Origin of the sequence: Enterobacter cloacae complex sp. IR5402, assembly GCF_049238125.1 — a bacterium.
Classification (GTDB): Bacteria; Pseudomonadota; Gammaproteobacteria; order Enterobacterales; family Enterobacteriaceae; genus Enterobacter; species Enterobacter hormaechei_C.
Window position 1 is genome coordinate 1 of record NZ_JBMKHO010000013.1, and the last position, 57,487, is coordinate 57,487.

A 57,487-nucleotide genomic window follows, 5' to 3' on the forward strand; every position below is an offset into this window, starting at 1 on the left:
CGATGGTAGTGTGGGGTCTCCCCATGTGAGAGTAGGGAACTGCCAGGCATCAAACAAGTGAAGAGGCCATCCGCAAGGATGGCCTTTTTGCGTTTGTTTGCTGAAAAACGGCAGGCCGTAAGGCGAAGCCGTCACCCGGCAGATTTCAGACTGCACACCACGCCGAAATAAACGCTGCAATCCCCTCCACATTATTTAAATCCAGAACCGGTACTTTCAGCGTCAACGCAACGTCACTGGCCACGGCAATCACATGTTCATCCAGCGTTAACTCACTTACGTCATGTCCGGCATCGCTTCTGAATAGCAGGATCTTCGCAACAGCCTCATGCTTAAACCCCTCAACCAGCACCAGATCCAGCGTGGAGTGATCCATCCGGCTGACAAGATAAGCGAGATCCAGCGGTGCTTCATCCGGTGTTTCTGTCATTAACGCCCAGCGCTGGTTACTCGCCACCATCGTTTGTGCAGCGCCAGCCTTACGCAGCTCATAGCTATCTTTCCCCGGTTTATCGACATCCATGTTATGGTGCGTATGCTTAATCAATCCGGGACGAATGCCTTTGGCGCAAAGTGCAGGTATCAGTTTTTTTAGCAGCGAAGTTTTCCCGGTGCCACTCCAGGCTGAGATCGCTAATACGGGTATCATTTTCTCTCCTGCATCATCTGCAAATCTTCCGTCGTGTTTACATTCACAAACGCCGATTTCATGTCGCTGAAATCAACGGAATGCCCTCCGGACTGGCGCATAAATACCATGACGCGTCGCTCTCCTGCGGCCAGGTAATCTTCCAGCGCGGATATTAACGAGCGATTAATCAATGCGATCGTTGGATGGTCGCGTTCACCGTCGTGTACCCAGACGACGGGAGCACCACCGCGCCGCTGCACCAGACGTTCAACCAGACAGGACGGGATGAAGGGCGTATCACATGGACAAAAGAGAAACCACTCTCCGTACGACTGCTGCATAACAGAAAGCATTCCCGCCAGCGGACCGGGGTAGTCCACCAGGTTATCCTGATAAACCGGATACCCGCTGCGCTGATAAATATCAACATGTCGATTAGCGCTGATCGCCATCGATGACACCTGATCTGCAAGCGTATCAGCAACATGCTGCCATAATGGTGTGTTGTTCAGGAGCTGAAGTCCCTTATCCTTTCCACCCATTCGCGTTGCCCTGCCCCCGGTCAGAACAACCCCGATGATTTCCTGGCATTGATTCACGAATATCGCCTCTTTTATTGTGGGATTGACCCTGCTAACGTGTCTCTCTAAATGAAAGGAGCACTACCATGAAATGTAAACGTCTTAATGAAGTCATTGAGCTTCTCCAGCCGGCCTGGCAAAAAGAGCCAGAGCTGAATCTGATGCAATTTTTACAGAAACTGGCGAAAGAGTCAGGTTTTGATGGCGAACTGGCGGACCTTTCTGACGACATCCTGATCTACCACCTGAAAATGCGTGACTCGGCTAAAGATGCTGTTATTCCTGGCATTCAGAAAGATTATGAAGAGGATTTTAAAACCGCATTACTGCGCGCCCGAGGCGTAATTAAAGAGTAAAAGCTTGTAAGCGGAGCCACCGAAATCGCCACAAGATGATATCCTGAATCATTCGTATAATTTCCGGATGATCGGATGAACGACCAGGCTTTTACTTTCCAGACACTACACCCGGATACCATTATGGATGCGCTGTTCGAGCAGGGTATTCGGGTGGATTCCGGGTTAACCGCTTTAAACAGCTACGAAAACCGTGTCTACCAATTTCAGGACGAAGAGCGCCAGCGCTTTGTCGTAAAGTTTTACCGTCCACAGCGCTGGTCCGCAGAACAAATTCAGGAAGAACATCAGTTTGCCCACGATCTACTGGATGACGATGTTCCCGTTGCGGCACCGATTAAATTCAATAACCAAACGCTGCTGACCCATCAGGGCTTTTACTACGCGGTATTTCCGAGCCTGGGCGGAAGACAGTTTGAGGCAGATAATATCGATCAGATGGAATGGGTTGCCCGCTATCTGGGGCGCATTCATCAGACGGGACGTAAAAAACCGTTTGTTGCCCGTCCGACGATTGGTGTTCAGGAATATCTTATTGAGCCGCGACAGGTATTCGAAACATCGGCGCTGATCCCGAATGCACTAAAGGATAATTTCCTCACGGCGACCGATAAGCTTATTGATGCTGTAAAAGCCTGCTGGCGGGATGATATTACTACTCTGCGCCTGCACGGTGACTGCCACGCCGGGAATATTCTCTGGCGCGATGGGCCGCTATTTGTCGATCTTGATGACGCACGTATGGGACCCGCGGTGCAGGATCTATGGATGCTACTCAACGGTGATAAAGCCGAGCAGCGCATGCAGCTTGAGACCATAATTGAAGCTTATGAAGAATTTATCCCCTTTAATTCAGACGAAATTGCCTTGATAGAGCCTTTACGTGCGATGCGATTTGTTTATTATCTCGCGTGGTTAATCAGGCGTTGGGAAGACCCGGCTTTTCCCCGAAATTTCCCCTGGCTTACCGGGGAGGATTACTGGCGCAACCAGATATCCACATTTACCGAGCAGGTTAAGGTTCTACAGGAACCCCCTTTGCAATTAACGCCGATGTATTAATTGGACACACCCAGGAGAGAGTTGATCATGAAAAAAATTTGGCTGGCGCTGGCTGGTATGATTCTGGCATTTAGCGCAACTGCTGCGCAGTTTACCGACGGCAAGCAGTACATTACGCTAGACAAGCCTGTTGCTGGCGAGCCTCAGGTGCTGGAGTTCTTCTCCTTCTACTGCCCGCACTGCTACGAGTTTGAGCAGGTACTTCATGTTTCTGACAACGTGAAGAAAAAGCTGCCGGAAGGCACCAAAATGACGAAATACCACGTTGAGTTCCTTGGCCCACTGGGCAAAGATCTGACTCAGGCATGGGCGGTCGCGATTGCGCTGGGTGTGGAAGATAAGATCACCGCGCCTATGTTTGAAGCCGTACAGAAAACCCAGACCGTACAAACTACGGCAGATATCCGTAAAGTGTTCGTAGATGCCGGTGTGAAAGGTGAAGACTACGACGCTGCCTGGAACAGTTTTGTGGTGAAATCTCTCGTGGCACAGCAGGAAAAAGCTGCCGCTGACTTTCAGTTGCAGGGCGTGCCGGCGATGTATGTTAACGGCAAATACCAGGTGAATATGCGTGGTATGGACACGACCAGCATGGATATCTTCGTACAACAGTACGCTGATACCGTGAAATACCTGGTTGAGAAAAAGTAACAACCATAAAGAAAAACGCCGGTCACTGACCGGCGTTTTTGTATGAAGATTTAATCTTCGCTATCTGCTCGTCTTTCTCTTTCCAGAGTGTATTAAGCCAAAGCTGGAAACGACGTTTGAAGTTTTTATCGTTGACGTAATCCCCGTGCAGTTCAGTATTGACGGGCACCAGATCAACGCGGACAACGATACGCGTCAGCCTGCCGCTGAGCATGTCGTAGAATGGCGTCCTGTCGTTTTCCGGATAGCAGAGCGTTACGTTCAACAATTTATCGAACTGCTCACCCAGCACGTTGAGCGCCATTGCGATGCCCGCAGCCTTTGGCGGCAACAGGTTCTGATAAGGAGAGCGAGTTTGCTGGCGCTTCTCTTCGGTAAAGCGCGATCCTTCGACGAAGTTAACAATGGTGGTGGGATGCGCGCGAAACTTCTCGCAAGAACGGCGCGTGGTTTCCACGTCCTTACCGCGGCGTTCCGGATGACGAATCAAATAGCTGCGTGAATAGCGTTTCATAAACGGCATATCCAGCGCCCAGCAGGCCAGACCAATGAAAGGCACCCAGGCCAGCTGCTGTTTCAGAAAGTATTTATTCATCGGAATGTGTTTGCGAAACAGTACGCACAATACAACAATGTCGGCCCAGCTGTGGTGATTGCAGATCAGCAGATACCAGTTCTTTTTGTTCAGCTTCTCCAGACCCTGAACGTCCCACTTCAGCCAGGGGTTCAGATGCAGCAGGATCGCCAGGCCTTCACACCAGCAGTACATCATAAAATTACAAAAAGCAGACACCGCGCGCCATACCGGAGGGACAGGCAACAGGAGCTTAATTATTCCGGCAACGATGATTGGCACAGAACAGGCGATAGTAACCAGAATAGTTAAAATGACGCTTAATAATAATGTTATCGCAGCGAGTATTCTCGACATGATGAATTTTTTCAGATAGTTAGCTGTAATTGAGCAGCCGGCTATCCGGTGCTGGGCGCCGATCTTATCAGAAATTCGCTCAGACCAGGGCGCTTTCACACCAGGAGGCCGCGGCTTTTCCTGGCAGGCCGCGAATTTTTCCCTATAGACAAGGTGCTTAAGCCTTATATCCACATAGACTAAATAACCATCAGTGAGGTGCGATCTTAATTGATCTTGTATTAATTGTTTGATTTAAATGGATAAATAAGTTTTCAATATTACTTTTATCAAGCTGTTATTCACCTGTATTAAAAATATGCACAAACTTATCCACAGTTTTGTTTTGCGAGCGATCTTCCCGATCGCAAAATCTTTTTCTGTATAAAGCGCTAAAACCTGATGTTTTCATCCTTCTGTGGCATCCTTTACCCATAAATTCATAACAGGCACGGACATTATGGTTCAGATCCCAGAAAACCCACTTATACTCGTCGATGGCTCTTCTTACCTGTATCGGGCGTATCATGCGTTTCCTCCTCTGACCAACAGCGCAGGGGAACCTACCGGCGCAATGTACGGCGTGCTGAATATGCTTCGCAGCCTGATTCTGCAATACCACCCAACCCATGCGGCCGTGGTGTTTGATGCGAAGGGTAAAACCTTCCGCGATGAATTATTTGAGCACTACAAATCACACCGTCCCCCTATGCCTGACGATCTGCGTGCGCAGATTGAACCGCTGCACGCTATGGTGAAAGCGATGGGGCTGCCACTGCTGGCGGTCTCTGGCGTTGAAGCTGACGACGTAATTGGTACCCTGGCGCGCGAAGCGGAAAAAGCAGGCCGCCCGGTTCTGATCAGTACCGGTGATAAAGACATGGCGCAGCTGGTAACGCCAGGGATTACGCTGATCAACACCATGACAAACACCATTCTTGGCCCGGAAGAAGTGGTCGCCAAATATGGTGTGCCGCCAGAGCTCATTATTGATTTCCTCGCCCTGATGGGCGATTCCTCGGATAACATTCCTGGCGTGCCGGGCGTGGGTGAAAAAACAGCTCAGGCGCTGCTGCAAGGGCTGGGCGGGCTGGATACGCTGTATGCAGAGTCCGACAAAATTGCCGGTCTTACCTTCCGTGGCGCAAAAACCATGGCCGGAAAGCTCGCCGATAACAAAGAGGTGGCTTATCTCTCCTATCGGTTGGCCACTATCAAAACTGACGTAGAGCTGGAGCTTACCTGCGAGCAGCTGGAAGTGCAGGAACCCGCCGCCGACGAACTGCTTGGTCTGTTCAGAAAATACGAATTTAAACGCTGGACCGCGGATGTTGAAGCCGGGAAATGGCTTCAGGCGAAAGGGGCTAAACCTGCGGCGAAGCCGAAAGAGACCATCGTTGTCGATGCCGAAGAGCAGGCAGAAGAAGAGGCGATAGCGCTCTCCTTCGACAACTATGAAACCATCCTGGAAGAGTCACGGCTCGTCGCCTGGATTGAAAAGCTGAAAAAAGCGCCAGTCTTTGCTTTCGATACCGAAACGGATAGCCTTGATAACATTACGGCTAATATGGTGGGTCTGTCATTCGCGACGGAGCCGGGTGTTGCCGCCTATGTTCCGGTTGCTCACGACTATCTGGATGCGCCGGAGCAAATCTCCCGCGAGCGCGCCTTAGAACTGCTGAAGCCGATTCTGGAAGACGAGAAAGCGCTGAAGGTCGGGCAAAACCTGAAGTATGACCGCGGTATTCTGCAAAACTACGGCATTGAGCTGCGTGGTATCGCTTTTGACACCATGCTTGAATCTTACATTCTGGACAGCGTGGCGGGCCGCCATGATATGGATTCCTTATCCGATCGTTGGCTGAAACACAAAACCATCACCTTTGAAGAAATTGCCGGTAAGGGTAAAAATCAGCTGACCTTTAACCAGATCGCGCTGGAAGAGGCAGGCCGCTACGCCGCGGAAGACGCTGACGTCACGCTACAGCTGCATCTCAAAATGTGGCCGAAATTGCAGAAGCACGAAGGGCCGCTGAATGTGTTCGAGAACATTGAGATGCCGCTGGTGCCTGTGCTGTCCCGCATTGAGCGCAATGGCGTTAAAATCGACCCAACGGTGCTGCATAACCACTCTGGTGAGCTGGCGCAGCGCCTGACCGAGCTTGAACAGAAAGCGCATGAGCTTGCTGGCGAGGCATTTAACCTGTCTTCACCGAAACAGCTGCAAACCATCCTGTTTGAAAAACAGGGTATCAAGCCGCTGAAGAAAACCCCGGGCGGCGCTCCTTCAACGTCTGAAGAGGTGCTGGAAGAGCTGGCGCTGGACTATCCGCTGCCAAAAGTTATTCTGCAATACCGCGGTCTGGCTAAGCTGAAATCGACCTATACCGACAAACTGCCGTTGATGATCAACCCGAAAACGGGCCGCGTGCACACCTCCTATCACCAGGCTGTGGCGGCGACCGGGCGACTTTCGTCAACCGATCCTAACCTTCAGAACATTCCGGTGCGTAATGAAGAGGGCCGCCGTATTCGCCAGGCTTTCATTGCGCCAGAGGATTATCTGATTGTCTCCGCGGACTACTCGCAAATCGAACTGCGTATTATGGCGCACCTGTCACGCGACAAAGGCCTGCTGACGGCCTTTGCCGAAGGGAAGGACATTCACCGGGCAACCGCTGCCGAAGTGTTTGGGCTGCCGCTGGAGAGCGTGACAAATGAGCAGCGTCGTAGCGCAAAAGCGATCAACTTCGGTCTGATTTACGGCATGAGTGCCTTTGGTCTTTCACGCCAGCTCAATATTCCGCGTAAAGAGTCGCAGAAGTATATGGATCTCTACTTCGAGCGGTATCCGGGCGTGCTGGAATATATGGAACGTACCCGCGCGCAGGCGAAAGAGAAAGGCTACGTTGAAACGCTGGATGGCCGTCGTCTCTACCTTCCGGACATCAAATCCAGCAACGCCGCGCGCCGCGCGGGTGCTGAACGTGCTGCGATTAACGCCCCTATGCAGGGCACTGCGGCGGACATCATTAAACGCGCAATGATCGCCGTCGATGCCTGGTTGGAAAAAGAGAAGCCGCGCGTGAAAATGATCATGCAGGTACACGATGAACTGGTCTTTGAAGTTCATAAAGACGATCTGGAGACGGTCTCTCAGAAGATCCATGAACTGATGGAAAACAGCATGAAGCTGGACGTTCCGTTGCTGGTGGAAGTGGGTAGCGGCGAAAACTGGGATCAGGCTCACTAAGGGCTAACGGAATAACGCGCGTTTTATGTAAGTAAGCAACATAAGTACGCGCGTTTTGTGACGATCATTAGAATTCCCTATGTAAAGAATGAAAAAAAACTACAAAAAGTGCTTTGTCCAGCGATAAAAAAAGAGTAGAGTTAACGACGTAGGGTACAGAGGTAAGATGTTCTATCTTTCAGACCTTTTACTTCACGTAATCGGATTTGGCTGAATATTTTAGCCGCCCCAGTCAGTAATGACTGGGGCGTTTTTTATTGCGGCAAAGAAAGTTTCAGGCGAAAAAAGCGCGGTCATCGCCGCGCCTGTTATTACTCTGCTTCCGCTTCTGTCGCCGGTTCCAGATCGTTAAACCAGCTGTCGAGCTTCTGACGCAGTTTATCCACGCCCTGCTTTTTCAGCGAGGAGAACGGTTCAACCTGTACATCACCGTTGAATGCCAGCACCGCTTCACGAACCTTATTCACCTGTGCCTTGCGCGCGCCGCTCGCCAGCTTATCCGCTTTTGTCAGCAGTACCAGCACCGCAATATCGCTTGCCACCGCCCAGTCAATCATCTGCTGGTCGAGATCTTTCAGCGGATGACGAATATCCATCAGCACCACCAGGCCTTTCAGACACATGCGTTTTTCCAGGTATTCACCCAGCGCACGCTGCCATTTGATCTTCATCTCTTCCGGTACCTGCGCGTAACCGTAGCCCGGTAAATCGACCAGGCGTTTGCCTTCAGCCACTTCAAACAGGTTAATCAGTTGTGTACGGCCAGGTGTTTTTGAGGTACGCGCCAGGTTTTTCTGATTGGTCAGCGTATTCAGGGCACTGGATTTTCCCGCATTGGAGCGGCCAGCAAATGCCACTTCAATCCCTGTGTCTGAGGGCAGGTGGCGAATATCGGGCGCACTAGTGACAAAATGCGTCTGTTGGTAGTTCCAGGTAGTCACGTGGTCGTCTCCAAAAATCGTAATCTGCGGGGATTATACCTGAATGCGGGCAAAAGGCTTTTCCCTTCGTCATTGACATGTAAGTGAAAGCCCTGCGAAATGTAAGAGATTTGCCCTTAAGCGTATGAGAAATTTAAGAGAAATCGCAGGGGCTAAAAAACTCAAGATATTAAAATTCAAAGAGTTATTAATGAGTAATTATCTGAAAATCCGGTTTTGTACCTTTTCGTTGCTTGTTAGTTTAAAGGAACAAGGTAAAGTGTGTGCTACGGCGAGGATGCCAACAGGATAACGACTTAAGGATAAGGGTCAGGAGCGCCAGGAGGCGAAGACTCAGGATTGTCAGGACGACCGGCGCCTGGAGGCGTTTTTAACAGGAAACGGAACCGTATCACGGACGGTAGTAGCCAAGGGATAAACAGGGTTTGTTGCAGGCAAACAGGGAATGTCTGACCCGTTAAGGGTTGTGAGTCAGGAAAAAAGGCGACAGATTGCTCTGTCGCCTTTTTTCTTTGCTTGCTTTCTGCTAGATTTCGCCGCAATTCTATACTGAAGAAAACGACTTAAAGATAAAACATCATGAAAAAACCGACCTCCGCTGCGGGCGCGAAACGCCCTGCAAAAGCACGCCGCAAAACGCGCGAAGAACTGAATCAGGAAGCGCGCGATCGCAAACGCGATAAAAAACATCGTGGCCATGCTGCGGGTAGCCGTGCTAACGGTGGCGGTGCCGCAGGCGCTTCTGCAAAAGGCAAACAGCAGAAAGATCCTCGTATCGGCAGTAAAACTCCCATTCCACTGGGCGTGACAGACACCCCGGTCACTAAGCAGCACAAACCAAAGAGCGAGAAACCTATGCTTTCACCGCAGGCTGAGCTGGATTTGCTGGAGAACGATGAGCGCCTGGACGCGCTGCTGGAACGTCTTGAAGAGGGTGAAACCTTGACCGCCGAAGAGCAGTCATGGGTGGATGCCAAACTGGATCGCATCGACGAGCTGATGCAGAAGCTGGGTCTGTCTTACGATGACGAAGACGACGAAGAAGAAGACGAAAAGCAGGAAGATATGATGCGTCTTCTGAAGGGTGGAAACTAACATTTGCACCCGGCAGGTACACTCGTCCTGCTTATAACCCTTCCGGTTATATGTTATCTGGTGTGGTTATTCGTTAAACTACGGCGGTTGTCGCGGCGACAGAAGTGGCTGCGCACCCGAATGATGGCCCGCAACGGGACCAGAACGGGCCGCCGTATACGAACGCGACACCAACGGAAGGAGTGAGCATGTCTGTACCATCTATCGACTGGGATTTGGCCCTGATCCAGAAATATAACTATTCCGGGCCGCGTTATACCTCATACCCCACCGCGCTGGAGTTTTCTGACGCTTTCGGCGAGGCGGATTTTCAGCATGCTGTGGTGCGCTATCCCGAGCGCCCGCTGTCGCTCTACGTCCATATTCCATTCTGCCATAAGCTCTGCTACTTCTGCGGCTGCAATAAAATCGTTACCCGCCAGCAGCACAAAGCCGATCAATACCTCGATGCGCTCGAACAGGAAATTCTGCACCGCGCACCGCTGTTTAAAGGGCGTCACGTTAGCCAGCTTCACTGGGGCGGTGGTACGCCAACCTATCTGAATAAAGCGCAGATCAGCCGCCTGATGGCGCTGCTGCGCGACAATTTCAGTTTTAACGACGACGCCGAAATTTCGATCGAGGTCGATCCACGTGAAATCGAGCTGGATGTGCTGGATCATTTACGCGCTGAAGGCTTCAACCGCCTGAGTATGGGCGTACAGGACTTCAATAAAGAAGTACAGCGCCTGGTAAACCGCGAGCAGGACGAAGCGTTTATCTTTGCCTTACTCAACCATGCGCGTGAAATCGGCTTTACCTCAACGAATATAGACCTGATTTACGGCCTGCCGAAGCAGACGCCGGAGAGCTTCGCCTACACGCTTAAACGCGTGGCTGAGCTTAACCCGGACCGTCTGAGCGTCTTTAATTACGCGCACCTGCCGACGCTGTTCGCCGCTCAGCGCAAAATCAAAGATGCGGATCTGCCTTCCGCCCAGCAGAAGCTAGACATTTTGCAGGAGACCATCGCCTCGCTGACCGAAACCGGCTATCAGTTTATCGGGATGGATCACTTTGCCCGCCCTGACGACGAACTGGCAATTGCCCAGCGCGAAGGTGTACTCCACCGTAACTTCCAGGGTTACACCACCCAGGGCGATACCGATCTGCTCGGAATGGGCGTCTCCGCCATCAGCATGATTGGCGACTGCTACGCTCAGAACCAGAAAGAGCTGAAGCTGTACTACCAGCAGGTTGATGAAACGGGTAACGCATTGTGGCGCGGCATTGCGTTAACGCGTGACGACTGCATCCGTCGTGATGTGATTAAGGCGCTTATCTGCAACTTCCGTCTCGAATTCCGCGAGGTGGAGTCGCAATGGGATCTGCAATTCAGCGATTACTTTGCCGAAGACCTGAAACTCCTTGCGCCGCTGGCGAAGGACGGGCTGGTGGATGTGTCGGAAAGCGCGGTGGTCGTCACGCCGAAAGGACGTCTGTTGATTCGTAATATCTGCATGTGCTTCGATGCCTATCTGCGTCAGAAGGCGCGTTTACAGCAGTTCTCGCGGGTGATTTAAGTTGAAAAGCCGGGTAAGCGAAGCGCCACCCGGCTTTTCATCAACAGCTCGTTAGCTAAACAGCCCAACCAGCGCCGCACACAGCACCGCCGCAACGGCAGTTTGTGGCGTGTGGCTTTCTGCTGCTCCGCTCGAAAGCAAAGTCACTAATGATTCCAGCATGATGCTCCCCCCTGTTTCCGGGCACGATCATACAAAACTCATCGGAACAGTAAAGCGCAAAATAACGGCACTTTGCGCTCAATTAGTAACCTTTACACAGCGGAGTAAGATCACTCCATTCCCAGCTCTTTCAGCTTGCGCGTCAGGGTGTTTCGACCCCATCCCAACAGGCGAGCCGCTTCCTGTTTGTGGCCCTGGGTATGACGAAGCGCGGTAGTTAACAGCGTGCGCTCCATCTCAGGCTGCGCTTCGGAGAGCAGATTTTGATGACCGGAACGCAGCGCGCGATCTGCCCACTGCGCCAGCAGCGTCGCCCAGCTGTCCGGCAGCGCATGTCCGGCGGTGCTTTCGGGCACGGTGGCTTCAAACAGCTCGGCGGGGAGATCCTGAATCAACACTTCCTGTCCGGCGGCCATCACGGTCAGCCAGCGACAGGTGTTTTCCAGCTGACGCACGTTGCCAGGCCACGCCAGACGGGTGAGGGCGGCATCCGTTTCCGGATGAAGCTGCTTGGCTTCCACGCCCAGCTCGCGGGCCGCCACTTGCAGGAAATGGCGCGCCAGACGCGGGATATCTTCCCGACGCTCGCGCAGCGGCGGCAGGTGGACACGGATCACGTTCAGACGATGGAATAAATCCTCACGGAATTTCCCCTCCTGCACGCGCAGCTCCAGGTTCTGGTGCGTCGCGGCAATAATACGCACGTCCACCTTCACCGGCGCATACCCGCCCACGCGGTAAAACTGGCCATCTGCCAGCACGCGCAGCAGTCGGGTCTGAACATCCAGCGGCATATCGCCGATTTCATCCAGGAAAAGCGTGCCGCCGTCAGCCTGTTCAAAGCGTCCCTGACGAATGGTATTGGCTCCGGTAAACGCCCCTTTTTCGTGGCCGAACAGCTCAGATTCAATTAAATCCTTAGGGATCGCTGCCATGTTCAGGGCGATAAAGGGGGCTTTCGCCCGCGGGCTGTGGCGATGCAGGGCGTGTGCAACCAGCTCTTTACCGGTCCCTGATTCACCGTTAATCAAGACGCTGATAGACGAGCGCGACAGACGCCCGATGATGCGAAACACGTCCTGCATGGCCGGCGCTTCACCGATGATGTCCGTCGTAGGCCCGAAATCCGGCGCGTGGCGGGGCTGCTGTTGCTCCTGATAGTGGCTGATGGCGCGTTCGACCAGGGCAACGGCTTCGTCGATATCAAACGGTTTTGGCAGATAATCAAACGCCCCCTGCTGGTAGGCGCTAACGGCGGCATCCAGGTCGGAGTGGGCGGTCATTATGATGACCGGAAGCATGGGGTGGCGCTGTTTGATCTGCTTTAAGAGCGCCAGTCCGTCCATGCCCGGCATGCGAATATCCGAGAGCAGAACGTCCGGCGTTTTGGTGGTGAGTGCGTCGAGCACCTCGCTGCCGCTCTCAAACGTCGTGCAGCTTAATCCCGCTCCTGTGAGTGCGCGTTCAAGCACCCAACGGATGGAGCTATCGTCATCGACTACCCAGACTATCCCTCGTTGCATAAACGTCACCTTTATTTTTTAATCGGCAGGAAAATCGAAAACTCGGTATGTCCCGGCCAACTGGTAAATTCAATTTTGCCGGAGTGTTGGTCAATCAAATTTCGGGCTATGGATAACCCCAGCCCGGTGCCGCCTTCGCGACCGCTGACCATCGGGTAGAACAGAGTGTCCTGGAGATGCGGCGGGATCCCCGGCCCGTTATCTTCCACATCAATACGTGCCGCCAGACGATAACGCACTCCGTGCAGCGTCAGCTGGAACGCGGTGCGGGTACGCAGAATAATTTCGCCACCCTCCGGGCCCAGCGCCTGCAACGCGTTACGCACAATGTTCAACAGCACCTGTTCAATCTGGTCCGGATCGTGCGCCAGCTCCGGCAGGCTTGGGTCGTAATCACGCACCAGCGTGACGTTATCCGGCAGCTCCATAGAGACGAGTTTCACCACCCGCTCCGCGACCTTGTGAATGCTTTCTGAAACATGCATCCCCGGCTGCTGTGGCCCGAGCAGGCGATCGACCAGATTACGCAGACGGTCCGCCTGCTCAATAATGACGTTGGTATACTCCGCCAGGGCAGGGTCAGGCAGCGCTTTGGTCAAAAGCTGTGCCGCACCGCGTAAGCCGCCCAGCGGGTTTTTGATCTCATGGGCCAGCCCGCGCACCAGGTCGCGCGCCGCAATCTGCTGCGCATGCTGAAGCTGCTCCTGGCTGAGACGACGTTGGTTATCCATCGGCGCCATTTCCAGCAGAATCATGCCATCTGGCAGGCGCTGTGCGGTGAGGGACAAAATATGCGAGCGTCCGTCAATCACCAGCGTCACTTCGTTATCGGTGAAGCCCTGACCCGCCTGCAAACTCTCCTGCATCAGACCAATATTCAGCGAGAAATAGCTCAGCAGTTCCGGCAGCGGCGTGCCAAACAGTTTTCTGGCGCTTTGGGCGAGCAGCTGTTGCGCCGCCGGGTTGGCGTAATGCACCGCCAGCTCGTCGTCGACCAGCAAAATACTGTTAATCAAAGAATTGAGGATCTGCCCAGCATCGGGCAGCGTGCCAGTTGCCATTCAGCAGTCTCCTGGAGTCGTTGCACTATTTTAGTGCAGTATAGCGTTTTAGAGGTAAAAAGCGCGTGAGATCAGGTTGTTGGTGGAGAAAAAAGCCCATCCGAAGATGGGCTAAAGTTTCCACGGCAATTACTCCCGACGCGTATGCGCCGGGTAAAACAAAACAATTAAACGCTGTAGTACAGTTCAAACTCAACCGGGTGCGGCGTCATGCGAACGCGGTCGTTTTCTTCGGTACGCAGCGCGATGTAAGCGTCGATAGCTTCATCGGTGAACACGCCGCCAGCGGTCAGGAACTCGCGGTCTGCGTCCAGCGCTTGCAGGGCTTCTTCCAGAGAGCCGGCAACCTGTGGGATCTCTTTCGCTTCTTCTGGCGGCAGGTCGTACAGGTTTTTGTCCATGGCTTCGCCCGGGTGTATCTTGTTCTTGATACCGTCCAGACCGGCCATCAGCAGTGCTGCGAAGCACAGGTATGGGTTAGCCGCCGGGTCCGGGAAGCGCACTTCGATACGACGCGCTTTCGGAGACGCAACCACCGGGATACGGATAGAAGCAGAACGGTTACGGGCAGAGTACGCCAGCATCACGGGTGCTTCGTAGCCTGGAACCAGACGCTTGTAGGAGTTCGTGGTCGGGTTCGCCAGGGCGTTGATCGCTTTAGCGTGTTTGATAACACCGCCGATGTAGTGCAGCGCCTGCTCAGACAGACCCGCATACTTGTCACCAGAGAACAGGTTGGTGCCGTTCTTGGACAGGGACATGTGGCAGTGCATGCCGGAACCGTTGTCGCCAAACATTGGTTTTGGCATGAAGGTCGCGGTTTTACCGAAACGGTGCGCAACGTTGTGTACAACGTATTTGTAGATCTGAATCTCATCCGCTTTTTTGGTCATGGTGTTGAAGCGGGTAGCGATCTCGTTCTGGCCAGCCGTTGCCACTTCGTGGTGGTGCGCTTCAACAACCAGGCCCATCTCTTCCATGATCAGACACATGGTAGAACGGATGTCCTGTGAAGAATCGACCGGAGGAACCGGGAAGTAACCGCCTTTCACGCCCGGACGGTGACCTTTGTTACCACCTTCGTACTTGGTGGAAGAGTTCCATGCGCCTTCGATGTCATCGATAGCGACGTGGGAGCCAGAAATGGAAGCACCAAAACGGATGTCGTCGAACAGGAAGAACTCTGGCTCTGGCCCGAACAGAACGGTGTCTGCGATGCCGGTAGAGCGCAGGTACTCTTCAGCGCGTTTTGCGATGGAGCGTGGGTCACGGTCATAGCCTTGCAGCGTGCCAGGTTCCAGAATATCGCAGCGGATGATCAGCGTAGGTTCTTCGTAGAACGGGTCAATGAGCGCAGTGGTTGCATCTGGCATCAGAACCATGTCGGATTCGTTAATGCCTTTCCAGCCGCCAATGGAGGAGCCGTCAAACATTTTGCCTTCTTCAAAGAATTCGGCGTTCACCTGATGAGCAGGGATCGTGACGTGCTGTTCTTTACCTTTGGTATCGGTGAAGCGCAGATCAACAAACTTCACTTCATGTTCGTTCAGCATCGTCAAAACGTGTTCAGCGGACATACTTAACTCTCCAGATTGGTCATTGTCGTCGTGGTAACGAGGTCTTCAAATCGGCTGGGCTGCCATATTTTTACTGTATTTCTGTAAAGCGAAATCTGTGCCAACTTTTAAAACACCCCAAAAAGGCGTTATCATGCGCACCATAGTGCAGAAGGGCTGCACCACATTGGATTTGTTGCACCATTATAGTGCTTCTGTGTGAACATCGAGCACCATATTGGTGCAATTTACGTTAAAGTGCCCTTTTACCGCTCCGTGAAAGCGATCACAAAGCATCTCTGCAATACTTGTTTGCGGGGGATGTTTGTGATCCTGTTTTGTAGTGCGATTAATCCGTGTACAATAACGCGCTATTTCTAAATGCCTGAGGCAAAGTTGTGATCGAAAAATTGCGTAATATCGCCATCATCGCGCACGTCGACCATGGTAAAACTACCCTGGTTGATAAGCTGCTACAGCAGTCCGGTACGTTTGATGCTCGTGCCGAAACTCAAGAGCGTGTGATGGACTCCAACGATTTGGAGAAAGAGCGTGGGATTACCATCCTCGCCAAAAACACCGCTATCAAATGGAATGACTACCGTATCAACATCGTTGATACCCCAGGGCACGCCGACTTCGGTGGTGAAGTTGAGCGCGTGATGTCCATGGTGGATTCCGTGCTGCTGGTGGTTGACGCATTTGATGGCCCTATGCCGCAAACGCGCTTCGTGACCAAAAAAGCATTTGCCCACGGCCTGAAACCTATCGTTGTGATCAACAAGGTTGACCGTCCTGGCGCGCGTCCTGACTGGGTTGTTGACCAGGTCTTCGACCTGTTCGTTAACCTCGACGCGACCGACGAACAGCTGGACTTCCCTATCGTTTATGCGTCTGCGCTGAACGGTATCGCCGGTCTGGATCACGAAGACATGGCGGAAGACATGACTCCGCTGTACCAGACGATTGTTGACCGCGTTCCTGCGCCAAACGTTGACCTGGAAGGCACCCTGCAAATGCAGATCTCTCAGCTCGACTACAACAACTATGTTGGCGTAATCGGCATTGGTCGTATCAAGCGCGGTAAAGTGAAGCCTAACCAGCAGGTCACTATCATCGATAGCGAAGGGAAAACCCGTAACGGTAAAGTCGGTAAAGTGCTGACTCACCTGGGTCTTGAGCGTATCGAGAGCGACATCGCTGAAGCGGGCGACATCATCGCCATCACCGGTCTGGGTGAACTGAACATCTCCGACACCATCTGCGATCCGCAGAACGTCGAAGCGCTGCCAGCCCTGTCCGTTGATGAACCAACCGTATCCATGTTCTTCAACGTCAACACCTCTCCGTTCTGTGGTAAAGAAGGTAAGTTCGTTACCTCTCGTCAGATCCTTGACCGCCTGAACAAAGAGCTGGTGCACAACGTTGCGCTGCGCGTTGAAGAAACCGAAGACGCTGATGCATTCCGCGTTTCGGGTCGTGGTGAGCTGCACCTGTCTGTTCTGATTGAGAACATGCGTCGTGAAGGTTTCGAGATGGCGGTTTCCCGTCCGAAAGTTATCTTCCGCGAAATCGATGGCCGTAAACAAGAGCCGTTCGAAAACGTAACGCTGGACGTTGAAGAGCAGCACCAGGGTTCTGTGATGCGGGCACTGGGTGAGCGTAAAGGCGACCTGAAAAACATGAATCCAGATGGCAAAGGCCGCGTACGTCTCGACTACGTGATCCCAAGCCGTGGCCTGATCGGCTTCCGTTCTGAGTTCATGACCATGACTTCCGGTACCGGTCTGCTGTACTCCACCTTCAGCCACTACGACGACGTTCGTCCGGGCGAAGTGGGCCAGCGTAACAACGGCGTGCTGATCTCCAACGGTCAGGGTAAAGCGGTTGCGTTTGCGCTGTTCGGTTTGCAGGATCGCGGTAAGCTGTTCCTGGGTCACGGTGCTGAAGTTTACGAAGGCCAGATCATCGGTATTCACAGCCGTTCTAACGACCTGACGGTAAACTGCCTGACCGGTAAGAAACTGACCAACATGCGTGCGTCCGGTACTGACGAAGCCACGGTTCTGGTTCCACCGATCAAGATGACGCTGGAGCAGGCTCTGGAATTCATCGATGATGACGAACTGGTCGAAGTGACGCCTCAGTCAATTCGTATCCGTAAACGTCACCTGACTGAGAACGATCGTAAACGTGCAATGCGCGGTGCGAAAGAAGACTAATTCGGTTATGCCGTAGGCCGGGTAAGCGCATGCGCCACCCGGCAACGAAAAAGCCGCTGAGCGATCAGCGGCTTTTTTATTAGAACGAATACCGTAACCCTAAACGGATCCGGTACTGCTCCCGGTTGTAATCATTCCATCGGTCCAGCCACTGTAGCTCAAGATACGGCAGCCAGTTTCTGTCGATTTTATAGCTGAACTTGTTAGTAATTTCCCAGTGATGATCTTTGCCATTTTTGCTGTGGTAATCATTCACCCGCTGGAAAAAGTGCGGCTCAAAGGTGTAGAAAAACGCATCCGTCACTTTGAAATTCCAGTAGTTGGCGAATTCATGCGTGTCGTTCTTATCCATCTGCCCGTTATAGTCCGGCGTATCGTAATTGTTATGGTTATAGCGATAGCGGAACGTCAGATTAAACCAGTCCGTAAATTTGTAATTGGTATCTAAATAAACCGCGCCACCTGATCCTGCGCTGCTGTCATTAATTAAGCCGCCGGGCTGGAAGGTCAGTTTGTCGGTCGGTTTGAAGAGCGGATACCACCCCTCGATTTCGTTATAGCTGTGTTTCAGTTCGTCCCATTTCCCCACGTTATAAGCGTTGGTGAACATCAGCCCCGCGCCCATATCGAAGTTATAGCCCGCACGCAGGATCACTTCGTGCAGCTCTGAGGCGGTGTTGTAGGCTTCGCGCGTTTCGACATAGGCCCCGGCAAATACCGGGCAGGACACAGACGACACGATCAGTACGGTGATGATTCTTTTCATAATTTGTCCATGTATCAGGTACAGAAAGGCCTCCCTCCTGCTAAACAGGAAGGACATAGTGGCCGGATTTATTGTTATAAAGTGACTGCTGACGCTTTATTGTTGGTGGTTATCTCAGGGGTATTCGCTGACTGTTTTTTTCGTTTTCCAATCTCCTCGATAATAAAGGCGAAGCGCGCTTCGTTGAGTTTATAAAACAGACCCATGGTCACGGCGGCGACGATTGCCAGGCCGCACGGCCAGAGGAAAATAAGCTGACGCAAACCCAGCAGCGTGCCCGCGCTCTGCACGGCATGGGGAACGTAGCCAATCTGGGTCAGCATGATGCCGGTTTTCCACTCGCCGTAATCGACGGTATCCGGCACCAGCGCCCAGTTCAGGCTATTAACAAACGCCGTGCCGAAGAAGGCCATGCAGGAAAACAGCACGAACAGCAGGGAGCTGGTCCCCCAGAAAAAATTCAGCACGTCGCCCACCGCCCACAGCGTCAGCCCGCCCAGATAGACCGGCTTCTTGCCAAAGCGCTTCACCGCGCCAGGCACCAGAAACACGCCAATCAGAATGCAGCCCATGCTGAAAAAGCCCATCCACGACAGGAGATGCAGATCGTTCAGCACGTACTGGGTGTAATAGACCTGAATCGCCAGCTTGATGTTAAACGCGGCGAGGGTACAGAGGTTGGCGATGCACAGCACCAGCAGCGGCGGATTGCGGAAAATCGCGCAGAATGATTTCAGAATGCCGGGCTTATGGTGATCGGGCGTAAGCTCGACGTAGCGTTCTTTCACCCCGCTGTAGCACCACCACATGCAGAACAGCCCCCCGGTGACGAACACCAGCGTGGCCACCAGATAGCCGAGTGAGTGCTGGCTGATGAACAGCGCCTGAATCGGCATAAAGCCGACGGTGCAGAGCAACAGTCCTACCGTTGCGCCGCCTTGACGCCACGCCGCAAGCTGCGCGCGCTCGTTCGGGTTTTTGGTGATGGCCGGAACCATTGCACCGTAGGCGCAGTTCATCAGGCTGTAGCAGAGGCCAAACATCATGAAGAGCACGGTGGCGAGGGCCGTTTTCACCGTCAGGCTAAAGTCGTTGGCCATAAACTGCGCCGTCGCGACCAGCGCCACCGGAACGGAGGCGTAAAGTATGAATGGCCTGAACTTCCCCCTCGGGCCAATGTTACGCCGGGAATCCAGCAGCACCCCGGTCAGCATGTCGGTGAACGCGGTAAAGAACTTGGCGACCAGAAAAATGATGCCGCCGAAGAACGCGGGCATGCCCAGCTCGTCCGTGTAAAACTTCAGCAGGTACAGCGTGCCAATACACAGCATCAGGTTCGAGCCAAAATCACCCATCCCGTAGGCGCACTTCTCTCGCAGGCTCAATTTCAGGGTTAACGGATCAGTATTATGTGTCATGGTCGATCCTCAAAGCGCCCCGCAGGGCGCTCAATCACGTCATTTATGCCGTACGTTTGCGCAGTTCGATCTCTTCCACTATGCGCACATACATCTTCTCGTTGAGGTTGTAGAAGCAGCCCATCGCCACGATGGTGATGACCGCCAGCAGGCTCGGGTAGATAAATATCAGCTGCCGCAGCCCTTCAACCGTCCCGGCGGACTGCACCACGTTCGGCACATAGCCGATCTGGGTGAGCATGATCCCCGGGAAGAAGCCCGCCAGCGCCTGCGAGACCTTCCTGAAGAAGGTAAAGCCGGTGTAGACCGTTCCCTCGGAGCGCACGCCGGTGCGCCACTCGCCGTATTCCACGGTATCGGACACCAGCGCCCAGTTCAGGCTGTTCACGAACGCGGAACCGAAGAACGCCAGGCAGGAGAACGCCACAAAGCTCACCGAGCCGCCGCCGAAGAAGTAGTTAAGCAGATCGCCCGCCACCCAAATCATCAGCCCGCTGATGTAGACCTTTTTCTTGCCGAAGCGCCGCACCGCGCCGGGCATCATAAAGACGCCGATAAAAATACAGCCCATGCTGAAGAAGCCCATATACGACAGCAGGATCGGGTCGTTCAGCACGTACTGCGTGTAGTAGACCTGAATGGCGAGTTTGACGTTAAAGGCGCCCAGCGTGCACAGGTTAGCGATGCACAGGATAAACAGCGGACGGTTCCCGGCGATGGCGCGAAACGACTGCAACAGCCCCGGTTTCTGCGCCGGGTTAGCAGGCTGCGTCTCGACGTAACGCTCGGTAACGCCCTTATAGCACCACCACATAAAGAACAGCCCGAACAGCGAGAAGAGGGTGGCGGCAAAGATGTAGCCAAGCTGGTCGTTACCCTCAATCAGGTTCATCACCGGGACAAAGCCCACCGTACAGAGCAGCAGGCCGAGCGTGGCGCCGCCCTGACGCCAGGCGGCCAGCGAGGCGCGCTCGTCCGGGTTTTTGGTGATGGCGGGCACCATCGCGCCGTAAGAGCAGTTCATCATGCTGAAGAACAGGCCGTACAGCATGAACAGCACCGTCGCCATCACCGTTTTACCGGTGATTTCAAACGGTGTGCCGACGAAGTTGGCAATCGCCAGCAACGTTACCGGGAAGGCTGCATACAGCACGAACGGGCGGAATTTCCCTTTCGGGCCGATCTTGCGCCGGGAATCGAGCATGATCCCGGTGCCCATATCGGTGAAGGCGGTAAAAAACTTCGCAATCAGGAAGATAATCCCGCCGTAGGTGCCCGGCAGCCCCAGCACGTCGGTGTAGAACTTCAGCAGATACAGCGTGCCGATATCAAGCAGGATGTTAGAGCCGAGATCGCCCATCCCGTAGGCGAGTTTTTCTTTAAACGGCAGGCGCAGGGTTGCCGGATCAGAAGTATGTTGACTCATTATTGTTCTCCGTCTGCCCGCAGGTTTCCCCGCGGGCGAGCCTTATCAGATATGACGTAAGGTGCTAAACAGATCGGCCCATTCGCTTTGCTGGCGATAGAAGACCGGCGGTTTGCCGAGCGGGGCATCAACGGTGATGTCACCGCCCTGGCAGGTTTCTCCGGTCCACGCATTGACCCAGGTGTCCTGCGGCAGATAGAGCGACCAGTCGCGGCGTCCCTTTTCATGAACCGGCGCCACCAGCAGATCGCGGCCAAACAGATACTGGTATTTCAGCGTGTAGGCGCGCGCGTCGTCCTCGTAGTGCAGGAAAAGCGGACGCATCACCGGCAGGCCGCTTTTCGCGTTCTGCGCGACCGCGGCTTTGATGTACGGCTTCAGAGTGGTGAAGACAGTGGTCATGCGCGCGAAGTGCGCGATGGTTTCCGCGTCGCCGTCGAACTGCCAGTTATCGCCTGGACGGTTGCCCTCATGGGTACGCATCATCGGCGTAAAGGCGCTGAAGTCGCACCAGCGCAGCAGCAGCTCTTTGCTGCGCTTCATCTCGAAGAGCGTCGTATAGCCGCCAATGTCGCTGTGGTGCAGGCCGTGCCCGGTCATCGCCAGCGACAGCGCCGCAGGGATGACGGACGCCAGACCGTCGTCCAGGCTCCAGTCGACGTTCTGATCCCCCGCCCACATCATCACCGAGTGCTTCTGGCTACCGGTGTAGCCTGCGCGCATGAAGAACAGGATCTCGCCGAGCTTGCCGGTCTCTTCCAGCGCCTCGTAGTTACATTTCGCCCACAGGGCAGGCCAGGCGTTATGCATGATCTCCGCGCTCACGCCGTTGTGCAGGAAGGTATCGGTCGGCAGATATTCCCCGAAATCGGCCATCCAGCCGCCGCAGCCCAGTTCGATCAGGTTCTTTTTAATGACCTCTTTGTACCAGTCGTAGGCTGCCGGGTTGGTCAGGTCGATAACGCCCGCGTAGAACTCGCCGAACTCGACGTGGTAGTCCTTGCCGTCGGCGTTTTTGGTCAGATAGCCGCGTTTCGCGGCCTCTTCGCAGAGATCTTTATCGCTGGCGACGTACGGGTTGATATAGGAGAGGAACTGCACGCCTTCTTCTTTCCACTGCGCAATCCGCGTATCAAGCTGCGGATAGAGCGCGCTGTTCCACTTCCAGTTCCACATTACGCGTTTGCCGAAGGAGGTCATGCGGATGCCGGACCAGTCCTGCGCCCAGATGCCGTTCACCTTTACGCCGCCGTTACGCATGGTGTCGAGCTTCTGCTGGCACACCTCGGTGCCGCCCTGGATGCCCAGCGTCACGCCGTCGTACACCCAGTCCGGCAGCTCCGGCTGGCGTCCCAGCAGGCCGGTCAGTTTTTCCAGCAGATCGACGTACGTTTCCGCACATTCGAAGCGCAGCGTGGCGTTATCTTCCCAGAACGCCAGCTCGTGGAAGTCAGGGGCGCTGAAGTCGAAGTTCATATAGCAGCTGTTATCCACGTGGCAGTAGTACTTCTGGGTGCTCACGAAGGTGGGCTGCGGGAAGAAGGTCCAGTAGTAGTCACCGCCTGCGTTCTCTTTGCAGTCGGCCTGCCAGGTGACGTAGGTCTGCTTATTGCGGCCCACGCCCTGCTCGCTGGTCCACAGCGGGAACGGCTTGCCGCGCAAATCGAAATACGAGAACTGCTCGCCGCAGCCGTAAATATGATCGTCAGGCTGAGCTGCCAGCCGCAACCAGATGCGGTTATGGCTGGCGGCATCATTTTTCAGCTTCAGCTCCAGACGGCCTTCCGCATCCACGCCCACCAGCAGCGTGGCGCTCACCGCGTCGCCGCGGGTAAAGCGGATTGCCCAGCCCGCGCTTTGCTGCGTAACGGTCGCGTTCGTCAGGGCAATCTTTTCGTTGAGCTTGTCTTTAATGCTGAAGTTGCCGCGAAACATCTCGATATCCGCCTCACCTGCGCCAATCCACAGGCAAGGGGCATCCGCGGTGTGGGATAAAATCAGACGGTCCTGCCAGCGCAGGGTGAAGCCACTTTCGTTATTTTTCAGGTCAATATTGTGTAGGGTACGCATAAAAACTCCGTCTTAATTATTTGGCCTGGCTATCCAGTAATCCGGCGGCGACGGCAGGCGCTAAGCCCGGTGCCAGCGGCAGGCGGGGGATCACCAGGCAGTGCAGCAGATGGTAAATATCCTGCTTGCCGTCCCAGACTTTGGTGGTCACTTCGTTGTTGGTGTCCAGCTCCTGCCACCAGGATCCGTTTTCGTAATCCATCAGATACTTGATGCAGTAATCCCACCATTTCTGATACCAGGCTTCGTACTGCGCCTCGCCGGTCACGGTATAGAGGGCATAGGCCGTGCCCATCGCCTCGACGATTGGCCAGCGCACGCGTTCGCGCACGATTGGCTTGCCGTCCCAGCCCACGGAGTAGACAAAGCCGTCCGCCCCGTCGGGTGCCCAGGCGTCGCGGATGGTGGCGTGGAACAGTCCTTTCGCATCTTCCAGCAGCCACTCCGGCGGGGTTTCAAAGCGCGCTTCCAGCGCGGCGCGCAGGTGCAGCATCAGGCGGCCCCACTCAATCCAGTGCCCAGGCGTGCCGCCATAGGCGCGGAAGCGGTGGGCGGGGTTATCGATGTTATAGTCGCGGATCGGGTTCCAGTTGGTGTCAAAATGCTCGTTAACGCGGTACTCCCCTTTGCGCGCCACGTCGTGAATAATCACCGAGGCGATGCGCAGGGCGCGGTCGAGCCATTTGCGGTCGTGGGTCACGTCATAAACGATGAGGAAAGCTTCCACGGCGTGCATGTTGGCATTACCGCCGCGATAGTCTTCCGTTTTGCTGAAGGCTTCGTCCCAGGACTCCAGGCACATCTGCTCCTGTTCGCTCCAGAAATAGCGCTCAATCACCTCGATGGCGTCGTCCAGCAACTTGCGTGCCTGCGGATGGCCGGTGGTGACGGCGCTCGCCGCGCCCAGCAGGACGAAGAAATGCTGATAGCCCTGCTTGGACGCATCAATCACGCCTTCATCGTTTACGCAGGCGTACCAGCCGCCGTGCTGCTTGTCGCGCAGCGGACCGTTCAGGGCATTAATGCCGTGCTCAACCAGGGCGTACGCGCCGGGGCGCCCCATGTTCGCCGCCACCGCGTATACATGCAGCATGCGGGCGGTGATCCACAGATGTGTGCCCATATCGCTACGCACCTGCCCGTTATTGCCCAGCCAGCCAAAGCCGGTCGGTACGGCGGCGTTTTTACCGAAATCGAGAATGCGGTCGGTCTCTTGTTCGAGCCAGCGGTTATGGCTCAGGGTGTTAAACCATTTCATGTTCGGATCCTTTCTTAACGGCGAGCCATCATTTCGTCGACGATCTCACCCAGACGCTGAAGTTTTGGTACGGAAATATCACGCAGCATCAGCTCGGTGTCCGGCAGGCCAATCACAGAGGACCAGACGGCGCGACCGGCTAAAAAGCCCGATGCCCCCGCCTGCATCGCCACGCTCACCGCGCGCGGGAATAACTTATCGTCAACGCCGGACGAGAGGATCACCCACGGCATGGCGATGTTCTCGTTAAGCTTTTGCGAGGCCGCCAGCAGCTCTTGCTGCGTGCCCTTGCCAAACAGTGGCATCTCCACTTTGTAGAGGTCGGCACCGCTGTCGCCCAGCTCTTTGGCCGCGTCGATAATCGCCTGTTCGCGGTTAAACGCGGCACCGCGACGCGGTGGACGCACCACCGGCTCGATAATGCTCAGCAGACCGTTATCGTGGCACAGCGTATTGAACGCTTTCACCATCTCCAGGCGCTGCTGCGGATCTTCATCGCTGCGCCACAGCACCAGCAGCTTCAGTGCTTTGCCGCCATCGCGCTTGACCGCCTGCGCGTCGACGTTCTTGTCGATCGCCACGCTGTCGACCGGAATACCGTTCCCCGGGATAAATTCGTCGGCGGCCACAATCATCGCGCAGCTTTTGGCCACGGCCTGCTGCTCGACAATCTGGCGATAGCAGAACTGCTGGTCGACAAGGATCGCAGAGGCGTACGGCGACAGAATTTTTGCCGCGTTGACTTTAAAATCCGTCAGGTGCTGGTCGGTTACCGGTACCGGCGCGCCTGCCGCCGCAAACATCAGGCGCATCGCTTCGCGCTGATCCACGGCCAGCATCGCAAAACCGCCGGAAGGTCGGGTGATATCTTTCAGGGTGTACATCGTCATTCCTCAGTCCTTTCGTATCAGTGTGATTTTTTCAGCCCGGCAGATGCGCGAACCTGTTCAAGAATGGCCGTCCAGTCCTCGCGCCCGCGCCCGGCGGCGCGAGCCTGGTTGTAAACTTCGCGGGAGGCCGCGCCCAGCGGCATCGGAACGTGGAGCTGGTTGGCCACGTCGAGGGCGATCCCCAGGTCTTTATGCGCAAGGTCGATCATGAAGGCGGGAGAAAGATCCCCTTTCAGCACCTTGTTCGGCCAGGATGTCGTGAAGTGGCCTTTACCCGCAGGTGTGCCGCTCATGACCTTGAGCGCCACGTCAAAGGAGAGGCCAAGCGCTTCGCACAGTACGGCGGCCTCGGCGGAAAGGGCGTTCAGGGCGATGCTCATGTAGTTATTGATAAGCTTCACGCGGATGCCCATGCCTGGCCCGCCGGCGTTAATCAGTTCATTGCCCATCGCCATTAATACCGGGGTGGCGCGCTCAACCTGCTGCGCCGTACCGCCCGCCAGCAGGAGCAGCGTACCGGCGATGGCATGGTCAGAGGTGCGTCCGACGGGCACGTCCATCAGGCTGAAGCCTTGCTCAGCCATGTCGCGTATCAGCGCGTCGGTTTGCAGCGGGTGGATGGTGGACATATCAATCACCAGCGCGTCGCGGGATAACCCTTCGCACACGCCGTGCTCGCCGAACAGCACGCTGCGCACCAGGTCGCCGTTTGGCAGCATGGTAATGACGAATTCCGCGTCCGTTGCTGCCTGTGCGGGCGTAGCCGCCGCCCGAGCGCCGCTCTCTACCAGCGCCTGAACCGCCTGCGGGTTCACATCAAAAACGTTAAGCTGGTGGCCCTGTTTCAACAGATTCTTCGCCATGGGCGCGCCCATCTGTCCTAAGCCGATAAATGCGATTGCTGACATGCCTCTCTCCTGTCACATCGTGTCAATTTTTGCGCGTTTGTGGTGTCTGTTTTTGATCGTATTTGTAATTTATAGTCAAAAAATTGACACGGGTCACTTTTTAAACATTTGGTGAAATTAAAATGAAGGCATCAGAAATCGCAGAAGGAATCACCATGACTCGCATCGTTTGTGTCGGCATTACCGTGCTGGATCGCATCTGGTATCTCGATGATTTACCGAAAGAAGGTGGGAAATATGTCGCAAAAGACTATACGGAAGTGGGCGGCGGCCCGGCGGCAACGGCGGCAGTGGCAGCCGCGAAACTGGGCGCGGAAGTGGATTTTATTGGCCGGGTGGGGGACGACGATACCGGCAGACGGCTGCTCGCGGAGCTGGAATCCCTGGGGGTGAATACCCGCTACACGCGCGTAGTTAAGGGAGCCCGATCGTCGCAATCGGCGGTGCTGGTGGACGGCAGCGGGGAGCGTGTTATAGCGAACTATTCCAGCCCCGATCTCCCTGCGGTGGCAGACTGGCTGCAAGAAATCGACTTCTCGCAGTGGGATATTGTCTTAGCCGATGTGCGCTGGCATGACGGGGCAAAACAGGCATTTACCCTGGCCCGTCAGCAGGGCGTACCGACGTTGCTTGATGCGGATGTCACCCCGCAGGACATCGCGGAGCTGATCGCCCTAAGCGACCACGCGGCCTTCTCCGCGCCGGGATTGCGGCGTTTAACGCAGCGGGATGACACCGAAGACGCGCTGAAAAAAGCACAAACGCTCACAAATGGACATGTGTATGTTACGCAGGGGCGAGACGGCTGCTTCTGGCTGGAAAACGGCGCATTGTGTCATCAGCCCGGCTTTGAGGTGAACGTGGTGGATACCACCGGGGCGGGCGACGTGTTCCACGGTGCGCTGGCGGTCAGCCTGGGGCAGAAATTACCCGCCGCAGACGCCGTGCGTTTTGCCAGCGCCGTCGCAGCACTGAAATGCACAAAGCCCGGCGGGCGCGCGGGTATACCCGACTGTGATCAAACCCGCTCTTTTTTGTCACTTTTTGTATAAAATGCGGGGCGTGATGGTTTTCAGAGGACAGCCCATGAGCCTTACCGAACTGACCGGCAACCCGCGTCACGATCAGCTGCTGACGCTGATTGCCGATCGCGGCTATATGAACATTGATGAACTGGCGCAGCTGCTGGATGTCTCCACGCAAACCGTGCGCCGGGATATCCGTAAGCTCAGCGAGCAGGGGCTGATCACCCGTCATCACGGCGGCGCGGGCAGGGCATCCAGCGTGGTCAACACGGCGTTCGAACAGCGTGAAGTCTCGCTTACCGAAGAGAAACGGGCGATTGCCGAAGCGATTGCGGACTATATTCCCGACGGTTCGACCATTTTTATCACCATCGGGACGACCGTGGAGCACGTTGCCCGGGCGCTGCTTAACCATAATCATCTGCGCATCATCACTAACAGCCTGCGGGTGGCGCACATTCTTTATAAGAATCCGCGCTTTGAGGTGATGGTGCCCGGCGGTACGCTGCGCCCGCATAACGGCGGCATTATCGGTCCTGCGGCAACGGCGTTCGTGTCAGGATTTCGCGCAGATTACCTGGTCACCAGCGTCGGGGCGATAGAGCACGACGGCGCGATGATGGAATTTGACGTTAACGAAGCCAGCGTGGTGAAAACCATGATCGCTCACTCCCGTCACATTTTACTGGCGGCCGATCATACGAAATACCACGCCTCCGCGGCGGTTGAAATTGGCAACGTGGCGCAGGCGACGGCGCTGTTCACCGATGAGCTGCCCGGCCCGGCGCTGCAAAATCACCTCAAATCCAGCAAGGTTGAGGTTGTCGAAGTCAATTCCGGAGAAGAGCAGCAGGCTGGCTGATCATCCTATGGCCCGATATTGCGATTCGGGCCTTTCCTTTCTCTAAGCTGAATCTGGCGCATAGCTAAAGTTTCTCTTTCCCGCTACAGTTACTTCTCCACGGCGAAAGGAGATAAACATGCTTTATATCTTTGACTTAGGAAATGTAATCGTCGATATCGATTTTAACCGGGTGTTGGGCGCATGGAGCGATTTTAGCCGTGTTCCGCTGGCGACGTTAAAGCAGAATTTCGCGATGGGTGAGACTTTCCATCTGCACGAGCGCGGTGAGATCAGCGATGAAGCGTTCGCAGAGCGTTTCTGTCAGGAAATGGGTCTTTCGTTAAGCTACGAGCAGTTTTCCCACGGCTGGCAGGCCATATTTGTCGCGATCCGCCCGGAAGTGATCGACATCATGCACAAGCTGCGCGAGCAGGGGCATCGTGTTGTCGTGCTGTCTAATACTAACCGCCTGCATACCACCTTCTGGCCGGATGAATACCCGGAAATTCACGCGGCGGCAGATAAAGTGTATCTCTCCCAGGAGATGGGGATGCGTAAACCTGAGGCGCGCATCTATCAGGCAGTATTGCAGGAAGAAGGATTCACGGCAGCGGATGCGGTCTTTTTTGACGACAACGCCGATAATATAGAAGGGGCTAATCAGTTAGGTATCACCTCCATTCTGGTGACCGGAAAAGAGACGATACCGAACTACTTTGCGAAGCAGTTATGCTAAAAACCGTTCATCAAAAAGCCAATCACCACACGCGCCCGCTGAGGGCGTGGTTGAAACTCCTCTGGCATCGCATTGATGAGGACAACATGACCACGCTGGCGGGCAATCTCGCTTACGTGTCGTTGCTCTCGCTGGTGCCGCTGGTGGCGGTGATTTTTGCGCTTTTTTCGGCATTTCCAATGTTTGCCGATGTGAGCATGCAGCTTCGCCATTTTGTTTTCGCAAACTTTATTCCTGCCACCGGCGATGTGATCCAGAACTACATTGAGCAGTTTGTCGCAAACTCCAGCAAGATGACGGCGGTGGGGGCGTGTGGGCTTATTGTTACCGCGCTGCTGCTGATGTACTCCATCGACAGTGCGCTCAACACCATCTGGCGGAGCAAAAAAGTCCGCCCGAAGGTTTACTCCTTTGCCGTCTACTGGATGATTTTAACCCTTGGCCCATTGCTGGCGGGGGCAAGCCTGGCGATCAGCTCCTACCTTCTTTCGCTGCGCTGGGCGACCGACTTAAACAGCGTGATCGATAACGTGCTGCGTATCTTCCCGCTGATTTTATCGTGGCTTTCGTTCTGGCTGCTCTACAGCGTGGTACCAACCACGCGCGTACCCAACCGGGATGCCGTGGTGGGTGCTCTGGTCGCGGCGTTGCTCTTTGAGCTGGGCAAGAAAGGATTCGCGCTTTATATCACCATGTTCCCCTCTTATCAGCTGATTTACGGTGTGCTGGCGGTGATCCCCATTTTGTTTGTCTGGGTCTACTGGACGTGGTGTATCGTCTTGCTTGGCGCCGAAATAACTGTCACTCTCGGGGTCTACCGCGAACTCAAAAAAGCAGCAGAAGCTGAAAAACAACAAGAAGCAGACCAACCATGATTGCATTGATTCAGCGCGTAACCCGTGCCAGCGTCACCGTGGCGGATGAGGTGACGGGTGAAATTGGCCCAGGACTTTTGGTGCTCCTGGGTGTCGAAAAAGATGACGACGAACAAAAAGCTAACCGCTTATGTGAGCGCGTGCTGGGCTACCGCATTTTCAGCGATGCGGAAGGCAAGATGAACCTGAACGTTCAGCAGGCGGGCGGCAGCGTGCTGGTGGTTTCCCAGTTTACGTTGGCTGCGGATACCGAACGCGGCATGCGGCCGAGTTTTTCGAAGGGCGCGGCACCGGAGCGCGCAGAAGCTCTATACGAGTACTTTGTTGAGCGCTGTCGCCAACAGGACATGAATACACAAACCGGACGATTCGCTGCGGATATGCAGGTTTCGCTGGTGAACGATGGCCCCGTCACATTCTGGCTCCAGGTATGAGCCAACTGGCGGTATGGCCGCGGGTAACAAGAGAGAGTACAGCTATGTATCACCTTCGAGTACCGCAAACGGAAGAAGAATTAGACGCTTATTACCATTTCCGCTGGGAAATGCTGCGCAAACCACTGCATCAACCGAAAGGCTCTGAACGCGACGCCTGGGACGCGATGGCGCACCACCAGATGGTGGTTGATGAAGAGGGCAACCTCGTTGCCGTGGGACGTCTGTACATCAATGCCGACAACGAAGCTTCAATCCGCTTTATGGCCGTTCATCCCTCCGTGCAGGACAAAGGCCTTGGAACGCTGATGGCAATGACGCTGGAATCCGTTGCCCGTCAGGAAGGGGTCAAGCGCGTCACCTGTAGCGCCCGCGAAGATGCCGTTGAGTTCTTTGCCAAGCTTGGTTTCGTGAATCAGGGGGAAATCACCGCCCCGCAAACTACGCCGATTCGTCACTTTTTGATGATCAAACCCATCGCCACGCTGGACGATATTCTCCATCGCGCCGACTGGTGCGGGCAGCTCCAGCAGGCGTGGTATCAGCACATACCGCTCAGTGAAAAAATGGGCGTGCGTATTCAGCAGTATACCGGACAAAAATTTATCACCACCATGCCGGAAACCGGCAACCAGAACCCGCACCATACCCTGTTTGCCGGCAGCCTGTTTTCACTCGCCACGCTCACCGGATGGGGACTGATCTGGCTGATGCTGCGCGAACGTCATCTCGGCGGCACCATTATTCTGGCCGATGCCCATATCCGCTACAGCGCGCCGATCAGCGGCAAGCCGAGCGCGGTAGCTGACCTGGGCGCACTGGGCGGCGATCTCGACCGTCTGGCGCGTGGACGTAAAGCACGCGTACAGATGCAGGTTGAGCTGTTCGGCGATGAAACGCCAGGCGCGGTGTTTGAAGGCACCTATATCGTTCTGCCTGCGAAGCCGTATGGCGCGTATGAAGAGGGTGGGAACGAGGAGGAGTAGTCTCCTTCTCACTCTCGCCCGGCATGGTTAATGCGCCAGGCAATATCTCGCATAATGTCTCGCGCTGACTGGCTAATTCCACCCAACTGGAAGAAGCCGTGAATTACACCCCGCCATTGTTGAGCGGTACACTTCACGCCTTGCGCCGTGAGGCGCTGATAAAGCGCCTCGCCTTCGTCACGTAACGGATCATACTCAGCGGTAACAATATGGACCTTCGGCAGACCGCTAAAGTCGTTGCGCCACAGTGGACTGACTTCAGGATGCTGACGGTCGGCTCCAGCCAGATACATTTCATAGCCGCTCAAAAGGGTATCGCGAGTAATCACGTAATCCATGCCATTGAGGGTATAGCTTTCAAGACTGGCCGTAGCGTCGAGCATGGGATAGATAAGAATGAGCTGCGCGGGATCCCAGAGCCCTTTTGCCTTAAGCCGCAATGACGTTACCAGCGCCAAATGCCCTCCTGCGCTGTCTCCACAGAGGGTGAGTCGGTTCTTATCCACGCCTAATTCGTCTGCATACTGCCAGACCAGATTCGCACCTCTTTCAGCATCGTCATGTGCGGCGGGGAAGGTATGCTCCGGCGCCAGTCTGTACTGAATCGCAATCACCCGGCAATTGCCGTAGTAGGCTAACTGACGGAGCTGGTTGTCATGGGTATCAAAGCCGCCGCTGATAAAACATCCGCCGTGGTAGTAGATGGCAGCAGGCAATATTTCAGGCGCATTGAGAGGTGAAAATACCCGAATGGTAAGACCCTCAAGAACAAGCGTCTCCAGCTGAACGCGCGTTTCGGTCTTCCCGGCAAGCTCCGTGCTGGCAATATAGCCTGCTCGTCGTACCTCAATTGTCTGGCGACGCGATGAGGGGCGACCTGCAGCGATAAATCCTTGAACCAGCCGTTCAATACCCTTTTCCAGTGCCATGAAAACACCTTTTAACTGTATGAATGTACAGCTTTATAGCCTGGTTTGATTCAAAAGAAAACAAGAATATTATTGAGGGGAAAAGTCTTGAAAGCTGCTCGCAAAGGCGAGAGCTTTTTTATTATCTGCTTTCGTCACAGACATAAAGTGCGGATGTTGCCTGAGATTTGCCGTGGAAGCGATGCTAAAGCGATAACGCGTCTTTAGACGGATCCTGGACTACGGGCTGAAGAGCATCTGGCATATAAGACGGCAGGTATTGCTGTCGAGGTGTAGGCCGGGCAAGCTCGCGCCGCCCGGCACTGTCACAGGAGATTACTCCCCTTCACCCGGGAACAGGAACGGGTTGATAGAGCTGCGGGCAAAGCCCTCCTGCTCCATTTTGGCGTCCAGAATCAGCGAGGCGAGATCGTCGGCCACCGCTTCGACTTTCGGGTCTTTTTCCTGATACAGAATCTTCAGGTAAGTCCCGCAGTCGCCGCAGCTTTCGGCTTTCACCGCTGCGTCTTCGTTTTCCAGCGACCAGTAGTTCAGATCGCGGGTCTGCTCGCAGTTGCTGCACTTCACGCGCACCACGTGCCACTCGGTTTCACACAGGTTGCAGTGCAGGTAGCGCAGCCCCTGTGTCGTACCAATCTGTACCATGCTGGAGACCGGCATTGAACCACACACCGGACAGAACTGGCGCGCTTCGCCGTATTCGGCGCGGGCTTTGCCTGGGATCAGGCTCGCCATTTGCGCCCAGTAGAGCGACAGCGCAGCCCAGATGAACGGCGCTTTATCGCTGCTCACCAGCGAGAAGTCGGAAGCAAACAGCGCGCTCGCCATCTCTTCCAGCTCTTGCTCTGAGGCTTTTTCCAGGTTCTCAATGACCGCCAGCGCCGTGCCGCTCATCTCGGGCTTCAGCTCGGCAATCAGCGAATGCAGCAGCTTATGCCAGTGCTTGTCGCGCGGCAGGACGTGAATGTCCAGCGGCGGCTTGCCCTGTTCGTTGGCTTCTTTGATGCGTGCGGTCAGGTCCATTTGCAGCGGATGGTCGTACAGCACCACTTCCTGCGCATGGGCGACCAGCGCGGCAAAACGCAGAAAATCGCCCAGCGGGTTGTTCTCTGCCAGCTCGCGCAGACGCTCTGCGCGGCGGTTGTAGAGGTTCTTGAGTCTGGGGAATAACAACGGCGGAATATACTCCGCCGTACGTTTCTCGCTCGACCCCAGCTCATCTTGCGGGATTATGCGAATACTCATTCAGATGACTTTTCCTGTTTCTGGCGGACTTCTCGGTACCAGCGCGGGTGATGTTTCTTCGCCCACGTTTTGGTGACCCAGCCTTCCACCATCGCGGTAATGGTGCCTTTCACCCAAAGGGCGGCGTAAATATGCACCATGATAACCACAATTAACGCCACTGCGGCAAATGAATGCAGCATTAGCGCAAATCGGATCACCGGGATTGAGAAAGCAGGCGCAAAGTACGGACGCCAGATGATCACGCCGCTCACCAGCAACAGGACCAGGAAGATAATCGCCGCCCAGAATACGCATTTCTGGCCGAAGTTATAACGCCCGGTATCACCTACTTCCTCGTTGACGACGATCTTACGAATATTCTTCGCCCAAAAGATATCATCCCGATTGATTAGGTTATGGTGCCAGTAACGGAAAAACATGATGATGAACGACGCGAACATGATGACGCCCACAAACGGGTGCAGTATACGCGCCAGCTGTGGTGTCCCCATGATCTGCATCAGCCAGTTGAAGGACGGGAAGAAGAACCCCAGCCCGCTTATCGCCGCCAGCATGAAGCAGAAGGCGGTGACCCAGTGGTTGATACGTTCCGGCGCGGTGTAGCGCACGATGGTGTCACGTTTTCTCATTTGCGCACCTCGTCTTTCTCTTCATGCAGGTTGTCGTCTTCCTCTTCCGCGCGGTTCGGACCAACGCCGACGTAGTGGAAGATGCTCGCTGCGAAGGTGGCAGCAAAACCGACCGCTGCCAGCGGTTTCCAGATGCCTTTCCAGAACTTCACGGTGGCGCTGATTTCCGGGTTCTCCGGCAGGCCGTGATACAGGTTCGGCTTGTCGGCGTGGTGCAGCACGTACATGACGTGCGTACCGCCAACCCCGGCCGGATCGTACAGGCCCGCGTTATCGTAACCACGGGTTTTCAGCTCGCCCACGCGCTCTGCCGCCAGCGTTTTCATATCCTCTTTGGAGCCAAAGTGGATAGCGCCGGTTGGACAGGTCTTCACGCACGCTGGCTCCTGGCCGACATTTACGCGGTCAACGCACAGCGTACATTTGTAGACGCGGTTGTCTTCCGGGTTCATGCGCGGCACGTCGAACGGACAGCCCGCAATGCAGTAGCCGCAGCCAATGCACTGCTCGGACTGGAAGTCGACGATGCCGTTGGCATACTGAATGATAGCCCCTTCTGACGGACACGCCTTCAGGCAGCCCGGATCCGCACAGTGCATACAGCCGTCTTTGCGAATAAGCCATTCCAGCTTGTCGTTCTGCTCCACTTCCGAGAAACGCATTACCGTCCAGGACTTGGCGGTCAGGTCCGCCGGGTTGTCGTACACCCCGACGTTGTGACCCACTTCGTCACGGATGTCGTTCCACTCAGAGCAGGCCACCTGACAGGCTTTACAGCCGATACAGGTGGTCACGTCGATAAGCTTCGCCACTTCCTGCTGGTGGTCCCGCGCCTGAGGCGCGGGCGTGAAACCGTTAGTCGCGGAACGACGGATAATGTCTTGAGATTGATAAGCCATAAGTCGTCTCCGTTACACCTTTTCCACGTTCACGAGGAAGGCCTTAAACTCCGGCGTCTGCGTGTTCGCATCACCGACGAACGGCGTCAGGGTGTTCGCAATGAACCCTTTCTTCGCCACGCCCTCATAACCCCAGTGAATCGGGATGCCGATGGTATCCACCTGCTGACCGTGAACGTTCAGCGTGCGAATACGCTTGGTCACCACCGCCTTGGCTTTGATGTAGCCGCGGTTAGAGGAGACCTTCACGGTATCGCCATGGGCAATGCCGAGTTTGTTCGCCAGCTTCTCGCCGATCTCCACAAACTGTTCCGGCTGCGCGATGGCATTCAGCAGCGCGTGCTTGGTCCAGTAGTGGAAGTGCTCGGTCAGACGGTAAGTGGTGCCGACATACGGGAACTTGTCCTTTTTACCCAGCGCTTCAAAATCGCTCTTGAAGATACGGGCTGCCGGGTTAGAGACCACGTTCGGGTGCAGCGGGTTAGTACCCAGCGGCGTCTCAAACGGCTCGTAGTGTTCCGGGAATGGCCCTTCCGCCATCTTATCGATAGCAAACAGACGGCCCATCCCTTCAGGCTGCATGATAAACGGCCCGACATCGCTGCCTGGTGCGGCAGTGCTGTAGTCCGGAATATCCACGCCGCCCCATTTCGCGCCGTCCCACTTCAGAAGCTGACGCTTCGGATCCCACGGGTTGCCCTGCGGATCAGCGGAGGCACGGTTATAGAGGATGCGGCGGTTAAGCGGCCACGCCCATGCCCAGCCCAGCGTATTACCGAGGCCCGACGGGTCGGCGTTATCGCGGTTGGCCATCTGGTTGCCTTTCGGCGTCCAGCTCCCGGCAAAGATCCAGCAGCCGCTTGACGTCGTACCGTCATCGCGCAGGTGCGCGAAGGTGCTGAGCTGATCGCCTTTCTTCGCCAGCACCGCACCGGTCGCCGGGTCGATAACGTCCGCCAGCGCTTTACCGTTGCTCTCCATGGCCACTTCTTCCGGCGCTGGGTTTTCCGGCGTCGAGTAGTTCCAGGTCATGTTCAGTACCGGCTCAGGCGTTGCGCCGCCCTCAGAGGCGTACATCTTACGCAGGCGTAAGAAGATGCCGGCCAGGATCTCGCCGTCATTCAGGGCGATGCCCGGGGCGTCTGCGCCTTTCCAGTGCCACTGCAACCAGCGGCCGGAGTTGACGATAGACCCGTTCTCTTCCGCGAAGCAGGTGGACGGCAGACGGAACACTTCGGTCTGAATCTTCGACGGATCGACGTCGTTCGACTCACCGTGGTTCTGCCAGAACGTCGACGTTTCGGTATTGAGCGGGTCAATCGTCACCAGGAACTTCAGCTTCGACAGAGACTCGACAACCTTGTTCTTGTTCGGGAACGACGCCACCGGGTTAAAGCCCTGGCAGATATAGCCGTTGACCTGGCCCTGGTGCATCATTTCGAAGTACTGAAGTACGTCGTAACCTTTGTCCCACTTCGGCAGCCAGTCAAAGCCCCAGCTGTTTTCCGCCGTCGCCTTGTCGCCGTAGAAGGCTTTCATCAGCGAGACGAAGAACTTCGGATAGTTGCCCCAGTAGTTCACCTGGCCTTCGAGCAGCGGTTTTGGCGTGCTGGCCGTCAGGTAGGTTTGCAGGTCAGTCTGTTTCTCGCTCGGCAGGTTCATGTAACCCGTCAGGCTCTGAGACAGCAGGCCGAGGTCGGTCAGACCCTGAATGTTGGAGTGACCGCGCAGGGCGTTCACGCCGCCGCCTGCCATCCCCATGTTGCCGAGGAGCAGCTGAACCATCGCCATGGTGCGGATGTTCTGCGCGCCGATGGAGTGCTGCGTCCAGCCGAGCGCATACAGGAACGACGCGGTTTTATCTTTCGCGCTGGTTTCCGCAATCAACTCGCACACCTTCAGGAAATCCGCTTTCGGCGTCCCACAGATGTTTTCGACAACCTCCGGCGTGTAGCGGGAAACGTGCTCTTTCAGCAGGTTCCACACGCAGCGGGGGTGTTGCAGGGTGGTGTCGCGCTTCGCAAACCCGTTTTCGTCCAGCTCGTAGTTCCAGCTGGTTTTGTCGTACTTGCGTTTTTCGGCGTCGTAACCGCTGAACAGGCCATCTTCGAAGTGGTAATCCTCACGCACGATCAGGCTGGCGTTGGTATAGGCTTCGGTGTACTCGCGGTTATATTTTTCGTTGGTCATCAGGTACAGCAATACGCCTGACAGGAAAGTGATGTCAGTACCTGAACGAATAGGGGTGTAGAAATCCGCCACTGACGCTGTACGCGTAAAGCGGGGATCGATCACAATCAGCTTCGCGCCGTTGTGGATTTTGGCTTCCATCGCCCAGCGGAACCCGACAGGGTGCGCTTCAGCGGCGTTACCGCCCATCACCACAATAAGGTTGGCGTTCTTGATGTCGACCCAGTGGTTGGTCATCGCACCGCGACCAAATGTTGGAGCAAGACTTGCTACCGTTGGTCCGTGTCAGACACGCGCCTGGTTGTCGACCGCGAGCATACCGAGTGCGCGCGTAAATTTCTGGGTTAAATAGCCGGTTTCGTTACTGGACGCTGAAGCACACAGCATGCCGGTGGAGAGCCAACGGTTAACGGTGGTGCCTTCGGCATTCTTCGCGATAAAGTTGGCATCGCGGTCTTCTTTCATCAGCTTAGCGATGCGATCGAACGCTTCTTCCCAGCTGATTTGCTGCCATTTGTCAGAGCCGGGAGCGCGATACTCAGGAAACTTCAGGCGGCTTTCGGAGTGGATAAAATCTACCAGACCGGCCCCTTTCGGACAGAGTGCACCACGGTTTACCGGGTGATCCGGATCGCCTTCGATGTGGAAAATAGATGCTTTGGCGTTTTTCGCACCGTCGCCGAGGCTATACATTAACAGCCCACAGCCGACGGAGCAGTACGTACAGGTGTTACGGGTTTCGCGGGTGCGCAGCAGTTTATACTGCCGTGTTTCCGCCAGCGCTACACCGGGCGCAAAGCCCAGTGCCGCCGCCGTGGTGCCTGCCATACCGCCAGCGCAGATCTTAAAGAACTGCCTTCTGCTGACCTGCATGGGTCACTCCTTGGTTCATTACGACATTGCTATGTAGTTTTACTTTGCGGTTGAGAATTAACCGCAAAGGAGAAAAATTTGCGTTAATCCCTCATTTCTCCGAGGGATAAGCCCAGAATACCACAATGTCGGTACGCCTGTTCCAACGGGGTTAAAACAAAGTGAACGTATTATCACGGCATTGATTATAAAATGTGATATCAATCACATTTTACCCTGTGCATGTTAAAGAGGTGTAGCAGGTGATCGGTTGCACCCCTCCGTATTGAGTAGGAGAATGGTTGCTGAAAAGTTGATCCATACTATGCGTAAGGCCTGCCGTTTGTGTTGCAATAGCAGGCTCACTTCCGTGGTTGTTCAGGAATACCGTTGTGTCTAAACAAAACCGTGTTGCCCACGCGTCGCCACTGCCTGCGGGTATTGTGGAACTGTCGGTACACAGACCGCCTCACATTTCACATGCCACGCCGGATTTTCTGGCGGAAGAGGTCCCCGTTGCCCTGGTTTACAACGGTATTTCGCATGTGGTGATGATGGCCTCGCCGAAAGATCTGGAGCTGTTCGCCATAGGTTTTTCCCTCTCGGAAGGCATCATTGCGCATCCGCAGGAGATCTACGGCATGGATGTGGTTCATGCCTGTAATGGTCTTGAAGTGCAAATCGAACTCTCCAGCCGCCGCTTTATGGGGCTGAAAGAGCGCCGCCGGGCGCTGGCCGGACGTACCGGCTGCGGCGTGTGCGGCGTTGAACAGCTTAACGATATCGGCAAACCCATTATCCCGCTGCCGTTCACCCAGACGTTCAATCTGGCGCACCTTGATCGGGCGCTTGAGCACCTGAACGACGTGCAACCCATCGGTCAGCTCAGCGGCTGTACCCACGCGGCGGCATGGATATTGCCGTCAGGCAACATTGCCGGCGGTCATGAAGATGTGGGCCGCCACGTCGCGCTGGATAAGCTGTTAGGTCGCCGCGCTCGGGAAAGCAACGTCTGGCAGCAGGGCGCGGCGTTAGTCTCCAGCCGCGCCAGCTATGAGATGGTGCAAAAGTCCGCCATGTGCGGCGTGGAAATTCTGTTTGCGGTGTCAGCGGCAACCACGCTGGCGGTGGAAGTGGCGGAGCGCTGCAACCTGACGCTGGTGGGGTTCTGCAAGCCGGGTAGAGCAACTATTTACACCCATCCGCAGCGATTGATAGTTGATCAGTAATTTTGAATGAGTATAGCAAATCCTTCCGCTTTTAGTTGTTCATGATGAGGTCTAATATTTATCTCATCAAGGCACGGCGCCTTATCTAAACAACTTAACGAAAGGGTTTATCTCATGAAAAGCATCAAAACTTTTGTCGCAGTAATCGCTCTGGCTACCTCTTTTGGTTCTTTCGCTGCGCAGACAGTGACCGCATCCGCCTCTACCCTGGATGGTGCAGAAGCTAAAATCGCTGCACAGGCTCAGGAAGCGGGCGCGTCATCCTACAAAATTACCCAGGCATTCACCGGTAACCGCGTACACATGACCGCTGAACTGAACAAATAATTCCGCTATACCGTCGAAAGAGCGCCCCTGGGGCGCTTTTTAGTTTATGCCTGCCAGACGCAGCAGTGCGGTCACCACCGCCGCCGCGACGATCACCACAATTAACGGCATTTTGCGCCAGGCCAGAAACACCGCGAACCCCACGCCCAGCACACGTGCCATCCCGGCAAAATGGTCCCCTTCATAAAACGTTGTCGCCAGCGCGACGGAGAACAGCAAAACGGTAGCCGCGTCTGAAAGCAGCGCCTGCGACCGTTCTGAAAGCGCCAGCCGGTTGCCAAGCTTCGCTCCGCCAAGACGCATCAGATAGGTTCCGGCAGAAAGAATGGCGATGCCGAGAATAAAGACCGTCATGTTTTCCATTATTTTTTCCTCGCGGCAAGGCCGAGCAAAGAGAGCAGTACCGGCAGACCCACCGGCGCAAACGGTACGGCGGCCAGCGACAACACTGCGCCGCTACAGGCGCGGATCAGCGTGGTACGGTTTTTAAATGCCGGCACCACTAACGCCAGCAGGATCGCCGGGAACACCGCGTCCAGCCCGATGGTTTCCGGGTCTGGCAGCAGCTTGCCGACCATCGCCCCCAGCACCGCCCCCAGCGGCCAGATAATTGCCACGCTCAGGCCGCACAGCCAGTAGGCCGCTTTACGCTGCTCGGCGGTTTTTTGCGAAAGGCCGAACACCACGCTTTCATCGTTCATGATATGACAGCCCAGAAAGCTCAGGCCGCGCTTGCCCACCAGGTCACGCACCGTTACGCCGAACGGCACATGGCGCGCGTTTACCAGTAAACCGGCCGCGGCCGCTGCCAGCGGATTGCCGCCGCTTGCCACGATGCCAATAAACATAAACTCGGATGCGCCTGCCAGCACCGTGAGGGAGAGGACAAACGGCACCCACAGCGGGAAACCGTAGGCCATCGCCAGTGAGCCATAAGACATGCCGACTACGCCCACCGCGAGGCAGACCAGGACGATCGCTTTTATCGTGTCGCCTTTCAGACAGGAGAGGTGTTTCTTCATACCATTTTAGCCATATCGAACGTATTTCCATTATAATGAACGCATCAAAATCGTTTTACAAGGCGAACGATTCGTTCGTTATATAGAGAAAGAGGCCGTTTTATGACGCAGCCAATCAGCGTGATCGCCAAAAGCCTGGTACGAGAACGCCTGCGAACCGGGCTCTCACTGGCGGAAATTGCCCGCCGTGCCGGGATCGCCAAATCCACGCTTTCACAACTGGAGTCTGGCAACGGCAATCCTAGCCTGGAAACGCTGTGGTCGCTTTGCGTGGCGCTGGATATTCCGTTTGCCCGGTTACTGGAGCCGCAGCAACCCGTCACGCAGGTGATCCGCCGCGGCGAGGGCACAAAAGTCGTCGCCGGGCAGGCGAACTACGAGGCGATTTTGCTCGCGGCGTGTCCGCCGGGCGCGCGTCGTGATATCTATCTGCTGCTGACTCAGCCGGGGGCAGACCGTATTTCCCAGCCCCATCCGCCTGGTTCGGTTGAGCATATTATCGTGACCCAGGGGCGGGCGATGGTCGGTCTGATCGACGCGGCGGAAGAACTCGGCCCGGGAGATTACATTTGCTACCCTGCTGACCAGCCGCATATCTTTAAGGCGCTGGAGCCCGATACGCACGCGCTGCTGGTGGCGGAACAAAACTAAAGAAGATACGGAAAATCATGTCGCTTAAAGCCATTGCCAAAGAACTGGGGCTGTCTGTTACCACCGTCAGCCGCGCCCTCAACGGATATGACGACGTTTCTGCTGAGACGCGCGCCCGCGTGGAAGCGGAGGCCCAGCGCCGTGGCTACCGACCAAATACCTTTGCCCGTCGCCTGAAGATGGGCAAAATCGACGCCGTCGGGCTGGTATTTCCGGTGCATCCTGTTCCGCTCAATAACAGCGTTTTTATGGACATGGTCGGCGAAATTAGCCACGAACTGGCGCGACATGAGATTGACCTGCTGCTCATCGCTGACGACGATCTGGCGGACAAACACAGCTATATGCGCATGGTGCAGAGCCGACGCGTGGATGCGCTGATAGTGGCGCATACGCTGGATCACGATCCGCGTCTTGAGCAGCTTCAGGCCGCCGGGTTCCCGTTCCTGGCGCTCGGCCGCAGCCAGCTCCCGCAGCCGTACGCGTGGTTCGATTTCGACAACTATGCCGGTACGTATCAGGCCACCCGCTGGCTGATCGAGAAAGGCCATCAGCGCATTGCACTGCTGGGCGAAAGCAACAACCAGGCATTCATCACCCAGCGCCGCCAGGGCTACCTGGACGCGCTGCGGGAAGCCGGACTTTCCAGCGAATGGCTGCGCGCCATGCCTCCTTCGCGCCGCGTGGGTTATGCCACCACGCAAGAACTTCTCTCCCTGCCGCAGCCGCCCACGGCCATCATTACCGACTGCAACACCCACGGCGACGGCGCAGCGATGGCCCTGGCGCAGATGGGACGCTTAACCGGTGAAAATGCCGTCTCGCTGGTGGTCTATGACGGCTTACCGCAGGACAGCATTGTCGATATCGACGTCGCGGCGGTGATCCAGTCTACCCGTCAGGGCGTCGGGAAACAGATTGCCGATATGGTGCGCCAGCTGATTAACGGCGACGACATTGACACCCTTCAGGTGCTCTGGCAGCCAGAATTCTCCCCAGGCCAGACGGCCTAATCACACGAAAAATTCCAAACCCGATCACAGATCCGAAACGTTTTGGTTTGTATCCGAAACGTTTCGGATCAAAACTCAGGACATCCCGATGACAGGAGATGTCCGATGCAAGATGCCATTTTTCGACTTGAAAGCAATACGGTTGACGTGGTGCTAAAAACCCACCCGTTCGCCGAAATTCTCTACTGGGGGCCGCACCTTCAGCACTTCTCGCCGCAGGATGTCCTGAGTATTGCGCGCCCGGTTGCTAACGGCAGGCTGGACGTCGACTCCCCCGTCACGCTGATGGCAGAGCTGGGGCATGGGCTGTTTGGCTCGCCGGGCATCGAGGGGCATCGCCAGGGGCTGGACGGATCGCCGGTATTTAAAACCACGCAGGTGCAGCAGGCGTTAAACGCCCTGACAATCACTGCTGAAGACGAGCATGCAGGCTTGCGCCTGACCAGTGAAATAACGCTGGATGCCAGCGGCGTACTGGTGGTGCGCCATGGGTTAACCAACCTGAAAACGCTGGCGTGGCAGGTGGATCGCTTTGCCGTGACGCTGCCGGTGGCCGAACGCGCGCAGGAGGTGATGGCCTTCCACGGACGCTGGATCAGGGAGTTTCAGCCGCACCGCGTTACGCTTGAGCACGACAGCTTCGTGATTGAAAACCGCCGGGGTAAAACCTCCCACGAACATTTCCCGGCACTGATTTCAGGTACGCCGTCATTCAGTGAAATGCACGGCCACGTCTGGGGTGTGCATCTGGGCTGGAGCGGCAACCACCGCCTGCGCGCAGAGGCGAAAACCGATGGCCGCCGCTATATGCAGGCCGAAGCGCTCTACCTGCCGGGTGAAATGGCGATTGAAGAGGGGGAAACGCTCTGGACGCCGCGCCTGTATGCCAGCCACTCCCCGCACGGGCTGAACGGCATGAGCCAGCAGTTCCACCGCTACCTGCGCGATAACGTTATCCGCTTCCCGGAAGATAAACCGCGCCCGGTGCATCTCAACACCTGGGAGGGGATCTACTTCGACCACGATCCGGACTACATCATGCGCATGGCCGACGAGGCCGCAGCGCTGGGCGTGGAGCGCTTTATCATTGACGACGGCTGGTTCAAAGGCCGCAACGACGACCACGCCGCGCTGGGCGACTGGTATCTGGACGAGAAAAAATACCCGAACGGCCTTAAGCCGGTGATCGATCACGTTAAACAGCTCGGCATGGAGTTTGGTATCTGGGTTGAGCCGGAGATGATTAACCCGGCTTCCGATCTGTACCGCGCGCACCCTGACTGGGTGCTGGCGCTGCCGGGCTACGCCCAGGCGACCGGGCGACACCAGCTGGTGCTCAATCTTAATATTCCTCAGGCCTTTGATTATCTGGTCGAGCGCATGAGTTGGCTGCTGGGCGAACACGCGGTCGACTACGTGAAATGGGACATGAACCGCGAGCTGGTGCAGCCAGGGCACAAGGGCAAAGCCGCCGCCGACGCCCAGACGCGCCAGTTTTATCGCCTGCTGGACGTGCTGGGCGAGCGTTTCCCGCACATTGAGTTTGAATCCTGCTCCTCCGGCGGCGGGCGAATCGATTATGAAGTGCTGACCCGCTGCCACCGCTTCTGGGCGTCCGACAATAACGACGCGCTGGAGCGCAACACTATCCAGCGCGGCATAAGCTACTTCTTCCCGCCGGAGGTGATGGGGGCGCATATCGGTCATCATAAATGTCACGCTACCTTCCGCCAGCACAGCATTCAGTTCCGCGGGCTGACGGCGCTGTTTGGTCACATGGGGCTGGAGCTGGATCCGCTCACCGTCGACGCGCAGGAGCGTGAAGGCTATCGACATTACGCCGCGCTGTATAAGCGGTGGCGCGGGGTCATTCATCACGGCACCCAGTGGCGCGTGGATATGCCGGACGCCACCACCCTGGCGCAGGGTATAGTGAGCGAAGACAAGACGCAGGGGCTGTTTTTGGTCAGCCAGCTCGCGATGCCGGATTACACCCTGATGATGCCGCTGCGCATGCCGGGGTTAGACGCCAGCGCGCAGTACCGCATCACGCTGCTCGATCACCCGAACATTCAGATTACGGGCGAGGGCGGGCACACCATGCGCAAGCTGCCGGCGTGGATGGACGCGCCGCAAACGGTAAGCGGTGAATGGCTGATGCAGGCGGGTATTGCGCTGCCGATTCTGGATCCGGAAACCACCATTCTGATTGGTGTGGAACGCGTGTAAGGGTGACGGGCCGGGCAACCGGCCCTCCGTTGAGGATAAAAATAATGAACACAACAACCTGTACCCACAAAGACAACCCTAACTTCTGGATCTTCGGGCTGTTCTTCTTTCTCTACTTCTTCATCATGGCCACCTGTTTTCCGTTCCTGCCGATCTGGCTGTCGGACATCATCGGCCTGAACAAAACCCATACGGGGATTGTTTTCTCCTGCATCTCGCTGTCGGCCATTGCCTTCCAGCCGGTGCTGGGGGTCATTTCGGACAAGCTGGGGCTGAAAAAACATTTGCTTTGGATCATTTCGGTGCTGCTGTTCCTGTTCGCGCCGTTCTTCCTGTACGTCTTCGCCCCGCTGCTGAAAACCAATATCTGGCTGGGGGCGCTGAGCGGTGGGTTGTATATCGGCTTTGTCTTCTCAGCGGGTTCGGGGGCGATTGAGGCCTACATTGAACGCGTGAGCCGCAACAGCTTTTTTGAGTACGGCAAGGCGCGCATGTTCGGCTGTCTCGGCTGGGGGCTGTGCGCCTCAACGGGCGGCATCCTGTTCGGCATCGATCCGTCGTATGTTTTCTGGATGGGATCGGCGGCGGCGCTGTTGCTGATGCTGCTGCTGGTGGCCGCGAAACCGAAGCCCAACCAGACGGCGCAGGTCATGAACGCCCTGGGCGCGAACCAGCGGCAGATCACTGCTAAAACCGTGTTCAACCTGTTCCGCCAGCGCAGAATGTGGATGTTCATCCTGTACGTGATTGGCGTGGCCTGCGTATATGACGTCTTCGACCAGCAGTTTGCTACCTTCTTCAAAACCTTCTTCGCCACGCCGCAGGAGGGGACCCGCGCCTTTGGTTTCGCCACCACAGCGGGGGAAATCTGTAACGCGATCATCATGTTCTGCTCGCCGTGGATCATTAACCGCATCGGTGCGAAAAACACGCTGCTGATTGCCGGGGTGATCATGGCGACGCGCATTATCGGATCGTCGTTTGCCACCACCGCCGTGGAGGTGATTGCCCTGAAGATGCTGCACGCGCTGGAAGTCCCGTTCCTGCTGGTGGGGGCATTCAAGTACATCACCGGGGTGTTTGATACGCGCCTGTCGGCCACCATCTACCTGATTGGCTTCCAGTTTGCCAAACAGTCGGCGGCGATCTTCCTCTCCGCCTTTGCCGGAAATATGTATGACCGGGTCGGCTTCCAGGAGACGTATCTGATACTGGGCTGTTTCGTGCTGGCGATCACGGTGGTGTCGGCGTTTACGCTGAGTGGCAGGCGGGAGATTGCTGCTACCGCTGGGGCAGCAGCGTTAACACATCAGTCCAGGTAAAACACCTCGTTCAGCGCCGCACTCACCGGGCTGTTGTCAGGGTTAGACGGCATAACGTCAGCCATATGTTTCCACCAGCGCTGGCAGACGTCGGTATTCGCTACCGCGTTCCAGCGCTCCTCCGATTCAATCTCCACGGTTGCAAACAGCAGGTTGTGGGCTTTGTCGAGGTAAATGGCGTAGTGGTGCGCACCGTGGGCTTTCAGTACCGCCTCCAGCTCAGGCCAGATCGGGTTGTGGCGACGCGCGTACTCCTCGTGCGCGTCCGGGTTTACCTGCATCACAAACGCTTTGCGGATCATAAAGCCTCCAGGTACAGCTCGCGGACCTCATCGCGGCTGGCGGTGCGCGGGTTACACGGCGCGCACGGGTCGGCGAGAGCTTTATCCAGCCAGCCTTCAATATCGGCTTTGGTCACGCCGAGCTGGCTAAATCCGGACGGAATGCCGACCCGGGCGCTCAGGTCGCGAATCGCCTGAATGGCTGACATGCTGGCCGCTTCATCGCTCATGCCGCGCGTGTCAACGCCCATCGCCTGCGCCACGCGGGCAAATCGGGCAACCGCGTTCGGGCGGTTAAAGTTTTCGATGATCGGCAGCAGAATGGCGTTGCACACGCCGTGCGGCAGGTTGTGCGTCGCGCCCGGCTGGTGCGCCAGGGCATGCACCAGCCCCAGACCGGCGCTGTTAAACGCCATGCCCGCCAGATACTGACCAAAAGCCATCTGCTCGCGCGCTTCCAGGTTGTGACCGTCGTCGACCGCTTTCGGCAGCCAGAGGTTGATCAGGCGAATCGCCTCCAGCGCGTTGGCATCGGTCAGCGGGTGCGCGCCGACGGACACGTAAGCTTCAATGGCGTGAGTCAAGGCATCCATGCCGGTTGCGGCGGTCACGGAGGCCGGAATATCAAGCATCACGCTGGCATCGTCCACGGCGATATCCGGGATGATGTTCGGGTCGATAATCACCTCTTTCACCTGTCGTGCGGCGTCAATGATCACCGCGTTGCTGGTCATCTCCGCTGCCGTGCCTGCGGTGGTGTTGATCGCCACCAGCGGCACGCCCGCGTTTTTCACCTTGCCGACGCCAGAGTAATCGGTTGACGGACCGGGGTTGGCGGTGAGGATTTTGATTGCCTTGGCGGTATCAATCGGGCTGCCGCCGCCAAAGGCAATCAGGTAATCACACTCCGCATCCTGATATGCCGCATAGCCTTTTTGCACCAGCGCTTCCGTCGGATTCGGGAATACCTCATCGAACAGGTGATACGACATCTGATGGGCGTCGAGCGCGGTAAACAGGCTGTCGAGCAGGCCCAGCTTCACCAGCTGACCGTCGGTGACAATCAGCGCTTTTCCCCACTGTTTGTTTGCCACCAGATTGACCATATCGCCGATCGCGCCCGCGCCGTGCAGGCTGATTTTGGGGAGTGCCAACATAAAGCTCATGATAATTCTCCTTAATTACTGTGAATTTTATGCCCGGCGGCGCTGCGCTTGCGCGGGCCTACGGTTAAGCAGGCCGGGTAAACGCAGTGCCACCCGGCTATGAGATCCGTCTTCGCTGCATAATCCGGCGGGTAATAATCGGCAGCGAAATCACCACGATCAGCATCGCGCCGATAATCACCGACATCACAATGCCGGGCACGTTGAGCAGGCTCAGGCCGAAGGTCACCAGCCCCATCAGGAAGGCGGCGATAATCACGCCCACCATGCTGCCGGACCCGCCGAGAATATTGACGCCGCCGAGCACCGCCATCGTCACCACCGCCAGCTCCCAGCCCATCGCGATGGTCGGACGGGTGCTGCCCAGACGCGAGGTGAGCAGCACCGACGCCAGGCCGGACATCAGCCCCACCAGCGCGAAGAGGATCAGGTTGTGGCGCTTCACGTTGATGCCGGAGTACCACGCGCCGGTCGGGTTGTTGCCGATGGCGTAGGTGCGGCGGCCAAAGTTGGTACGGTGCAGCACAAAGGCAAACAGAGCGGCCAGGACGATAAACAGCGCGAACTCAAACGACAACGCGCCCCAGACGTAGCCCTGGCCGAACCAGGCAAAGCTCTCCGGGTAGCTGTTCAGCGCCTGGTCCCCGAGCAGGATGTAGGTGATCCCGCGGTATAGGCTCATGGTGCCGATGGTGATGACGATGGACGACAGGTTAAAGCGCGTCACCAGAATGCCGTTGAACAACCCGCACAGTAGCCCGACGCCTAATCCCACGCACACCAGCAGTGGCGTATCGACGCCCGCCGCCGCGCAAAAGCCCATCACCGTGGAGCTGAGCGCGATGGTGGAGGCCACCGACAGGTCAATTTCCCGGGCGATAATCAGCATCGCCATCGGCAACACAATGATCGCTTTTTCCGTGAAGTTGAACGTCGCGTCGGAGAGGTTCCAGATATTGAGGAAGTAGGGCGAGGCGAGCGCGTTCACCACAAACACCGCCAGCGTCACCGCCAGCAGGAAGCCCTCCCAGCACAGCAGACGCTGGAAGATGCCCGGCGCAGAAGTGGGTTTGAACTCTTCAGATGTCATCATTTTACTCATGGTTTCACCGCCAGTTTCTGACGTGCCAGCGCCGCGTCGCGCAGGATCAGCCTGCCTTTGCGTTTGTTGCCGCGCTCGTTCAGCAGCACAGCGATGACAATGACCGAGCCGGAAATCGCCATCTGCCAGAACGGGGAGACGCCGATCACCGGCAGGGCGTTGTTGATGACGCCAAGGAACAGCGCCCCGAACAGACAGCCGAGCACGCGGCCGGTGCCGCCCATGGTGCTGATCCCGCCAATCACGCAGGCTGCCACCACCTGCAATTCAAAACCGTTAGCGACGTCAACATACGCAACGGCAAAGCGCGATATCCACAGGTAGCCGCAGAACCCGGCCAGCAGACCGGAAAGGCAGAAGCTGATGAACTGCATTTTCCCGGCGTTGATCCCGGTGTAGTACGCTGCCGTGGCGTTCCCGCCTGCGGTGTAGAGCGCCCGTCCGGTGCGGCTGTAGCGCAGGAAGTAGCCCACCAGCAGCAGTACGGCGATGGCGCACCAGTTCAGCACCGGCAGGCCCAGCACTGACGCACGCGGCAGGCCGAGGAAGTCTGCACCCATCTGGTTGGAGTTCACCCAGCCGCCGCCGGAGAGCAAAAAGATCATTCCGCGGTAGATGCTCATGGTGCCGAGTGTTACCACAATCGCCGGAATGCCCAGCTTCCACACAAGCAGGCCGTTTATCGCGCCCATCAGTAGCCCAAGCGCGCTGGCGAGGATCAGCAGCGCCCAGACGGGCACGTCCGGGTAATGGAAGTTAATCAGGGCGACAATCATCCCGGTCAGGGCCAGATTGGCCGCCATCGACAGGTCGATGCCTTTAGTGAGCAGCACCAGCATCTGCCCGAGCGCGAGGACGATCAGAATGGCGGTGTCGTTAAACATCTCCACCAGGTTGCCCGGCGCGATAAACGATGGCACGCGGCTGCCAATGGCGACGATCATCAGGATAATCACCGCGCCCAGCAGGGCTTCGCGGTGTTTTAAGAGTGAGCTAAGCATTTATGCCGCCTCCTGTTTTGCACCGCTGGCGGCGCTGACGATGGTTTCCGCCGTCGCGTCTCCCGCCTGGTATTCGGCCACCATCAGCCCCTCGTGCATGACGATAATGCGATCCGCCATGCCCATCACTTCCGGTAGTTCGGACGAGACCATAATCACCGCCAGCCCCTGACTGACCAGCTCGGACATAAACTGATGAACGGCTGCCTTTGAGCCGATATCGATGCCTTTTGTTGGCTCATCGAGGATGATCACGTCAGGGTGCGTCGCCAGCCATTTGCCGATCACCACCTTTTGCTGGTTGCCGCCAGAGAGGGTCTCCACCGCCTGCTTCCAGCTGAAGGCTTTCACTTGCAGGCGTTTGGCGTACTCGTTCGCCAGTTTCCATTCACGGTCGTCATGCAGCACGCCGTTCGGATTGAGCGTGCTAAGCTGAGGCAGGCTGATGTTCTGGGCAATCGGCAGGGCGATAATCGCCCCCTGTTTCTGCCTTTCTTCCGGCACGCAGACAATACCGGCTTTGATCGCATCCGCAGGCTGGCGGAAGCGCCGGGGCTGTCCGTTGAGGATAATTTCCCCGGACGATGGCCGCGTGACGCCGGAAAGCGCCTGCATCAATTCGGTACGCCCGGCACCCACCAGCCCGTAAAAGCCGAGGATTTCCCCTTTACGCAGGGAGAACGAGATATGCGCAAACTCGGTCGGATGGCAGAGGTTTTTCACCTCCAGCACCGTCTCGCCTTTTTCGCAGTCGATTTTCGGGAAGGTTTGGGTAATGGCGCGCCCGACCATCATCGACACCATCCGCTCCTCGGTGATCTCATTTATTGCCCCTGCACCGACGAACACGCCGTCGCGCAAAATGGTGTAGTGATCGGCCAGCTCAAAAATCTCGTCGAACTTGTGGGAGATAAACAGGATGGCTTTTCCCTCCTGCTTTAAGCGCTCCACAATCTGGTAAAACTCGAGGATTTCATGCTGCGACAACGCCGCCGTGGGTTCGTCGAGGATCACCACCTGCGCCTCAAACGACAGCGCGCGGGCAATCGCCACCATGTGACGCTGGGCGATGCTCAGGGTTTTCAGCGTTGCGCGCGGGTCGATTTGCACCTCAAGGCGGGCGAGAATAGCCTGCGCCCGGCGGTGCATTTCCGGCCAGTCGAGCTTTTTCAGGAAGCCTTTGTGAAGGTACTGACCAACAAAGATATTTTCGGTGACCGAGAGTTCATCAAACAGGACGGTTTCCTGGTGTATGGCGGTGATACCCATTTTATGCGCCGACTCCGGCGTTGGAAGGTGAACGGGGATCGCCTTGTAGAGAATTTCGCCCTCGTCGGGCTGGTATATGCCGGTCATCACTTTGACCAGCGTCGACTTGCCCGCGCCGTTTTCGCCGATAAGCGCCGTCACTTTGCCGGGCCACAGCGCAAGCTGCACGTTCTCAAGAGCACGTACGCCGGGGAACACCTTGGTGATGCCAGAAAGCTGTAGCAATGGGGTCATGATAGTTCTCCGTTTGGTTCACCCTCACCCCGACCCTCTCCCTTTGGGAGAGGGCTAGGGTGAGGGGGGAAAGGATCAAAAGATTTTCGAGAACTTATCAATATTGCTGGCATCGTAGACGAACGGCTCGGCCATCGCGCCGTTGCCGTCCGCATCCAGCTTCACTTTGCCCAGTTTGCCCATGCTGGCCTCACCTTTCGTGGCCGTGCCTTTCACCAGATCGTCCGCTAAGTAAGTCGCGGCATAGCCCAGGTCAATCGGGTTCCAGATGGCAAAGCTCTTGCTCGCGCCGGATTTCACCGCGCCCGCCATCTCAGACGGCAGGCCTAAACCGGTGACGTACACTTTGCCAATCTTGCCCTGGTCCTTCACCGCCTGCGCGGCAGCCACAATGCCCACGGACGACGGCGAGACGATGACTTTCAGCTCCGGGTAGGTTTTCAGCAGGCCGACCGCTTCGCGGTAGCTTTTGTCAGAGAGATCGTCTCCGTAGGCCACGGTCACCAGATTGACGGACGGGTACTTCGGCAGCACCTTTTTCATCTCCGCAATCCAGGTGTTCTGGTTGGTGGAGGTTGGCGTGGCGCTCAGCACCGCTACTTCGCCCTTCTCCACGTTCAGCGCTTTCAGGGCATCGGCGGCGAGCTTGACGTTGGTTTCGCCAATCAGGGCGTTATTGGACGGGTTGAGATGGATCTGACGCCCGGCTTTCGCCACCCCGGAATCCCACGACACAACCTTAATGCCGCGCTGCATCGCTTTTTTCAGCACCGGCACGACGGCGTCCGGATCGTTCGCGGAAATTGCGATCGCATCCACGCCCTGGGCGATCAGCCCGTTCAGCACCTCGATCTGCGCTTCCGCCGTGGTGGTGGTCGGGCCGGTATAAATCACTTTTACATCGCCTAACTCTTTGGCCGCCTCCTGCGCGCCGACGTTCGCTGCCTCGAAGAATCCATTCCCTAAGGACTTCGCCACCAGGGCGATTTTCACTTCTGCTAAAGCGGAACCGGACAACGCCAGAGCGGCAACGGTGAGGATCAAGCTTGCTTTTATTTTCATTGCTTTTACTCCACTGACTTGAGTTAGTTGTAGGGATTGCAGGTGGTTTTCGCCCCGTCTCGGTGAGCGGGGCGCGATGTTGTTATTGGTACAGATCTAACGCCGACTGCATCGGGGTGACGCCAAAGCGTTTGCCCAGGGCAATCAGCTCTTCCCGGGTGATGGTCTGCTTCATGCCGCCCATGGAATAGACCTTCACCAGCACCTCCGCGGATTTCTCGGCGGTGTCGATCAGGCCGAAGGTTTCATCCAGTGTCGGGCCGCTGCCGAAGACGCCGTGGAACGGCCACAGCACCAGTGAGTGCTTCTGCATGTCCGTCGCGGTCGCCTGGCCGATTTCGTCGGTACCCGGCACCATCCACGGCAGAATGCCGACGCCGTCCGGGAACACCACCAGACACTCGGTGCTGCCTTCCCACAGTTTGCGGGTGAAGAAATCAGAATTATTTTCCAGCACGTAGGTCAGGGCGATCAGGTTGGTGGCGTGGCAGTGCATGATTACGCGGTCCTTGCCATTGGTCGCCTTGATGCGCTCGCAGTGGGAGAGGAAGTGCGCCGGCAGTTCGGATGTGGGTACCGCGTCGTCCGTCAGTCCCCAGAGAATGTGGTAACCCGCGCCGTCGCTGTCCACCTTCACCACGCCGAGGTTGGCTTCCGGGTCCAGCTGTACGTTGCGGAAAAACTTCCCGGAACCGGTGACGATAAACGGCGTGTTGGCGAGCAGCGGCATCGGCTGGCTCAGGGCGATATAGCGCGGCTTCTGGTGGAAATCGGAGGCAAATGGCTCGATATCCGCGTCGTCCAGGCGTAGCGTCAGGTTGCCGCCGTTGCGCTCATCCCAGCCCTTCAGCCAGGCGTCGGAGGTGGCTTTGATCATGCCCTGGACGAACCAGGAGGTGGTGATGGTCTGCATACTGTAGTTCCTTTGAAAATGCCGGGTGGCGTTACGCTTACCCGGCCTGGTCTTATCTGTAGGCCCGGCAAGCAACGCGCCGCCGGGCGATGTTTTTTACTGACGAGCGGCAAGAACCTCTTTCTCATACGCCCGCACGTTATCCAGCCACTGGCTGCCCGCAGGTGCATCGTGACGCTGGCAGTACATCTCCCACACCGCCTGCCACGGCAGGGATTTCTGCTCTTCCAGCAGCGCCAGGCGCGCGGTGTAGTCGCCGTTTTCTTCCAGCTGTTTCAGGGCGGCGACAGGCTCCAGCAGCGCGCGCAGCAGGGCTTTCTTCATGTTACGGGTGCCGATAACCCACGCCGCGATGCGGTTGATGGAGGCGTCGAAGAAGTCGAGGCCGATATGTACGCGGTCAAAGAGGTTGTGGCGGATGATTTCGCTGGCAATGGCCTGGGTTTCGTCATCCAGCAGCACCACGTGGTCGCTGTCCCAGCGCACCGGGCGGCTGACGTGCAGCAGCAGGCGCGGCACGTAGAGCATGGCGGCGGAGATCTTGTCGGAGATGACTTCCGTTGGGTGGAAGTGGCCGGCATCCAGGCACAGCGCGGTCTGGCGGCTGGTGGCATAACCCATGTAGAACTCGTTTGAGCCCACGGTGTAGCTCTCTGCGCCAATGCCGAACAGCTTGCTCTCGACGGCGTCGATGTGGTGCGCCGGGTCCAGCTTCTCGCTGATGGCTTCATCCAGCGCGGCCAGCAGGCGCTGACGCGGGGCCAGTCGGTCTACGGTGATGTCCTTCATGCCGTCCGGGATCCAGATATTCATTACCGATGGCGTGCCAAGCTGCTCGCCAAAATAAGCCGAGACGCGGCGGCTGGCTTTGACATGGTCGATCCAGAACTGGCGGATTTCATCGTTGGCATGCGCAAGGGTAAACCCGTCCGCGCTCAGCGGGTGCGAGAAGCAGGACGGGTTAAAATCCAGACCCAGCCGGTTGGCTTTCGCCCACGCCACCCAGTTCGTAAAGTGTTCCGGTTTGATTTCGTTACGCGCGACCGGCTCATCGGATTCGAGATAAATGGCGTGCAGGTTCAGGCGCTTTGGCCCGGGGATCAGGCTCAGCGCCAGCTCCAGATCCGCACGCAGTTCGGTGGCGTTGCGCGCTTTGCCAGGATAGTTACCCGTGGCCTGAATACCCCCCGTCAGGGAACCGCCCGGGTTCTCGAAACCGGCGACATCATCACCCTGCCAGCAGTGCATGGAGACGGGCAGACGATCGAGCTGGCGCAGCGCCTCTTCGACATCCACGCCGACGGCGGCGAAACGCTGTTTAGCCAGGTCCCAGGCTTGTTCAAGTTGAGTGGTCATGCGCAAAGCTCCTTAGTCAGTCGTTTTTGCTGAAACTGCGCCCGGTAGCGGGCAATTTCATGGCAGGGATGGGGGGTGAAGGTGGTCAGGCTGTTATTCGCCGTCACCACCGAACGGAAATCGTCGACGTTGGACAGTTCGTCCAGGGTCATCAGCTGAATGCCGATATTGCCGAGCGTGGAGGCTTCAATCGGACCTGCCACCACGGTAATGCCGCATGCATCCGCGCAGAGCTGGTTCAGCAGTTGGTTCTGGCAGCCGCCGCCCACGATATGCAGTTGTGTGAACGGTTTGCCGCGAAGGTCAGCCAGCTCGCTCAGGATGTCGGCATAGAGCAGGGCGAGACTGTCAAAAATGCAGCGCGCCAGCTCGGCGGGGCGGGAAGGTACCGGCTGCCCCGCTTCAAAACAGGCGGCCTGGATTTCGGCGCTCATGTGCGCCGGGTTGATAAAGCGGTCATCGTTCGGGTTAATCAGGAAGGTACAGGCCTTCAGCGTTTCGGTTTCGGCGATAAGCTCGGGCAGGTCGGTGATGTTCTGCTCTTTCAGCACCCGCTGGAGCAGCCACAGGCCCATGATGTTCTTCAGCACCCGGTAGCGCCCTTCGGCACCGCCTTCGTTGGTGATGTTCGCGGCCAGCGCGGCATCGCTGGTGTAGGGCGTTTTGCTCTCAAAGCCCATCAGCGACCAGGTGCCGGATGAGAGGTAGGCCGCATCTTTGCCGGCGAGCGGCGAGGCAATGACCGCGCTCGCGGTGTCGTGGCTGGCGACGGCGACAACGGGGATTTTATTCCCCTGCGGGCAAAGCCAGTGGCCGATCACATTGCCCGGATGGGTTGGCGCGCCAAACCAGGACGGCGAGGCGCCCGTCCAGGCCAGCAGATGTTCATCCCAGTTATCGGTGTTGATGTTGACCAACTGCGTGGTGGTGGCGTTGGTGTATTCCCAGTTCATGTTGCCGGTCAGACGGTAGCTTAAGTAGTCCGGGATCAGCAGCGCATGCGCCACCTTTTCGACCAGCTCTGGCTGTTGCTCAACCAGCGCGCGCAGCTGATACAGCGTGTTAAACGGCAGAAACTGAATGCCGCTGCGACCATAGATGTTCTCCTTGCCAAGCTGGGCGATGGCGTGCGCCATTAGCCTATCGGTGCGGCTGTCGCGGTAGGAGACGGGCAGGCCGACGCGTTCGCCGTGACGGTCCAGCAGTACGTAATCCACACCCCAGGTATCAATGCCGATACTGTCGATGCGAATACCGTCTTCGCAGACGTTGTGAAGTCCGGTGCGGATCTCTGCTTCCAGGGCGTCGATATCCCAGGTAACAAAACCGTCCTGTTTTTGCAGACAATTGGCGAAACGGTGCATTTCGCGAAGCGTAAGGGTGTGCAGGTCGCAGTCCCAGGTGGCGAGCATTACACGGCCGCTGGATGCGCCTAAATCGACAGCCACACAATGGCGAAAAGTCATGGTCGGGTCCTTTCTTAAGTCATTAGCGAGGAGTGTAAGAAAGGGAAGAAATAGCCACCTTCTCGCCACTGACAGCCCAAATCTCGCGCTGGCAAGAAAGCAAAGATGAACGTGAGGGAGTTCACAGTTTCCAGTAATGGCGGGGTTTGCAGGCAGTGTGACGCTGACCGCATTTCCCGATCTTTCCGCCTGTTTCTTGAAAAACCGACAGCTTTTGCGCGGTTTGCTGTCAAAAATTTAAGGTGAGCGTGAAAGGCCTTAATTACTATTTTGAGAACTTTTCTCATTGGTGGGGGCCGTTATGACCGTACTGCACAGCGTCGATTTTTTTCCTACGGGGGCTTCGCCGGTCGCGATTGAGCCACGGCTGCCTCAGGCTGCGTTCCCGGAGCATCATCATGATTTTCATGAAATTGTGATTGTTGAGCACGGAACGGGCATCCACGTGTTTAACGGTCAGCCGTATACCATCAGCGGCGGTACGGTGTGCTTCGTGCGCGATCACGACAGGCACCTGTATGAACATACCGACAACCTGTGCCTGACCAATGTGCTCTATCGTTCTCCGGATGCGTTCCAGTTTCTTTCCGGGCTGAATCAGCTGTTGCCGCAGGAGAAGGACGGCCATTATCCGTCGCACTGGCGGGTGAATCAGTCCACGTTGCAGCAGGTGCGTCAGCTGGTGAGCCAGATGGAGCAGAGCGAGGATGGACAGGAGACGCACGCCATTGCTACCCGCGAGCTGCTGTTTATGCAGCTGCTGGTGCTGCTGCGGCGCAGCAGCCTGGTGGAAGGGCTGGAAAATAACGACGCGCGCCTGAATCAGCTGATGGCATGGCTGGAAGATCATTTCGCCGAAGATGTCTGCTGGGAAACGCTGGCGGATGACTTTTCGCTCTCGCTGCGCACGCTGCATCGTCAGCTCAAGCAGCATACCGGCCTGACGCCGCAGCGTTACCTTAACCGTCTGCGCCTGATCAAAGCGCGTCACCTTTTACGTCATACCGACGAAAGCGTCACCGATATCGCCTATCGCTGCGGTTTCGGCGACAGTAACCACTTTTCGACGCTGTTTCGCCGGGAGTTTAGCTGGTCGCCGCGCGATATTCGTCAGGGGAAAGACGCGTTGCTTCAGTAACGCGAGGGCAGTCACCGTTTTTTTGCTGCAAAAAGGCTAATAATGTCCGGTTATTCGCCGTAGAGGTTGTGGTGTGGCTGCTCAGCTCATTCTTCGCAAAGATGATTTTTTTGCCTCCGCGAGTCAGGCCGTCGCGGTGGCCGACCGCTACCCGCAAAACGTCTTTGCCGAGCACACCCACGAGTTTTGCGAGCTGGTGCTGGTGTGGCGGGGCAATGGCCTGCACGTCCTCAACGACCGTCCCTACCGCATCACGCGCGGAGACCTGTTCTACATCCGCGCTGAAGACAAACACTCCTACGCCTCGGTTAACGATCTGGTGTTGCAGAACGTCATCTATTGCCCCGACAGACTTAAACTGAATGTCGACTGGGCGGGCAATATCCCCGGTTTTCATGATGCCAGAGGCGAACCGCACTGGCGCTTAAGCAGCAACGGCATGGCTCAGGTGCGCCAGACGATTTCCCAGCTGGAGCAGGAGAGCCAGAAGAGCGATCCGGCGGCTAACCAGATGTCGGAGCTGCTTTTTGCCCAGCTGGTGATGACCCTGAAGCGCCATCGTTACGCTACGGATAATCCCTCTGCCACCATGCAGGAAGCGCTGCTGGATAAGCTCATCACCCGGCTTGCGGGCAGTCTGAACAAGAGTTTCGTGCTGGAAAAATTCTGCGAGCAGGAGCAGTGCAGCGAGCGCGCGCTGCGCCAGCAGTTCCGCACCCAGACGGGGATGACGGTAAACCACTATCTGCGCCAGCTG

Annotated in this window: 52 protein-coding genes (1 of these 52 cut by a window edge); 21 read left to right on the forward strand and 31 right to left on the reverse strand. The window is 56.5% G+C overall.

Annotated elements, in window-relative coordinates; translation table 11 throughout:
- Positions 1-145: 145 nt before the first annotated feature.
- Together mobB and mobA are read right to left on the reverse strand one after the other, a co-directional pair.
- Entirely contained in the window at positions 146-649 is a 504-nt protein-coding gene (mobB, locus tag ACOTXL_RS18375; protein ID WP_003861899.1) for a molybdopterin-guanine dinucleotide biosynthesis protein MobB, read from the reverse strand.
- Positions 646-1,230 carry a molybdenum cofactor guanylyltransferase MobA gene (gene mobA / locus ACOTXL_RS18380; protein WP_045350721.1) on the reverse strand — a complete coding sequence of 195 codons (585 nt, stop codon included), beginning with the start codon at positions 1,228-1,230 and terminating at the stop codon, positions 646-648. The genes mobB and mobA overlap by 4 nt, the downstream gene beginning before the upstream one ends.
- 68 nt (positions 1,231-1,298) lie before the next feature.
- Here mobA and ACOTXL_RS18385 point away from each other — a divergent pair, with 68 nt between their 5' ends.
- The 3 genes from ACOTXL_RS18385 to dsbA all read left to right on the forward strand — a co-directional run bounded on the left by ACOTXL_RS18385 (position 1,299) and on the right by dsbA (position 3,281).
- Entirely contained in the window at positions 1,299-1,568 is a 270-nt protein-coding gene (locus ACOTXL_RS18385) for a YihD family protein (protein ID WP_003861904.1), read from the forward strand.
- A 75-nt stretch (positions 1,569-1,643) separates the two neighbouring features.
- Positions 1,644-2,630: a serine/threonine protein kinase gene (locus ACOTXL_RS18390; RefSeq protein ID WP_003861905.1), complete on the forward strand. Its 987-nt coding sequence runs from the start codon at positions 1,644-1,646 to the stop codon at positions 2,628-2,630.
- A gap of 27 nt (positions 2,631-2,657) precedes the next feature.
- Positions 2,658-3,281, forward strand: a complete 624-nt coding sequence (dsbA, locus tag ACOTXL_RS18395; RefSeq protein ID WP_003861908.1) for a thiol:disulfide interchange protein DsbA — start codon at positions 2,658-2,660, stop codon at positions 3,279-3,281.
- Between the two features lie 22 nt (positions 3,282-3,303).
- On the opposite strand, the gene ACOTXL_RS18400 is transcribed toward dsbA, so the two are convergent.
- Entirely contained in the window at positions 3,304-4,212 is a 909-nt protein-coding gene (locus ACOTXL_RS18400; RefSeq protein ID WP_003861910.1) for an acyltransferase, read from the reverse strand.
- Between the two features lie 439 nt (positions 4,213-4,651).
- Between ACOTXL_RS18400 and polA the strand changes: the two genes are divergently transcribed.
- The gene (polA, locus tag ACOTXL_RS18405) at positions 4,652-7,444 is read left to right on the forward strand and encodes a DNA polymerase I (protein WP_045350722.1); all 2,793 of its coding nucleotides are present in this window, start codon (positions 4,652-4,654) and stop codon (positions 7,442-7,444) included.
- 311 nt (positions 7,445-7,755) lie between these two features.
- Here polA and yihA read toward each other — a convergent pair whose 3' ends face one another.
- A complete protein-coding gene (yihA, locus tag ACOTXL_RS18410) occupies positions 7,756-8,385 on the reverse strand; it encodes a ribosome biogenesis GTP-binding protein YihA/YsxC (RefSeq protein ID WP_003861913.1) in 630 nt (209 codons plus the stop codon).
- 579 nt (positions 8,386-8,964) lie between these two features.
- Here yihA and yihI point away from each other — a divergent pair.
- Positions 8,965-9,480 carry a Der GTPase-activating protein YihI gene (gene yihI, locus ACOTXL_RS18415; protein WP_014885763.1) on the forward strand — a complete coding sequence of 172 codons (516 nt, stop codon included), beginning with the start codon at positions 8,965-8,967 and terminating at the stop codon, positions 9,478-9,480.
- Between the two features lie 188 nt (positions 9,481-9,668).
- Positions 9,669-11,042 carry an oxygen-independent coproporphyrinogen III oxidase gene (gene hemN, locus ACOTXL_RS18420; protein ID WP_023315061.1) on the forward strand — a complete coding sequence of 458 codons (1,374 nt, stop codon included), beginning with the start codon at positions 9,669-9,671 and terminating at the stop codon, positions 11,040-11,042.
- Between the two features lie 51 nt (positions 11,043-11,093).
- Here hemN and ACOTXL_RS18425 read toward each other — a convergent pair whose 3' ends face one another.
- The 4 genes from ACOTXL_RS18425 to glnA form a co-directional block, all read right to left on the reverse strand.
- Positions 11,094-11,204 carry a YshB family small membrane protein gene (locus ACOTXL_RS18425; protein ID WP_017382667.1) on the reverse strand — a complete coding sequence of 37 codons (111 nt, stop codon included), beginning with the start codon at positions 11,202-11,204 and terminating at the stop codon, positions 11,094-11,096.
- Positions 11,205-11,314: 110 nt separating this feature from the next.
- Complete coding sequence (glnG, locus tag ACOTXL_RS18430) at positions 11,315-12,727, reverse strand: nitrogen regulation protein NR(I) (protein ID WP_003861919.1); 1,413 nt, start codon at positions 12,725-12,727, stop codon at positions 11,315-11,317.
- A gap of 11 nt (positions 12,728-12,738) precedes the next feature.
- Positions 12,739-13,788, reverse strand: a complete 1,050-nt coding sequence (gene glnL / locus ACOTXL_RS18435; RefSeq protein ID WP_045350723.1) for a nitrogen regulation protein NR(II) — start codon at positions 13,786-13,788, stop codon at positions 12,739-12,741.
- A 167-nt stretch (positions 13,789-13,955) separates the two neighbouring features.
- Entirely contained in the window at positions 13,956-15,365 is a 1,410-nt protein-coding gene (glnA, locus tag ACOTXL_RS18440; RefSeq protein WP_003861925.1) for a glutamate--ammonia ligase, read from the reverse strand.
- A 377-nt stretch (positions 15,366-15,742) separates the two neighbouring features.
- On the opposite strand from glnA, the gene typA reads away from it, so the two are divergent.
- Positions 15,743-17,566, forward strand: coding sequence for a ribosome-dependent GTPase TypA (gene typA / locus ACOTXL_RS18445; RefSeq protein ID WP_045350724.1), 1,824 nt, complete (start codon positions 15,743-15,745; stop codon positions 17,564-17,566).
- Positions 17,567-17,645: 79 nt separating this feature from the next.
- Here the strand turns inward: typA and ompL are convergent, their stop codons facing one another.
- The 7 genes from ompL to yihU form a co-directional block, all read right to left on the reverse strand.
- Positions 17,646-18,332 (reverse strand): porin OmpL, encoded by a 687-nt coding sequence (gene ompL / locus ACOTXL_RS18450; RefSeq protein WP_003861929.1) that lies wholly within the window; start codon positions 18,330-18,332, stop codon positions 17,646-17,648.
- A gap of 74 nt (positions 18,333-18,406) precedes the next feature.
- Complete coding sequence (locus ACOTXL_RS18455; RefSeq protein ID WP_045626050.1) at positions 18,407-19,750, reverse strand: glycoside-pentoside-hexuronide (GPH):cation symporter; 1,344 nt, start codon at positions 19,748-19,750, stop codon at positions 18,407-18,409.
- Between the two features lie 43 nt (positions 19,751-19,793).
- On the reverse strand, positions 19,794-21,176 hold the full coding sequence (locus ACOTXL_RS18460; RefSeq protein WP_003861932.1) for an MFS transporter: 1,383 nt from the start codon (positions 21,174-21,176) through the stop codon (positions 19,794-19,796).
- 45 nt (positions 21,177-21,221) lie between these two features.
- Entirely contained in the window at positions 21,222-23,246 is a 2,025-nt protein-coding gene (locus tag ACOTXL_RS18465; RefSeq protein WP_045350726.1) for an alpha-glucosidase, read from the reverse strand.
- A gap of 16 nt (positions 23,247-23,262) precedes the next feature.
- Positions 23,263-24,504, reverse strand: coding sequence for a sulfoquinovose isomerase (gene yihS, locus ACOTXL_RS18470; RefSeq protein WP_003861936.1), 1,242 nt, complete (start codon positions 24,502-24,504; stop codon positions 23,263-23,265).
- Between the two features lie 14 nt (positions 24,505-24,518).
- Entirely contained in the window at positions 24,519-25,394 is an 876-nt protein-coding gene (gene yihT, locus ACOTXL_RS18475; protein WP_003861939.1) for a sulfofructosephosphate aldolase, read from the reverse strand.
- A 17-nt stretch (positions 25,395-25,411) separates the two neighbouring features.
- The gene (gene yihU / locus ACOTXL_RS18480) at positions 25,412-26,302 is read right to left on the reverse strand and encodes a sulfolactaldehyde 3-reductase (protein ID WP_023323900.1); all 891 of its coding nucleotides are present in this window, start codon (positions 26,300-26,302) and stop codon (positions 25,412-25,414) included.
- Between the two features lie 155 nt (positions 26,303-26,457).
- On the opposite strand from yihU, the gene ACOTXL_RS18485 reads away from it, so the two are divergent.
- The 6 genes from ACOTXL_RS18485 to fabY all read left to right on the forward strand — a co-directional run bounded on the left by ACOTXL_RS18485 (position 26,458) and on the right by fabY (position 31,202).
- The gene (locus tag ACOTXL_RS18485; protein WP_045346523.1) at positions 26,458-27,354 is read left to right on the forward strand and encodes a sugar kinase; all 897 of its coding nucleotides are present in this window, start codon (positions 26,458-26,460) and stop codon (positions 27,352-27,354) included.
- Positions 27,355-27,388: 34 nt separating this feature from the next.
- Positions 27,389-28,189, forward strand: coding sequence for a DeoR/GlpR family DNA-binding transcription regulator (locus ACOTXL_RS18490; RefSeq protein ID WP_003861944.1), 801 nt, complete (start codon positions 27,389-27,391; stop codon positions 28,187-28,189).
- Between the two features lie 118 nt (positions 28,190-28,307).
- Positions 28,308-28,907 (forward strand): glucose-1-phosphatase, encoded by a 600-nt coding sequence (gene yihX, locus ACOTXL_RS18495; RefSeq protein ID WP_003861947.1) that lies wholly within the window; start codon positions 28,308-28,310, stop codon positions 28,905-28,907.
- Entirely contained in the window at positions 28,901-29,782 is an 882-nt protein-coding gene (locus tag ACOTXL_RS18500) for a virulence factor BrkB family protein (protein ID WP_003861949.1), read from the forward strand. The genes yihX and ACOTXL_RS18500 overlap by 7 nt, the downstream gene beginning before the upstream one ends.
- The gene (gene dtd / locus ACOTXL_RS18505; RefSeq protein ID WP_003861951.1) at positions 29,779-30,216 is read left to right on the forward strand and encodes a D-aminoacyl-tRNA deacylase; all 438 of its coding nucleotides are present in this window, start codon (positions 29,779-29,781) and stop codon (positions 30,214-30,216) included. The genes ACOTXL_RS18500 and dtd overlap by 4 nt, the downstream gene beginning before the upstream one ends.
- A gap of 44 nt (positions 30,217-30,260) precedes the next feature.
- Positions 30,261-31,202, forward strand: coding sequence for a fatty acid biosynthesis protein FabY (gene fabY, locus ACOTXL_RS18510; RefSeq protein WP_015569910.1), 942 nt, complete (start codon positions 30,261-30,263; stop codon positions 31,200-31,202).
- An 8-nt stretch (positions 31,203-31,210) separates the two neighbouring features.
- Here fabY and ACOTXL_RS18515 read toward each other — a convergent pair whose 3' ends face one another.
- The 5 genes from ACOTXL_RS18515 to fdnG form a co-directional block, all read right to left on the reverse strand.
- Entirely contained in the window at positions 31,211-32,131 is a 921-nt protein-coding gene (locus tag ACOTXL_RS18515) for an alpha/beta hydrolase (protein ID WP_003861954.1), read from the reverse strand.
- A 315-nt stretch (positions 32,132-32,446) separates the two neighbouring features.
- Positions 32,447-33,376 carry a formate dehydrogenase accessory protein FdhE gene (fdhE, locus tag ACOTXL_RS18520; RefSeq protein WP_023323896.1) on the reverse strand — a complete coding sequence of 310 codons (930 nt, stop codon included), beginning with the start codon at positions 33,374-33,376 and terminating at the stop codon, positions 32,447-32,449.
- Positions 33,373-34,008 carry a formate dehydrogenase cytochrome b556 subunit gene (gene fdoI, locus ACOTXL_RS18525; protein WP_003861958.1) on the reverse strand — a complete coding sequence of 212 codons (636 nt, stop codon included), beginning with the start codon at positions 34,006-34,008 and terminating at the stop codon, positions 33,373-33,375. The genes fdhE and fdoI overlap by 4 nt, the downstream gene beginning before the upstream one ends.
- Positions 34,005-34,907 (reverse strand): formate dehydrogenase subunit beta, encoded by a 903-nt coding sequence (gene fdxH, locus ACOTXL_RS18530; RefSeq protein ID WP_003861960.1) that lies wholly within the window; start codon positions 34,905-34,907, stop codon positions 34,005-34,007. Before fdxH ends, fdoI begins: the two co-directional genes overlap by 4 nt.
- Positions 34,908-34,919: 12 nt before the next feature.
- Entirely contained in the window at positions 34,920-37,970 is a 3,051-nt protein-coding gene (fdnG, locus tag ACOTXL_RS18535; RefSeq protein ID WP_086527948.1) for a formate dehydrogenase-N subunit alpha, read from the reverse strand.
- A gap of 371 nt (positions 37,971-38,341) precedes the next feature.
- Between fdnG and fdhD the strand changes: the two genes are divergently transcribed.
- Both fdhD and ACOTXL_RS18545 read left to right on the forward strand, forming a co-directional pair.
- Entirely contained in the window at positions 38,342-39,178 is an 837-nt protein-coding gene (gene fdhD, locus ACOTXL_RS18540; RefSeq protein WP_003861964.1) for a formate dehydrogenase accessory sulfurtransferase FdhD, read from the forward strand.
- 114 nt (positions 39,179-39,292) lie between these two features.
- Positions 39,293-39,505, forward strand: coding sequence for a DUF1471 domain-containing protein (locus ACOTXL_RS18545; protein ID WP_003861966.1), 213 nt, complete (start codon positions 39,293-39,295; stop codon positions 39,503-39,505).
- A 39-nt stretch (positions 39,506-39,544) separates the two neighbouring features.
- On the opposite strand, the gene ACOTXL_RS18550 is transcribed toward ACOTXL_RS18545, so the two are convergent.
- Both ACOTXL_RS18550 and ACOTXL_RS18555 read right to left on the reverse strand, forming a co-directional pair.
- Positions 39,545-39,868, reverse strand: coding sequence for an AzlD domain-containing protein (locus tag ACOTXL_RS18550; protein ID WP_003861969.1), 324 nt, complete (start codon positions 39,866-39,868; stop codon positions 39,545-39,547).
- Positions 39,868-40,527, reverse strand: coding sequence for an AzlC family ABC transporter permease (locus ACOTXL_RS18555; protein ID WP_045350727.1), 660 nt, complete (start codon positions 40,525-40,527; stop codon positions 39,868-39,870). Before ACOTXL_RS18555 ends, ACOTXL_RS18550 begins: the two co-directional genes overlap by 1 nt.
- A gap of 102 nt (positions 40,528-40,629) precedes the next feature.
- Between ACOTXL_RS18555 and ACOTXL_RS18560 the strand changes: the two genes are divergently transcribed.
- From ACOTXL_RS18560 to ACOTXL_RS18575, 4 genes are all read left to right on the forward strand, one after another.
- Positions 40,630-41,178, forward strand: a complete 549-nt coding sequence (locus tag ACOTXL_RS18560; protein ID WP_003861973.1) for a helix-turn-helix domain-containing protein — start codon at positions 40,630-40,632, stop codon at positions 41,176-41,178.
- A gap of 17 nt (positions 41,179-41,195) precedes the next feature.
- Positions 41,196-42,191, forward strand: coding sequence for a LacI family DNA-binding transcriptional regulator (locus ACOTXL_RS18565; RefSeq protein WP_003861974.1), 996 nt, complete (start codon positions 41,196-41,198; stop codon positions 42,189-42,191).
- A gap of 105 nt (positions 42,192-42,296) precedes the next feature.
- Positions 42,297-44,420, forward strand: coding sequence for an alpha-galactosidase (locus ACOTXL_RS18570; protein WP_045350728.1), 2,124 nt, complete (start codon positions 42,297-42,299; stop codon positions 44,418-44,420).
- A 44-nt stretch (positions 44,421-44,464) separates the two neighbouring features.
- Positions 44,465-45,742, forward strand: coding sequence for an MFS transporter (locus ACOTXL_RS18575; RefSeq protein WP_045350729.1), 1,278 nt, complete (start codon positions 44,465-44,467; stop codon positions 45,740-45,742).
- On the opposite strand, the gene rhaM is transcribed toward ACOTXL_RS18575, so the two are convergent.
- The 9 genes from rhaM to rhaB form a co-directional block, all read right to left on the reverse strand.
- Entirely contained in the window at positions 45,730-46,044 is a 315-nt protein-coding gene (rhaM, locus tag ACOTXL_RS18580) for an L-rhamnose mutarotase (protein ID WP_045350730.1), read from the reverse strand. The genes ACOTXL_RS18575 and rhaM overlap by 13 nt on opposite strands.
- Complete coding sequence (gene fucO / locus ACOTXL_RS18585) at positions 46,041-47,189, reverse strand: lactaldehyde reductase (RefSeq protein WP_045337084.1); 1,149 nt, start codon at positions 47,187-47,189, stop codon at positions 46,041-46,043. The genes rhaM and fucO overlap by 4 nt, the downstream gene beginning before the upstream one ends.
- A 97-nt stretch (positions 47,190-47,286) precedes the next feature.
- On the reverse strand, positions 47,287-48,291 hold the full coding sequence (locus ACOTXL_RS18590; protein ID WP_003861982.1) for an ABC transporter permease: 1,005 nt from the start codon (positions 48,289-48,291) through the stop codon (positions 47,287-47,289).
- Entirely contained in the window at positions 48,288-49,292 is a 1,005-nt protein-coding gene (locus tag ACOTXL_RS18595) for an ABC transporter permease (RefSeq protein ID WP_410031832.1), read from the reverse strand. Before ACOTXL_RS18595 ends, ACOTXL_RS18590 begins: the two co-directional genes overlap by 4 nt.
- A complete protein-coding gene (locus ACOTXL_RS18600; RefSeq protein WP_023315046.1) occupies positions 49,293-50,795 on the reverse strand; it encodes a sugar ABC transporter ATP-binding protein in 1,503 nt (500 codons plus the stop codon).
- Between the two features lie 75 nt (positions 50,796-50,870).
- Entirely contained in the window at positions 50,871-51,857 is a 987-nt protein-coding gene (gene rhaS / locus ACOTXL_RS18605; protein WP_003861987.1) for a rhamnose ABC transporter substrate-binding protein, read from the reverse strand.
- Positions 51,858-51,939: 82 nt separating this feature from the next.
- Positions 51,940-52,770, reverse strand: a complete 831-nt coding sequence (rhaD, locus tag ACOTXL_RS18610; RefSeq protein WP_003861989.1) for a rhamnulose-1-phosphate aldolase — start codon at positions 52,768-52,770, stop codon at positions 51,940-51,942.
- A 96-nt stretch (positions 52,771-52,866) separates the two neighbouring features.
- Entirely contained in the window at positions 52,867-54,126 is a 1,260-nt protein-coding gene (gene rhaA, locus ACOTXL_RS18615; protein WP_003861990.1) for an L-rhamnose isomerase, read from the reverse strand.
- Positions 54,123-55,592, reverse strand: a complete 1,470-nt coding sequence (gene rhaB, locus ACOTXL_RS18620) for a rhamnulokinase (RefSeq protein WP_045350731.1) — start codon at positions 55,590-55,592, stop codon at positions 54,123-54,125. Before rhaB ends, rhaA begins: the two co-directional genes overlap by 4 nt.
- A 301-nt stretch (positions 55,593-55,893) precedes the next feature.
- On the opposite strand from rhaB, the gene rhaS (ACOTXL_RS18625) reads away from it, so the two are divergent.
- Positions 55,894-56,730, forward strand: a complete 837-nt coding sequence (rhaS, locus tag ACOTXL_RS18625; protein WP_022652068.1) for an HTH-type transcriptional activator RhaS — start codon at positions 55,894-55,896, stop codon at positions 56,728-56,730.
- 73 nt (positions 56,731-56,803) lie between these two features.
- A protein-coding gene (gene rhaR, locus ACOTXL_RS18630) for an HTH-type transcriptional activator RhaR (RefSeq protein ID WP_045350732.1) crosses the window boundary here: on the forward strand, positions 56,804-57,487 show its 5' portion. It continues 165 nt past the right edge of the window; 684 of the gene's 849 nt are visible here — the first part of the coding sequence; it begins with the start codon at positions 56,804-56,806; its stop codon lies off the right edge, out of view.

Bases quoted from the DNA above. Each gene is read 5' to 3' on its own strand.
- mobB (WP_003861899.1), bottom strand. From the start codon at position 649: ATGATACCCGTATTAGCGATCTCAGCCTGGAGTGGCACCGGGAAAACT.
- ACOTXL_RS18385 (WP_003861904.1), top strand. From the start codon at position 1,299: ATGAAATGTAAACGTCTTAATGAAGTCATTGAGCTTCTCCAGCCGGCC.
- ACOTXL_RS18390 (WP_003861905.1), top strand. From the start codon at position 1,644: ATGAACGACCAGGCTTTTACTTTCCAGACACTACACCCGGATACCATT.
- dsbA (WP_003861908.1), top strand. From the start codon at position 2,658: ATGAAAAAAATTTGGCTGGCGCTGGCTGGTATGATTCTGGCATTTAGC.
- ACOTXL_RS18400 (WP_003861910.1), bottom strand. From the start codon at position 4,212: ATGTCGAGAATACTCGCTGCGATAACATTATTATTAAGCGTCATTTTA.
- polA (WP_045350722.1), top strand. From the start codon at position 4,652: ATGGTTCAGATCCCAGAAAACCCACTTATACTCGTCGATGGCTCTTCT.
- yihI (WP_014885763.1), top strand. From the start codon at position 8,965: ATGAAAAAACCGACCTCCGCTGCGGGCGCGAAACGCCCTGCAAAAGCA.
- hemN (WP_023315061.1), top strand. From the start codon at position 9,669: ATGTCTGTACCATCTATCGACTGGGATTTGGCCCTGATCCAGAAATAT.
- ACOTXL_RS18425 (WP_017382667.1), bottom strand. From the start codon at position 11,204: ATGCTGGAATCATTAGTGACTTTGCTTTCGAGCGGAGCAGCAGAAAGC.
- glnG (WP_003861919.1), bottom strand. From the start codon at position 12,727: ATGCAACGAGGGATAGTCTGGGTAGTCGATGACGATAGCTCCATCCGT.
- glnL (WP_045350723.1), bottom strand. From the start codon at position 13,788: ATGGCAACTGGCACGCTGCCCGATGCTGGGCAGATCCTCAATTCTTTG.
- glnA (WP_003861925.1), bottom strand. From the start codon at position 15,365: ATGTCCGCTGAACACGTTTTGACGATGCTGAACGAACATGAAGTGAAG.
- ompL (WP_003861929.1), bottom strand. From the start codon at position 18,332: ATGAAAAGAATCATCACCGTACTGATCGTGTCGTCTGTGTCCTGCCCG.
- ACOTXL_RS18455 (WP_045626050.1), bottom strand. From the start codon at position 19,750: ATGACACATAATACTGATCCGTTAACCCTGAAATTGAGCCTGCGAGAG.
- ACOTXL_RS18460 (WP_003861932.1), bottom strand. From the start codon at position 21,176: ATGAGTCAACATACTTCTGATCCGGCAACCCTGCGCCTGCCGTTTAAA.
- ACOTXL_RS18465 (WP_045350726.1), bottom strand. From the start codon at position 23,246: ATGCGTACCCTACACAATATTGACCTGAAAAATAACGAAAGTGGCTTC.
- yihS (WP_003861936.1), bottom strand. From the start codon at position 24,504: ATGAAATGGTTTAACACCCTGAGCCATAACCGCTGGCTCGAACAAGAG.
- yihT (WP_003861939.1), bottom strand. From the start codon at position 25,394: ATGACGATGTACACCCTGAAAGATATCACCCGACCTTCCGGCGGTTTT.
- yihU (WP_023323900.1), bottom strand. From the start codon at position 26,302: ATGTCAGCAATCGCATTTATCGGCTTAGGACAGATGGGCGCGCCCATG.
- ACOTXL_RS18485 (WP_045346523.1), top strand. From the start codon at position 26,458: ATGACTCGCATCGTTTGTGTCGGCATTACCGTGCTGGATCGCATCTGG.
- ACOTXL_RS18490 (WP_003861944.1), top strand. From the start codon at position 27,389: ATGAGCCTTACCGAACTGACCGGCAACCCGCGTCACGATCAGCTGCTG.
- yihX (WP_003861947.1), top strand. From the start codon at position 28,308: ATGCTTTATATCTTTGACTTAGGAAATGTAATCGTCGATATCGATTTT.
- ACOTXL_RS18500 (WP_003861949.1), top strand. From the start codon at position 28,901: ATGCTAAAAACCGTTCATCAAAAAGCCAATCACCACACGCGCCCGCTG.
- dtd (WP_003861951.1), top strand. From the start codon at position 29,779: ATGATTGCATTGATTCAGCGCGTAACCCGTGCCAGCGTCACCGTGGCG.
- fabY (WP_015569910.1), top strand. From the start codon at position 30,261: ATGTATCACCTTCGAGTACCGCAAACGGAAGAAGAATTAGACGCTTAT.
- ACOTXL_RS18515 (WP_003861954.1), bottom strand. From the start codon at position 32,131: ATGGCACTGGAAAAGGGTATTGAACGGCTGGTTCAAGGATTTATCGCT.
- fdhE (WP_023323896.1), bottom strand. From the start codon at position 33,376: ATGAGTATTCGCATAATCCCGCAAGATGAGCTGGGGTCGAGCGAGAAA.
- fdoI (WP_003861958.1), bottom strand. From the start codon at position 34,008: ATGAGAAAACGTGACACCATCGTGCGCTACACCGCGCCGGAACGTATC.
- fdxH (WP_003861960.1), bottom strand. From the start codon at position 34,907: ATGGCTTATCAATCTCAAGACATTATCCGTCGTTCCGCGACTAACGGT.
- ACOTXL_RS18545 (WP_003861966.1), top strand. From the start codon at position 39,293: ATGAAAAGCATCAAAACTTTTGTCGCAGTAATCGCTCTGGCTACCTCT.
- ACOTXL_RS18550 (WP_003861969.1), bottom strand. From the start codon at position 39,868: ATGGAAAACATGACGGTCTTTATTCTCGGCATCGCCATTCTTTCTGCC.
- ACOTXL_RS18555 (WP_045350727.1), bottom strand. From the start codon at position 40,527: ATGAAGAAACACCTCTCCTGTCTGAAAGGCGACACGATAAAAGCGATC.
- ACOTXL_RS18560 (WP_003861973.1), top strand. From the start codon at position 40,630: ATGACGCAGCCAATCAGCGTGATCGCCAAAAGCCTGGTACGAGAACGC.
- ACOTXL_RS18565 (WP_003861974.1), top strand. From the start codon at position 41,196: ATGTCGCTTAAAGCCATTGCCAAAGAACTGGGGCTGTCTGTTACCACC.
- ACOTXL_RS18570 (WP_045350728.1), top strand. From the start codon at position 42,297: ATGCAAGATGCCATTTTTCGACTTGAAAGCAATACGGTTGACGTGGTG.
- ACOTXL_RS18575 (WP_045350729.1), top strand. From the start codon at position 44,465: ATGAACACAACAACCTGTACCCACAAAGACAACCCTAACTTCTGGATC.
- rhaM (WP_045350730.1), bottom strand. From the start codon at position 46,044: ATGATCCGCAAAGCGTTTGTGATGCAGGTAAACCCGGACGCGCACGAG.
- fucO (WP_045337084.1), bottom strand. From the start codon at position 47,189: ATGAGCTTTATGTTGGCACTCCCCAAAATCAGCCTGCACGGCGCGGGC.
- ACOTXL_RS18590 (WP_003861982.1), bottom strand. From the start codon at position 48,291: ATGAGTAAAATGATGACATCTGAAGAGTTCAAACCCACTTCTGCGCCG.
- ACOTXL_RS18595 (WP_410031832.1), bottom strand. From the start codon at position 49,292: ATGCTTAGCTCACTCTTAAAACACCGCGAAGCCCTGCTGGGCGCGGTG.
- ACOTXL_RS18600 (WP_023315046.1), bottom strand. From the start codon at position 50,795: ATGACCCCATTGCTACAGCTTTCTGGCATCACCAAGGTGTTCCCCGGC.
- rhaS (WP_003861987.1), bottom strand. From the start codon at position 51,857: ATGAAAATAAAAGCAAGCTTGATCCTCACCGTTGCCGCTCTGGCGTTG.
- rhaD (WP_003861989.1), bottom strand. From the start codon at position 52,770: ATGCAGACCATCACCACCTCCTGGTTCGTCCAGGGCATGATCAAAGCC.
- rhaA (WP_003861990.1), bottom strand. From the start codon at position 54,126: ATGACCACTCAACTTGAACAAGCCTGGGACCTGGCTAAACAGCGTTTC.
- rhaB (WP_045350731.1), bottom strand. From the start codon at position 55,592: ATGACTTTTCGCCATTGTGTGGCTGTCGATTTAGGCGCATCCAGCGGC.
- rhaS (WP_022652068.1), top strand. From the start codon at position 55,894: ATGACCGTACTGCACAGCGTCGATTTTTTTCCTACGGGGGCTTCGCCG.